The organism is Vibrio sp. Sgm 5 (assembly GCF_026241575.1).
Taxonomy (GTDB): Bacteria; Pseudomonadota; Gammaproteobacteria; order Enterobacterales; family Vibrionaceae; genus Vibrio; species Vibrio jasicida.
Map to the genome: position 1 here is coordinate 1 of NZ_JAPHPY010000041.1, position 54,932 is coordinate 54,932.

Here is a 54,932-nt window from a genome sequence, read left to right on the forward strand (position 1 = left end):
GAGCTAACCTGTACTAATTGCCCGTGAGGCTTAACCATACAACACCCAAGGGGTTTTGATGGACTCAATACAAGAACGATTGAATGTGTATAAATAGAACTTAAAATCAGTTTTCCGGATTAAAGAATTTGCTTGGCGACCATAGCGATTTGGACCCACCTGACTTCCATTCCGAACTCAGAAGTGAAACGAATTAGCGCCGATGGTAGTGTGGGGTTTCCCCATGTGAGAGTAGGACATCGCCAGGCTTGCTTACTGTTTTTAGATTTTAAAAAATCTAAAGGCAAAACTGAGATTTAGCATTATTTAAGTAAGACTAAGTTTTAGTAACAATTTGTGGAGAGATGGCTGAGTGGTTGAAAGCACCGGTCTTGAAAACCGGCGTACGTTAATAGCGTACCTAGGGTTCAAATCCCTATCTCTCCGCCACTATTAAGAAGCCTCGCTAGAAATAGCGAGGCTTTTTTCATTTCTGATGCTTGGAAATAACTTAAAGTATTTGAATTAACCTCTTAGCCAAACATTAGCACCGATAACAACGATAACAGTTAATTACTCTTTTATTATTCAATACCGAATAAACCTTTCTAGAACATCTAACCACTCTCTGAATATCTATAGAAGTTTGTTAAGCCTGCTTGTCGTACCCCTATTGATACAGGGCTTTTGTTAACAGAAGTGCGTTTCTATTCGCTATTGTCTTCAATGTGAGTTAGCGCTTTTAAGCGGCCTCTGACTTACTGCTGATTAATATGACTACTTTGCTTTAGCTTTTACAATAAACGTTATTTAAGCGTTGTATGGAACTTTCCTCCATCGAGCTGAGTACATAACGTCAGATAGCTCATGTACTCGTATATTCTCTATATCTATCCAATATAGTTATGTTCTGCGAGTGTCGAACTGTCTTCCTAGATATTAAGGTTCAACAAATCTGCTTTGCAGAAAATGATTGAAGTAGCTTCACTTGGTTATCAATGAGATAAGGAAGTCTCGTGGGTATGAGTGACAAAAGCCATCGGTGATGGAGTCTCGTTGCTTTTAGGTGGTAGAGGAACGTTCACGTTGAAACTATGAAGGGTTTTGATAAATTGCAGGTAATAAAAAAGCCGACAGTAAACTGTCGGCTTTCTACTTTCTGAGCCGCTTAGTTGTTTTGAACTAGCGTTAGAGCTTTACGAGAGACTTCGTGAGCCGCTTTAGTTAGGTTTTGCTTCTCTAGTGTGTCTGCTAGGTAAGCATAGTCAGAAACGTCTGAGCGAAGCTTTAGCGCAACTTCGAAATGTTCTTGTGCTTCTTGCCATTTCTCTTGGCGGAAGAAGAAGTGTGCCAATGCACTTTGTGCTGCTGCATTTTCTGGTTCACGTTTCAAGACACCTTCAAGGAAAACAATCACTGGGTGGCTATCTGGTAGGTTTAGCTCTGGCAGTAATTGGTATAGTTCAGGTGTTGGGCTCTTCTTCAGTGCTTCTTTGATCACAGTGAAGGCTTCGGCATCTGCTTTGCGTGAGATGAGCTCGTGAGCAAAACAACCGATCAGGTGAGCGTCTTGTTTTACCTTACGTGGCAGACTGTTCCAGTGTGAGATAAGACCTTCGCTACCTTGTTGCTGAGCCACTTCGTGTAGCAAACCACATTGAGCTTTCTGAATTAGCCCTGCTTGCTCTTCTTCTGTGATCAGTTTGGCTTTACTTAGTTGAGGCATTAGATCGATCAGTGGTTGCCATAGCTTAAGCTGCATGTAAGTAGTCTTTTGCAGGTTAAGAACAATCGAGTTATTCGCGTACTGGCCTTTTAGTGCTTGTAACGTATCGAATGCAGACTCGAACTCGTTATCACGAATGAACTGTTTCGCGCGAGTCAACTCTACTGCTAAGTGCGCATTCTCTTGTTGGCTTGCTAGCTCTAGGTACTGGTCACGCTTTGTTTTGTCACCTTGACCCTGCGCAGCTTCTGACGCTACTAGGTAGCAAAGCAACGGCATGTCGTGATGGTTTGCCCAGCGTGTCACTTTCTTCTCGGCACCTTTCCAGTCCCCTTCAAGTAGCTTGATGATGCCCTCGTTGGTGTAACGACGAGAACGGCGCATTTTACGGACGCTAAAGTAGTTCCAAGTGCTTGAGCTTGCGTAAACCAGTTTCTTGACGACATATTCCAATAGGAACAATGCAGCCAGTGCGGCAATCACAAAAATCACTAGGGTAGTGACACTCATCTCAATGGTTTTATTGGCAATTGAGATCAGGACATAGCCTTGTTGGCCTGAGAATTGAGTGCCAACGAATAGACCGGCACCAAGAACAACAAATAGGAAAATAAGACGAACCATTACTTATCCTCCGTACCTGTCATTGTGGTTACTTCACGACGTAAGCGCTCGCGAATGACATCTGATAGCTGGTTTTGACTTTCTAGTTTCGCTGGGTATTCAACTTCGATGTCTTGTTTACTCAACTGGCTCAATGATTTGTTGAACTCTTTAACTGAATTATCATCTTGGTTGAAGAATGCCATTGCCCATTTGTCCGCGGTTTCCAAAGAGGTGGTGTATATTTCCCCTTGTTCTTGGTAAACCGATTTAATCGCTGTTTCGATCTTGGCTTTGATGTTCTCTTTCAAGTAGAAGTGTTGTTGTGGTGAGAGCAACGGAATCACATTGCCATCACGTGTACGGAAGGTAATGAAGTTCTCTGAGAAGTCTTTTAGTGAGGTCATCAGGTTATCTTGCCAGTTTGCAATATCTTCTGATACTTGTTGCTTCTCAACCGCTGCAGCTTCAGGTAGTAATGCATTTGCGAGAGGCAGTTTGTCTACTTGCTGTTGTAGTGCCGTTAAACGCAATACTAGGCCATCACGGTCAACTAGTGGCACAACACGTAGTTTAGTGATGTCGTTTGCCATTGCTTTACGCAAACCTACAAGGCTGGGATCGTTTAGCGCTGCGATACGCTGGTCTGCGCTTTCCATCAATTGAGTAGCACTTTCTACATCATGCTCTAAAAACAGCTTACGACCAGCCAGTTTTACTAGATAGTCGGCTTCTGCTAACAGCCAATCGTTTGGGCGACGGCCTTTCACGTCGGCCACTGCCAATTGTAGGCTTTCAATACTTTTTCGTTGCTGACCAAGAACCACTTCAGCTTTGTGCGTTGCTGTCGTCGCTTTTTCAATAGTTTCTTCTTTTACTTGGTTTAGCTCTTGTTTCATTGCTGATTGAGCCTGCTCTAGTTGGCTCTGAAGCTGAGCGATCTGAGTTTGGTATTCTGATTGCTGTTCGAGCATTTTGTATGTCAAACCACCACCAAAAATAAGTGATAAGACGATAGCCACAGTACCCAGCTTCACGCCGCGTTTGCCTTGCTTCTCTTCAAATTCAACTTTGTTTGGTTCTGCTGGTTTGGTTGGTTCAGCAGGCTTTGAGTCTACCTTTTTAGGCTCAGATTCTTGTTGCGGTGTGTCTTTTTCAGCTAGCGGTGCCGATGCAGTTTGTTCGGAAAGGTTTTTATCGTTATTTTTTTGGTCGTTATTTTTACTTGTCATGCCTATATCCTGTGTAGCTAGGGCTGGAGAGCAGCCAGTAATTCTTGGTTGGATGCACTTCCTGTACATCTGACCTGAGAGAAGCCCCTTTGAATTGCGATGTCAGCGATGCGCTGACTGGGGATATACAACTCTTGTTGATTAAGCCAAACCAATTGTTCTGACGTCAATTGGTTGCACAAATAATCCAGTTGTTCACCACTGGTGACGATTATCTGGTCGATTTGTTGGTTTTTCCATAATGAGACACAGCTTACTGGATCGAATGGGATAAATTCTCTCTTATAAGTCTCACTATAGTTAACTTTTGCTCCGCGTCTCACCAATGCATCTTTAATCAGTTCCCTTCCTCCGTTGCCACGAAGGATTAGAACTGTTTGTTTTTCTACATTGTTTAGTTCGGGAAGCTGCAACAAGTGCTCACTATCACTGACTTGTGGATAGTGTACTTTCTGTTGAGTGCATTTGCTCAAATAGTGTGCTGTTTTTTGACCAACGGCAAGGTATATAGCCTGCTTGGGCCATGATTTAGCGTTGTTCTCTAAGATTTTCTCTGCGCATCGCACCGCATGTTGGCTGACTGCAATAATAATTTGCGCATTTTCGATGTATTTGGAGAGGTGCGTATCGCTGAGATCGGCAACGATGTCGATCAATGGATGATGGATTGCAGTAATGCCGTGCCTTTCGAGCAGAGAGCAAAGCGCGATGCCTTGCTCTCCCGGCCGAGTGACCAACACTGCCATGATTATTCGTGGTCTGCGTACAGCTTGGTTAGTATGTCGCGTGCACCGCCTTCAAGTAGCTCGTTAGCCAATTGAACGCCTAGTGCTTCGGCATCGTTGCGGTGACCACGAATTTCACCACGTACAATTAAGCTACCATCAGGCTCGCCAACCAGTGCGCGTAGCCAAATGTTGTCACCGTCAAGCAGTGAGTAACTGCCGATTGGCACCTGACAACCGCCTTCAAGGGTCAGGTTCATCGCACGCTCACAACGTACGCGATCTGCCGTATCTTGGTGGTTTAGTGGCTCAAGTAGTTTAAGTAGACGTTCGTCATCCACACGACACTCAATACCTACAGCACCTTGGCCTACCGCCGGCAGCGATTGCTCTGGCTCGATAAAGCTACGAATGCGCTCTTCTAGCTCAAGGCGCTTCAGACCTGCTGCGGCAAGAATGATGGCGTCGTATTCCCCTGCATCTAGCTTACCTAGGCGAGTGCCTACGTTGCCACGTAATTCTTTGATAACTAGGTCTGGGCGGTATTCTTTTAGCTGACACTGACGACGCAGGCTACAAGTACCTACAACTGCGCCTTGTGGCAGCTCATCAATGTTATTGTAAGTGTTAGAAACGAATGCATCACGTGGGTCTTCACGTTCACAAATCGTCACCAAACCAAGACCTTCAGGGAAGTCTACTGGTACATCTTTCATTGAGTGCACCGCAAGGTCCGCACGACCTTCAAGCATCGCCACTTCTAACTCTTTAACGAACAAGCCTTTACCACCAACTTTTGCTAGCGGCGTATCCAAAATGATGTCGCCTTTGGTCACCATAGTGACGAGTTCTACCTCAAGACCTGGATGAGCGGCTTGAAGTGCGTCTTTTACAAAGTGTGCTTGCCATAGAGCAAGAGGGCTTTTTCGAGTTGCAATGCGAATTGGCGTGGATTGTGTCATGGTCTTCTCAATGCTGTTTAAGTTTTGCTTAATCGTAACACTCAACGCCTGAAAATCTTAATGTTAGTTAGGCTTCTCTTGGTGTCATGAATGGAATTACATTGCATTATGGAAATAGTGTGACTGGATTCTCATTTAGACTAAGGACTATTATTAGTTAGAGGCGAATACGAGCGACACTACTGCGCTATCAATTTTGCGACTAGTGTGGGGTTTTGAAACCGCAACTATTTGCGGGTGGAAATCTTTACCAACTCTGATGAAAGTGTTAAATTGATCACGTTTTTAGACCTTTTTGGTTTAAAACATCAGCAGATTTTCGTGATTGTTCAACCAAGGAACTTCCCTTGCAGGCTTACACCCAAAAACTTATTCAGCGACTAGATAACCTGAACCAGCAACGGATCGACCGTGCGCTGGCGCTTATGGATTCGCAAAGCCAGCAAGTCTTCCACTTGATTCCTGCCTTGTTGAACTACAACCATCCTGTTATTCCTGGCTACTACGATGCTGACGTACCTTATGGTGTGTTTGGTCTAGAGCTGAACGAACTCCAACAACGATTCCTTGATGATACTCAACTGACGATTGGGCAAGCGCTTAAGACAGCAGAGCTACCCGCGATCTTAGGTTTGTACACTATGGGCAGTACCTCTTCTATTGGTCAAAGTACTTCAAGTGATTTGGATATTTGGGTGTGTATCTCACCGGAGATGGATAACGACCAACGCGAGCTGCTGACCAATAAATGCTTGCTGATCACCGACTGGGCTCAAAGCCAAGGTGTGGAAGCGAACTTCTTCTTAATGGATGAAGAGCGTTTTCGTAGCAACCATTCTGAAGAGATGACTGGCGATAACTGTGGTTCTTCTCAGCATTTATTATTGCTGGATGAATTCTACCGTTCTGCAGTACGTCTGGCTGGACAGCGTTTGTTGTGGCAAATCGTGCCACCAGAAATGGAAGAGTGTTACGACGAGTACGTTGCACAGCTTTGTAAAGATGGCTATATCAATTGTGATGAGTGGATCAACTTTGGTCAGCTTAACCGCATTCCTGCTGAAGAGTACTTTGGCTCGAACTTGTGGCAGCTGTATAAGAGTATCGATTCTCCTTACAAATCCGTGTTGAAAGCGATCTTGCTTGAAGCTTACTCGTGGGAATACCCGCACACACAGCTTCTTAGCATCGACACTAAACGTCGCTTCTTTGCCCATGAGCCTGACTTGTACGGCATGGATGCATATTACTTGATGCTAGAGAAAGTAACGCGTTACCTAGAGCGAATCCAAGACGACACACGTTTGGATTTAGTTCGCCGCTGTTTCTACCTTAAAACCCATGAAAAGCTGTCTCGTGAACCTGATGTAGGTTCTGTAGCGTGGCGCCGTGAAGCCTTAAGCGACATGATTGCGAAATGGCATTGGGATGAATCGGTACTGGCAGAGCTCGATGACCGCCGTAACTGGAAAGTTGAACAAGTGAAAGTAGTGCACCATTCGCTACTGGATGCTTTGATGCAAAGCTACCGTAACTTGATTCAGTTTGCGCGTCGAAACGATATTACCTCTGCGATCAGCCCGCAAGATATCAGCATTCTTGCGCGTAAGCTGTACGCGGCATTTGAAGTCCTGCCGGGCAAAGTTACCTTACTTAACCCGCAGATCTCTCCAGATCTTCATGAGCCAGACTTGAGTTTCATCGAAGTAAAAGAAGGTGGAGTGAACAAGTCAGGTTGGTACTTATACAAGCAGCCTTTGATTGCACACCGTATTCTTGGTCAGCCTTGCCTTGAGCACCATGAGTATTTGAGTAAGTTGGTTTCTTGGGCGTTCTTCAACGGTTTGATTACCGAGTCAACGCGTTTGCACGCGGTGGTGCGTGAGGCGCAGTTAGACATCGATAAGTTCTACCAAATGGTGAGTGACCTACGTAACACCTTCTCGTTACGCAAGCGTCGCCCAACCATGCAAGCGTTGGGTAGTCCGTGTGAAATTAGTCAGATGGCGATGTTCATCAACTTTGAAAATGACCCAACGGCAGAGCTGTCTGGCCGCTCACTCAAAGTGGATGTGAAGAACACCGATATCTTCAGCTTTGGTCCTGAACAAATTAACTTGGTCGGCAGTGTTGATTTAGTTTATCGCAACTCATGGCACGAAGTGCGTACACTGCACTTCAAAGGTGAAACCGCGATGTTGGATGCATTGAAGACCATTCTTGGCAAAATGCACCAAGACGCGATTCCGCCAGAGTCGGTGGATGTATTCTGTTACGCGAAGAACATGCGTGGCGTGATGCGTAATATGGTTTACCAACTATTAGCTGAGTGTATCGACTTACGTTTGAAGCCTGTTGAGCAAGAGAAACGCCGTCGCTTTAAAGCCATACGTCTTGCCAACCAAACTTATGGTTTGTTCTTTGAGCGTCGTGGCGTATCGGTTCAGAAACTCGAGAACTCAGTTGATTTCTACCGCAGCATTTCAACCAACAAGCTGAAAGGTTCGCCGCTGTTGATGCTGGATCGTGAGCAAGAGTACCAGCTACCAGAAGTCGTAGATGGCTTTGCGAGTGAAGGTTTAGTGCAGTTCTTCTTTGAAGACACTGACGATGGTTTCAACATCTACGTATTAGATGAGTCAAACCAAGTTGAGGTTTACCACCAATTCAGTGGTTCGAAAGATGAAATGATTGCGTCAGTGAACAGCTTCTACACCTCGGTGAAAGATGACAGTCGTGTATCGTCAAAGTTCATTAACTTTAATTTGCCGCAGTACTACCAAATCATTCATCCGGAAGAAGGGAATACCTACATTATCCCTTACCGTAATGATGGCTGTACGCCAACTCGTCCAACTAAAGCGGTAAATGCGTAAAACGAATAATAAAAAGAGCACCTCGGTGCTCTTTTTTTGTTTAGGTGACTGGTCGTCACAAATACTCATTTGGCTTATGGCCAATCAATGGTTTCGCCAGCGTGCTTTTCACACTCTTCTTTCACCATTTCAAACAGTTCCATGCCTGTTTTTGAGCAAGTCCATTTGTTCTCGAGTAGCTTGAAATGGAAGCCACCAGATTTCGACGCTAACCAAATCTCATGCATTGGTTCTTGGCGGTTAATGATGATTTGGCTGCGGTCTTCAAATTCTAATGTCATTACGTTGCCAGTGACTTCGTAATCAATGTCTGCGCCTGATTCATCGATGGATTCTTCGATGATTTGCATCTGTGCGTCCACCAGTTGATGAAATTCAGTATCGTTCATCCGTCTATCCTATTGCTTTTCCTGAGTGTGGTGCGATTATAGGGGGCATTGGTTTAATAATCACGATATGCAAAATGAAAAAACTACTTACTGTGTTGTTTGTGATGGTTGCAGCGACACTGGCCGGTTGCGGCCAATCAGGCTCACTTTACATCCCAGATGACGCTCAACAAAACGAGCAGTCACAATAATCAGCCACACCTTAGGGTGAAAACAGGGTTTAGCAGTCGAATTAATTAAGGGAAGCGAATTTTGGATTACTTCAACTATCAGGATGATGGCCAGCTTTGGGCCGAAGACGTCTCACTCCACGATCTTGCCGAGCAGCATGGCACTCCTCTTTATGTTTACTCACGTGCAACGCTAGAGCGTCACTGGAATGCGTTTGATAGCGCTGTGGGTCAGCATCCTCATCTTGTTTGTTATGCAGTAAAAGCAAACTCCAACCTTGGCGTATTGAATGCACTGGCTCGCTTAGGCTCAGGCTTTGATATTGTATCGGGTGGTGAGCTTGAGCGTGTTATCGCGGCTGGCGGTGATGCGAAGAAGGTTGTGTTCTCAGGCGTTGGTAAAACGCCGGCAGAAATGAAACGCGCACTGGAGTTGGGTATTAAATGCTTCAACGTGGAATCAGAACCTGAGCTAGAGCGCTTGAACAAAGTCGCGGGCGAGCTAGGTGTGGTTGCACCGATTTCTCTACGAATTAACCCTGACGTAGATGCAAAAACGCATCCTTACATTTCGACTGGTCTGCGTGACAACAAGTTTGGCATCGCTTTTGACCGTGCTCCGGCAGTATATAAATTTGCTCAGAGCCTACCAAATCTCAATGTGCAAGGCATCGACTGCCACATTGGTTCTCAGCTGACTGAGATTGAACCTTTCATTGACGCTACAGACCGTCTATTGGCTCTGATTGATGACCTGAAAGCACAAGGCATCAACATCCGTCATCTGGACGTTGGTGGTGGTCTAGGCGTGGTATATCGCGATGAATTGCCACCACAGCCTTCGGATTACGCGAAAGCGTTGCTAAGCCGATTAGAGAACCACCAAGAGCTAGAGCTGATCTTCGAACCAGGTCGTGCGATTGCAGCGAATGCGGGTATTTTGTTAACGCGCGTGGAATTCCTAAAACACACTGAGCACAAAAACTTTGCCATTATTGATGCGGCAATGAACGATTTGATGCGTCCAGCACTTTACCAAGCATGGCAAGATATCGTGCCAGTCTCACCACGAGCAGGTGAAGCACAAACTTACGATTTGGTGGGGCCTATCTGTGAAACTGGCGATTTCTTGGGCAAAGATCGAGCACTAGTACTGCAAGAAGGTGATCTACTCGCGGTTCGCTCTGCTGGCGCCTATGGTTTTGTGATGTCTTCGAACTACAATACGCGTACCCGAGCGGCGGAAGTAATGGTGGATGGTAACCAAAGCCATCTTGTTCGCCAGCGTGAGGAGCTGACCAGTTTGTGGCAGCTGGAACAGATTCTACCGGAGTAACACACAACAAATGCATTTCCACTTTTCCAAAATGCACGGTTTGGGCAACGACTTTATGGTCGTCGACTGCATTACCCAAAACGTGTTTTTCTCCCAAGACTTGATCCGTCGTTTGGCGGATCGTCACACGGGCGTTGGCTTTGACCAACTGCTCGTGGTTGAAGCGCCGTATGATCCAGAAACCGACTTCCACTACCGCATTTTTAATGCCGATGGTAGTGAAGTTGAGCAGTGTGGTAATGGCGCTCGTTGTTTTGCGCGTTTTGTGCGTTTGAAAGGACTGACCAATCGATACAGCATTAGTGTTAGTACCAAGAAAGGTAAGATGATTCTTGATGTTGAAGACGATGGTGATGTAACGGTAAATATGGGCGTGCCTGAATTTGAACCAAGCAAGATCCCTTTCAAAGCGAAGCAAAAAGAGAAAACCTACATCATGCGAGCAGGTGAAAAAACCTTGTTCTGCGGTGCCGTAAGCATGGGCAACCCTCATGTTGTGACGGTGGTTGATGATGTTGATACGGCTGAGGTGGAAGCGCTTGGTCCATTGCTTGAGTCACATGAACGCTTCCCTGAGCGTGTGAATGCAGGCTTTATGCAGGTAGTGGATCGCAACAACATCCGTTTGCGTGTGTATGAACGTGGTGCGGGTGAAACCCAAGCTTGTGGTAGTGGGGCTTGTGGTGCCGTTGCGGTTGGCATTTTGCAAGGTCTTCTGGACGAGAACGTGAAAGTTTCCCTTCCGGGTGGTGACCTACGCATCTCTTGGCAAGGGCCAGGCAAACCATTATTTATGACCGGTCCTGCAACGCACGTATTTGATGGTCAATTGTCGTGCTAGTTGAAGAGCAAGAGAGTCAAGTCTCAGAAGTTGAAGCGGATGCTCTGACGGCGGAAGTCGTTGCGCAGTACTTAAAAGACCATCCAGATTTCTTTGTTCAGCGTCCTGAACTGATCGACCGTTTATCGATGCCGCATGTTGATTTGGGCACAGTTTCTTTGGTTCATATTCAAATGAACCGTCAGCGTCAGCGTATTGAAGAACTGGAAGAAGAGATCACGACACTGATGTCGTTGGCGGCAAATAACGATCGTACCTTCTACGAATTCATGGATTTGCAAGGGCAAATCCTCAAGTGCGGTGACTTCAAGCAGGTCATCAATGCCATTGAACTCAAAGCCAAAGATCTTGGTTTGAAGGCGTATGTGCGCCTATTGAGCCAGTGTGATGCTGCGACTCAATTGAGTAAGGAAAGCTACCAACGTTTTGCTACCAATCACTTAAACGGAAAAGACGCTTACTTAGGCCGTTTACGTAAAGTGGATCGCGAGGCGTTGTTTGGGAATATGGATGTTCCAGAAATGGGTTCCTATGTGGTGTTGCCACTCGTGAAAAAGCAGACACTTGGTGTGCTCGCTTTTTCTAGTGAAGATGGTGGTCACTTCCAACCAGATATGGACACCTTGTTTTTGCGTCACCTATCATTAGTAGTGGCACATCTCGCTCAAACATTGGTATGGCAAAGTCACCATGACGACAACTCCCAACACTCCTCTGCCAAATAGTCTTCAAAAGCCTCTTGAACGCTTCTACGAGTTCCTGCGAAGCGAAAAGGGGCTTAGCCTGCACACCCAACGCAACTACAAACAACAATTGGAAACCATGGCTCACCACTTGGCTGAGATGGGGTTGAAAGATTGGTCGCAAGTCGATGCGGGTTGGGTGCGTCAATTGGCAGGTAAAGGCATGCGTGAAGGCATGAAAGCCAGCAGCTTAGCGACGCGCTTATCTTCTCTACGCAGCTTTTTCGATTTCCTGATCCTACGTGGAGAAATGTCAGCGAACCCAGCCAAAGGGGTTTCGGCGCCACGTAAGAAACGTCCACTACCAAAGAACCTCGATGTGGATGAAGTAAACCAATTGCTTGAAGTTAACGAGGACGACCCGTTAGCGGTGCGCGATCGCGCCATGATGGAGCTAATGTACGGCGCTGGTCTGCGTTTGGCCGAGTTGGTCAGCATTGATGTTCGTCATGTTCAATTGCGCAGTGGAGAGTTGCGTGTGATTGGTAAAGGCGACAAAGAACGTAAAGTCCCGTTCTCTGGTATGGCAACAGAATGGGTCGGTAAGTGGTTGCGTGTGCGTGGTGATTTAGCTGCGCCGGGTGAGCCAGCGTTGTTTGTGTCTAAGCTGGGTACGCGAATCTCGCATCGCAGCGTGCAAAAGCGCATGGCGGAGTGGGGGCAGAAGCAATCTGTCGCGAGCCACATCAGCCCGCACAAACTGCGTCACTCGTTTGCGACCCACATGTTGGAATCGAGCAATAACTTACGTGCGGTGCAAGAGTTATTGGGGCACGAAAACATCTCCACCACCCAAATCTATACCCACTTGGATTTCCAACATTTAGCGCAAGCTTATGATCAGGCGCATCCAAGAGCGCGTAAGAGAAACGACGACAAGTCGGATTAATCAAGGAATCCCATGAAATTCTACCGCCGTATTGCGCCTGTAAAGGCGATGACGTTTGACCTTGATGACACTCTCTATGACAACTACCCAGTGATAGTTCGTATGGAGCGTGAGTTATTATCTTGGCTTCAACACTATCATCCGGCGGTCGCTCATATGGATAAAGCCGATTGGTTTGCACTCAAGCAACGTGTCGTGCAGCTACAACCTGAGCTGAAGAGTGACGTCACTTTGTGGCGTTTAATGCAGCTCAAGCAAGCCTTCTCCCAAGTGGGTTACGATAACGAAGCGTCCCATGCCGCAGCGCAAGCCGCAGTAGAGGTTGCTTTAGATTGGCGTAACCGTTTTGAAGTACCACAGCAAAGCCTCGATGTACTTGCTGAACTGGGGCAAGAAATCCCGCTGGTAGCAATCACCAACGGCAATGTGGATTTAGATCGAATTGGTCTAACGCCTTATTTCCAACAAGTACTGAAAGCAGGGCCGGATGGTCGTGCGAAGCCGGCGCCGGATATGTTCAGTAAAGCACAGCGGTTTCTGGATTTGCCAAGTGAACATATTCTTCATGTCGGTGACCACTTAGTAACAGATGTTCAAGGCGCGAAACTCGCGGGTTTTGCCGCATGCTGGTTTAATGATATGAATAAAAATGTCATTACTCAGGCAAAAACGCGAACGTTACCTGACATTGAAATCAATAACTTGCAGTCGTTACTCGCGCTTTTGTAATCGCTTTCGCATTAATCCATTCAATCTTAATTCTGACCCTAGAAAAGCCGCCTAAAGCCACGTAAATTACTCTCATCAAAGTAAAATAATAAAACCACTTTCATGTGGTGTGGCTTGATGACGGCAGTGGTAGGGTAAATGCGAGCATTCTCTCAACTGGTTCAAAATGTGGATCAGCTTAATGACTTTTTAGTCACTTCTCAGTGTTGTGCAGATAAACGTTATCTGGTGCAACTCTTATCCACCCAATCACGCGACTCCGCCGTCTCGCTCGCACGGGCAATACTCGAAAGATTACCCAACACGCACATCATAGGTCACAGCACTCGTCACGTTATCTTGGAAGGTGAAATCATTAACCATGGTTGCTTAGTGTGTGTGATGGAGTTTGAGCAAACCACGCTCACGTCTGCGGTTCAGCATTATTCCTTCTCGCCAGATATCGATGGCTACGATCTCAAGCAAGCTTTACAGCTACAAGATAACTCCAAAGCCATTATTAGCTTTTCTGTCCAAATCGAACGCCGTGATTATCCGGTGTATCGCGTATTTGATGCCGACGGTCCGAAGGTTTCTGGCGGCTTGGCTCAAACCATCGATGACGGCTGTTGGGTTCTGCATCAAGACCAAGTTTATGACGAAGCGGTTGTCGCGGTTGCCTTGCACAGCGATACCTTGAAAACATGGACGAGCGCGTATTCTGAGTGGAACCCGATTGGCATGCCGCACAAGGTTACTCACGCCAAAGGGACGCGTTTGTATCGTTTGGGGGAGCGTAAAGCGCTGGAAGTGTACAAACATTACCTTGCTGATGGGCACGACCTGACGCTTAATCAACTGCTGAATTTCCCACTTTATCGAGAATCCATTGGGCGCAAAGAGGTGTGTGCCGTGACGGAAATCCATCCCGACGGCAGCATGAGCTTTGATCGCCCTTGGTGTTTGGGTGATGAAGTGCAGTTTTGTTACAACCATCCTTCGTTAACGCTTGAGCAAGTTCGCCATGGGGTGGTGGAGCTTTCCATGCATCAGCCTGAAGCAGTGATGATTTATAACTGCGCATCGAGACTTGATTTTATTGATAGCAGCGATGAAGTTCGCGCCTTCACGGACATTTCCCACACGTCGGGCAGTTACTGCATGGGCGAGTTGTACGGCGAGAATCACCAACAAGAAATTCTGCACCATAGCCTGACTTACTTGGCGATGCGTGAAGGGGATGAAGTTACCGCGCTTAACATGCCACAGCAAGAAGTGAGCACTTCTATCTCTCCCTTGTTTAGTCTGATTCGCAATGCGATTGGCGATCTAAACAACATGAATACTCACATGGGCTATCAACTCGACCGCCAAGCGAAAAAGCTAGAACAGAGCTTCCGCCGAGATAGTCGTACAGGATTACAAAACCGCGTTGCGCTGCAAGAGCGTTTGGTCAGCATTGATACCGATGAGCATTTACTGACGCTCAAACTGCTTAACTTTAGCCACATTAACGAAAAGTACGGCTATCGCGTTGGCGATCAACTGTTGAAAGACTTGTCGATGCACTTCAGCAATCGCCTACGTAAACGCCTTGGTAAACCGGCTGCGCTGCAACTTTATAGCATTGGTGTTGGTGAGTGGGCGTTCTTATTTAAAGCTGACACCAGTAGTGAAGCGATCAAGCAACACTTTACTCGCTTTGCCGACGCGGTCGAGCAAACCAACTTTGAACCAAGTGGCTTACGAGACATTGATTACCTTTCGATTTCATTGTGCGGTGGCTTGGTTAGCCGTCGTGATTTCCCAACGGCATCGCCGGATGAATTGCTCCTCAAAGGCATTGAAGCACGAAGAGCAGGGGTGCGCAGTAATACGCACATCTGTAATGCCAAAGATATTGAGGTCAATGAAGATGTGCGAAAAGAGCAGTTGGGTTGGCTAAGCTGTGTGAGCCGCGCCATCCTCAAGCAGAACATCATCACCTACAGTCAGCCAATTGTGCACGCTTATAACCATCGTCCTGCGAGCCAAGAGTGTTTGGTACGCATCATGGAAGAGGATGGCAGCATCATTGCGCCGGGGCGTTTCTTACCCATCATTTCTGATACGCATTTGTACACGCGTTTGAGCCGTCACATGATTCGTTCAACGCTCAACTACATGCAAGACCAGCATGGTGACTTCTCAATTAATTTGTCACCTCAGGATTTACTCAGCGATAAAACCTTGATGTTGCTTGAACATGCCATTACCCAACTGAACGACCCAAGACGGATTGGATTAGAAGTGTTGGAATCAGAGCAAATCAAAGATTACGGAAGGATGATTGAGGTGTGCAGCCACTTTAGAAGCCTAGGAGCACGTATCATTGTCGACGACTTTGGTTCGGGTTACTCCAATATTGATGAGATCCTCAAGTTAGAGCCAGAAGTGATTAAGCTTGATGGCAGTTTGATTCGCTACATCGACAAAGACCAAAAGCAGCGCAAGATTGCCTCGCAGTTGGTGCGTTTGTGTCAGGTATTTAATGCTAAGACCGTCGCGGAGTTCGTGCATAACAAAGAGGTGTGTGATATTGCTCAGGACATGGGTGTGGACTATCTGCAAGGTTATTACTTAGGTGAACCGACACGTTTGTTTTAATGTGCTTTGCTCTAATTGAGCTTAAAAGCTCTAAAGTTTTGTTTCACGTGAAACAGCATCCAATAAAAAACGCAGCGTTAGAGCTGCGTTTTTTTGATTCTTAAGAATGTTAGGCTTTGAACTCGTGACCACTTTTCTCGGCTTGGAAACGAGGAAGGTATTGCTCGAAGAAGTTCAGCATCTGTTTCTGGTTTTGCTCTTCACCGAGTTGTCCGAGCAATTGGGCAGCCACTTCAAAGGTACATAGATTACCTTCTTGCTGGTTGCGACGCAGTTGATATTGGGAATCGGCTTGAGTGGCTAAGCCCATCATAGCGACGCCCTCTAGCCAACGGCTTTTATTGATCATCTTGCGCGCCTCTTGCCAAGTCGCATCAAGAATGATGTACAGCGGTCGTCTGCTTTGCTCGTTAGTTTGTTGCTGCACTTGTTCAAGTGTCAGGCTCTCTTCACTTGGGAATAGCAGTACTGGCAGTAGGCTTGGATTCGCTAGCGTTTCTAATAACTCCGCTGGTGGTGTTTTTCGGTCCCAAACGACTTGAGTGACATTCAGTTGGCACTGGGCGAGCAGTTTGCCAGTGTTGGTATCGCGCGTCAGTTCATTAGGGTGCATTAACAGCATCAGCGAGTGTTGACTGCTTAACTTGGGCAGCAGTGAACAGATGCAGTTGAACTGGAAGCCACAATGTGGACAAGGCTGCGCCATTACAAGCGCACTCCATCACGAACAGGGCTGATGCCATCTGAGAACAGACGCACACCGCTGACTTGTTCTTTGCTCGCTTTTGGCGCCAAGCTTGGGTTGATTGGGTAGCTTACGCCTGTGTATTGCATCACGTATTGCCCCGGTGTTGCACCGCCTCCGCTGACATTGAAAATCAGGTCACGCCAGCCGTGCGAGGTTTGTTGACCAAGCATAATTGGGCTTTGCACTAGCGTCATACGGCTGTTGAAGCGCCACTCTTTCTCGTAGTTTTCGAAGACGAGTAGAGTACAACCGCCAGAGCCACACCAATCAAGTTGCACCAGTAATTCTTCATCACCATCGCCATTCAGATCGTAGGTCAGCCAACGGTATTGGTTATTGCTTGGGTTGGTTTGATTAATGAAAAAGTAGTTACGTACCGCCGCATCCACTTTTGAATTAAATTCGGCACTGGATGGCACATCAGCTGCATCAATTGGATCGTTGTTGCGCTCGGCTGCTGGTTGTTCTGTGCCTGAGTGACGCACTGTTGCTGGATATAGCACTAAACCGCCATCGGCAATGGGATAAACCAAATTGCCCACTTTCTCTTTGACTGCTTTCAGCTGGTTGCCTTCGCGAGTAAATAGGCGCTCGGTCATTAAGCGTTGTTGCTGGTGGTGAGTCATCAATACTTGAACTTGTGATGGGCTCAGTTGTTGCCAGTAGCCGCGTTCAATCAATGGGGGTTGCCCGTCTGAATAGCTGTATTTGGTTGTCGCACTGTGGTCGCTGTTAAGTGTCATTTGTACTTCAAACCCTTGCGACTGGGTTGATGTTGCCACGTAAGTGTTCACCCACTCGAGTGTTGAGTCTACGTTGGCCGCCATACCGCAGCCTTGGTAGGTTTTATCGTCATGCGCTAGTGTCGCTTTCCAGCCGTAGAGAGAGTTGCTCATGGTGTCTGAACACAAGTTCTCGGTCATGCGCAGTTCGCCGTCATCCAGTTGGTAAGTACGCTGACGAGGTTGCAATTTACTGCTGTCGATTTTTAGCGTTTGTGTCGACTTGCCCATTTTCTGGAACTTGAGTGTGTTGCCTTCAAAGCTGGCAGCCCAAGACGGTTCATTACCAAATACGCGAGTAGGTTTGCTGGTCTGTTTGCAGCGATGCGGATTTTCTGTGGTGAGGAAGTTCACCTGCTCAACCACAAAGTTAGCATCGAAATCTGCAGAAAAACCGTCGACGCCTGGTGGATTGAGGTGACCAATCACTTCACCATACATGGTTTGATAAGGTTCGTTGGTGATGGCCACTGCACGTTGGATTTGTTGTGGTGACAGTTGCAGCCAGTATTGTTTGTCGCTGCCACAAGGTGTGATGTACTGGCTTTCATGCCCAATCACGACTTCACCACGCAGCATAAAGGTTTGAGGTAAGATGGTTTCTGGCTTATCTAAGGACGCAGGCGGAGTGGTTGGTGTGTCTGCATCGGACTGCTGTGGTTGCATGCTACATGCTTGCAGCACCAGCAGTGTGGCTAATGCCACTGGGTTTTTCAAAGCCTTCATGTTATATCTTCCTCATTACTCAATCTGCATCGGATGGCATTATGGCATATTGGTTATTTAAAACAGAACCAGATACCTTTTCTATTGACACGCTTCGAACCCAAAAGGTTTCATGTTGGGAGGGAGTTCGTAATTATCAGGCGCGTAATATGATGCGTGACCAAGTTAAATTGGACGACTTGGTGCTGATTTACCATTCCTCTTGTAAGAACGTGGGTGTGGCAGGTATTGCCAAAGTGACTCGTGAAGCGTATCCCGATCATTTCCAGTTTGACCTTGAGAGCGATTATTTCGATCCAAAATCCGACCCAGAAAATCCTCGTTGGATAATGGTGGATATTGAGTTTGTGCGTAAGACTGAACGCTTGATTCCGTTGTCGGTCATGAAGGCGATGCCAGAGCTAGAAAACATGCCATTAGTGAAACGCGGCAATCGCTTATCGATCATGCCGGTGAGCGAAGAAGAGTGGCAAGCAATCCTCGGTAAAGAGAAGTTGCCGAGTCAGCGATAAAAGAAAAGGGCTGCATAGTGCAGCCCTTTGTGATTTTGCCGATAACCTGCTGTTGGTAGCCAATACAGGTTATAGCAGATGATCTTGCAGGTAGTGTGCAACCGCATCGTCGGCGTTGCTGCCGATCACTTCATTGTTTGGTAGTGCTTTCATCACTTTCTCGTGAGAGGTGCCCATCACCAAACCTTTACCCGCCATCGATAGCATTTCTACGTCGTTCATGCCGTCACCAAACGCAATGGTGTTTTCTAGTGTCAAACCAATTGATTCTGCTACTGCTTTTAGAGCGTCACCTTTAGAAACACCCGCACTCATTACTTCCAGACACCAAGGTGTTGAGAATGCGATGTTTAGTCGATCGCCAAACTGTTCACGCAGCTTCGTTTCGAAGGTAACAAGGTGTTCATGGTCTTGCGCTGGGTGGGTGAAGAACACTTTTGCAATGCCGTCAGTTGGCGCATTGTCTTGGTCGTACAACTTGTAAGTGAACTCTTCGTGGAAATCACGCAGTTGTTCGTCGTCTTTGTTCAGCAACCAGTCGTCGTTTTGATACATGTGGATAAGTATTTCAGGATCCGTTTTGATCGTGTCGATCACCGGCTGCACCAAATCTTCTGGTACGTTCTGGCTGTACATCTCTTGATCATTCTGGTCGTGCACACGAGCGCCGTTTGAAGTGATCATATAAGCCGGAATACCTACCGTGCGACGAATGCTTGCGACGTCTACGTGGTGGCGACCCGTTGCAAAGACAAATGTGTAGCCTTGTTCATGCAGCGCTTTGAGCGTCTCTTTCGAGTAAGCGCTTAGCTGGTGGTTTGGTGCGAGTAAAGTGCCATCCAGATCTGAGGCAACGATTTTAGTGATCTCTTTGCAAGGTAGCGATGTGCTCATGAAGCCCTCGTAAACGGTTCGGATAGAGTAGAACAGGTTGATTGCACACGGAGCGCAGTAGATTGACTAGGTCGTACTGCTCCGAGTGCGGGGAACATGATGAAGTTTACGCCAAAATAAGGAGGAAAAAGAGGGTAAATCGCAGACCTCGTATTTCCTCTTTAATTCATTTTATGCGCTTTGAGCATGCATAAAGGAAAAGACAGCGTCCAGAGCTTGGTTACGATACTGGTCTTTTTCGAACAAAATTTCGTGCTCTGCACCAGCAATCGAAACTAGGCTGGCATTGGGGTTGGTCTTACTTAGTTTGTCGATAAAGCGTTGCTGCGCGGCGTTACTCACGATGCGATCGTTACCTGACTGAACCAATAAAACCGGAACTTTAATTTGGCGTGTCAGCAAAATACATTGCTTAGCAGCCATTAACCCTTGCCATACCCAACGTGTGCTTGGCCCCCCGACTTGCAGTTCGGGCTTGTCGTTGTATAAACCACGGAACCAATGATAGCGATCGTAGCTTTGGCTAAGGGGGTTATCTTCAAACGGTTTTGTGTAATACGCTTTATGTCCCGGAGCATAGCTAGGCTTTGTCGAAACTGCCGCTAAGATTTGGCTGACCGGAATCGCGATAGGGCTGAGATACCAAGGTAGGTTGATACCAAACATTGGGGAACTCAGAATCAAACCATCAAAGTTGTGTTCTGGATGTGTTTGCAGATAGCGCGTGGCGATCGCACCGCCCATAGAGTGGGCAATGATAAAACGCTGTTGGTATCCGCTTAAATCAAGCTGCTGCAGCACCAATTCCATATCTTCAATGTAATCATTAAAGTCATAGACGTGACCCATGTCTGAGTCTGGAATTAGGCGATCTGATAAACCTTGTCCTCGATGGTCAAACGAATACACGTCATAACCTTGTCGATATAGGTCATAGAACAGTTCTTGGTATTTCCAGGAAGCTTCAATGCGACCGTTAACGATCAGCACGGCTTTTGTGTGCTCAGGATTGGTGAGTTTGCACCAGTAGATTTTCTTTTTCTCTGTCCCTTTTACAAAGCCTTCTTGGCGTTCTTGCCAAAGTGCTGCGATTGGACCACCTATTGCTTGCTCAAATAAAGTCTCTTGAGTATAAGTCAAAGGTGAATGGTTAATAGCCATTAGTCGATTACCTAAAGATACGTTGTTACCGCGACGTATCATCGAAGAATTATTGAGGAAATGCAATGGATACCCATGTTTGGTTGGCCTATGTGGTAACAGCAATTGTTTTTAGTCTGGCTCCGGGATCTGGTACCGTCAACTCGATCAGTAATGGTCTGAGTTACGGCACGCGTAAGTCATTGGGTGCTATCGTTGGTTTACAGATTGGTTTGGCAATTCATATTGCTTTGGTTGGCGCTGGCATTGGTGCTTTAGTCGCGCAATCGGCAACGGCATTTACTGTGATCAAATGGGTTGGTGCAGCTTACCTTGTGTGGCTTGGCATTCAAAAGTGGCGTGATACATCTGGCTTGGTTGCGACCGAAAGTCACCAAACCATGTCAGGTACTTCTCTTTTGTACAAAGCCATTCTTATCAACCTGACTAACCCGAAATCGATCGTATTCTTGGTGGCACTGTTTCCACAATTTATTGACCCAGCGAAAGACCAACTGACTCAGCTGTTGGTTTTGGGTGTGACCACAGTGACCATTGATGCTTTTGTAATGCTGGGTTACACCAGTTTAGCCGCACAAATGGGGCGTTTTATTCGCTCAGATAAGATCATGGGCAAAATTAATAAAGTATTCGGTTCAATGTTCATGGGATGTGGTGCATTATTAGCGGCAGCTAAGTAATAAGTTATAAAAAGCACAATAATTTCGAATGAAAAATGCGTATGTCGCCCGCCAGCCTATCTTTAATCGAAAAAGACAGACGCTGGGATATGAGTTGTTGTTCCGTGATGGTGAAAGTAATGCCTATCCTGCACACATCGATTCAAACAGGGCGACATACCGATTGATAGTAGAGAACTTTCTCTCTGTCGGAACCAATCCTCTGATTGCATCTTCACGATGCTTCATCAATTTTCCTCACCAAAGTTTGCTGCGTCGGTTGCCTAGAAGCTTACCGAAAAACAAAATCGTGGTTGAGGTACTCGAAACCTGCCAACCAACCGATGAGCTGCTTGAAGCCATTCGTGAACTGTACCGTGAAGGCTATTTGATTGCGCTTGATGACTTCACGTTGACTGACGAATGGCGTCGTTTCTTACCGTATGTCCATATCGTGAAACTCGATATCATGGCGATGGGGCTAAAAAAGGCATGCGACTTAGTTAAGAAGCACACTAAAAAGCGCACCAAATACCATTTCTTAGCTGAGCGAGTAGAAACCGAAGCTGAGTTTGAAGCGACCAAAGAGGCGGGCTTTAAATTCTTCCAAGGTTACTTCTTCAGTAAGCCGGAAGTGATGCAGACTAAATACGTGAGCCCTGAGCAAATACTGGCGCTTAAGTTATTTAGAGAAGTGTGTGTTCCCGATCCTGACTTCGACCGGATTGAAAACATCATTACCCAAGATGTCACGCTGTCGTACAAGTTACTGCGTTTTGTGAACACGCAATCGACCACGCTAGAAGTGACCATCACTTCATTCCGCCAAGCTTTGATTTACCTTGGGCAAGAGAAACTCAAAATGTTTGTCTCGTTAGTGGTAGCGTCTTATATCTCCAGCACGAAACCGCGCGAGTTATATAACTTGTCTCTACAAAGAGCACAATTCTGCGAGGCCATGTCGCGCTATCAACCTCTTTCGCATCTCAACGAGCAGGGTTTTATGGTTGGCTTGTTATCGATTCTCGATGCCATGCTCGATTTGTCTGTCGAATCTTTAGTTGGGCAGTTGCCGTTAAGTCCTTCCGTGCAGCAAGCTTTGTTGCATCGCCAAGGTGAATACGGCGCGTTACTGGCAATTGAAGAGTGCTACGAGCGTGCAGACTGGGCTGGCGTGGAGCAATTCTCCCAGCAACTTGGTCTTTCTGTCGATGATGTGAAGTCTGAACTTGGCGAAGCTGTGCGCTGGAGTCAGACCTTTTCTGGCGCCTAATCTGATCAAATATTAAACTTTTATTACAGTCGAGCACGATCGCTTGACGGCATCCTCTTTTTAAATAACTATATATGCATATCCATATATAGGTATGTAAGTATGCTTCCACATCAGTTCTTCAAACTTCTTTCCGACGAGACTCGTGTGCGTTGCTTAATGCTGGTGGTTCGTGAAGGGGAAACTTGTGTTGGTGATTTAGCTCATGCGCTACAAGAAAGCCAACCAAAGATTTCTCGCCATCTGGCTCAGCTAAGATCAAATGGTATTTTAGTTGATAAACGCCAGGGGCAATGGGTGTACTACGAGCTGTCAGATCAATTACCGGGATGGATGCAAAAATTGATTGATGACTTGGTAGCCTCGAACTGCTTGAAGCAAGAGTACCAAGAAGATATTTCACGTTTGCAAGACAAAGCTCGTGCAGCGTGCTGTTAACCAGCGAAAGCTTAAAGGTAGAAGATTATGACGATTAAAGTAGGTATTAACGGTTTCGGTCGAATTGGTCGTTTGGCATTACGCGCAGCGTTTGATTGGCCAGAGCTAGAGTTCGTGCACATCAACGATGTAGCGGGTGATGCAGCAACTCTTGGTCACTTACTTGAGTTCGATTCAGTTCAAGGTCGTTGGAATCATGCAGTGCAAGTTGAAGGCACAGACATGGTGATTAATGGTAAGCGCATCACGACTTCACAAGAGCGTGATATCGATGCTGTGAACTGGGGTCAATGTGATGTTGTGATTGAAGCAACGGGCGTTCATCGCAAAACCTCATTCCTAAACAAATACCTAGAACAAGGCGTAAAACGTGTTGTTGTTAGCGCACCAGTAAAAGAAGACGGTGTAGCTAACATCGTAGTGGGTGTGAACGACCACATCTTCGATCCTGCGCAGCACCGCATTGTAACCGCAGCGTCTTGTACAACGAACTGTATTGCACCAGTCGTGAAAGTGATTCACGAGAAATTGGGCATTGAGCAATCGTCATTCACAACGATTCACGATTTAACTAACACACAAACGATTCTGGATGCGCCGCACAAAGACCTACGTCGTGCACGTGCATGTGGCATGAGTCTGATCCCAACCACTACGGGCAGTGCAAAAGCGATTGTTGAAATCTTCCCAGAGTTGAAAGACAAGATTAACGGTCACGCGGTTCGTGTTCCTCTAGCAAACGCCTCACTTACTGACATCATTTTTGATGTGAAACGTGATACCACGGCAGAAGAGGTTAATGCACTGCTGAAAGAAGCTTCTGAAGGCGAGCTAAAAGGCATCCTTGGTTTTGAAGAGCGCCCATTGGTCTCTATCGATTACAAAGGCGACCAACGTTCAACGGTTGTTGATGCGCAATCAACCATGGTTGTGGGTTCTCGTATGGTGAAGATTTACGCTTGGTACGATAACGAAATGGGTTACGCGACGCGTACTGCAGAATTGGTTCGTAACGTTGGTATGGCATAAGGAGTTTTAAGATGTCTCATCCTACATGGCAATTAGATTTAGAAACGGGCGCTTTGGTACTGACTCCATGTCCTGGTACCAAAGGTGTTGAACTGCAAGCTTCGCTAGAGCAGCTAAAAGCGCAAGGCGTAGAAGCGATTGTTACTGCCCTTGATAATGCTGAATTAGCAGCAAAAGACGTGTCTGCGTTAGGCGAATTAACCCAACAGTTGGGCATGAAATGGTTCCAAATTGAGATTGAAGATGATTGTGCTCCGGACGAAGAGTTCGCTGCAAAATGGTCACAAGCGAGTCCTGAGCTGCACGCGATTCTTGCTCAAGGTGGCAAGGTTGCCATGCATTGTATGGGTGGCTCTGGTCGCACAGGTTTGTTCGCTGCGCACCTACTGCTAGAGAAAAATTGGGCGCTAGAAGACATCGTGCGTGAAGTGCAAGCGCTGCGTCCTGGTGCTTTCACAAAGCCAGTACAAGTTGAGTACATCGAGCGTGTGGCTCAAAACGCTTGAACAGCTTATAGAGCTTTTGGAACATCATGATCTAAAAGCTCTCTTTATGCCGTAATGGCTTACCAATTAATGTGATTCCTGTTTATTGGCTTTACATTTAAATTATTGTTTATTAATAAATAATTTTTAGATGTATCACCTGTTCTTGTTTCACAATTTAGCGCCAGTATTGAGATGACTCAATGCTGGTGTTTAGGTCATAGAGCATTTGGTATATCATGATCTAAATGCTCTAAACGCTGTACATCTGAGGTCGTTATGATTTCAAAACTAAGCAAAAGTATCCGTCAGTATATGCTGGTGACGTTCAACTATTGGAACTTCACCGTGACGGATGGTGCACTCCGTATGTTGGTGGTGCTTTACTTCCATGACTTAGGCTACTCAAGCTTAGCCATTGCTTCGCTGTTCCTTTTCTATGAATTTTTTGGCGTAGTGACCAACTTGGTTGGTGGCTGGCTAGGTGCTCGACTTGGTTTGAACAAAACCATGAACGTCGGCTTAGGGATGCAGATTTTTGCCTTGCTGATGTTGGCAGTGCCCAATGCTTGGTTGACCATTCCTTGGGTAATGGCGGCGCAGGCAATTTCGGGGATTGCTAAAGACTTAAATAAGATGAGTGCCAAGAGCGCGATCAAAACTTTGGTGCCAGACGAGCAGCAAGGTGCACTTTATAAGTGGGTTGCGATCTTAACGGGCTCAAAGAATGCGCTGAAAGGTGCGGGTTTCTTTGTTGGTGGTTTGTTGTTGTCGGCGTTTGGTTTCCAAACTTCGATGGTCATCATGGCAAGTGTGCTGGCTGTTGTGTTTGTATGCAGCTTGATCTGGCTAGAAGCGGATATGGGTAAGGCGAAGAGCAAACCTAAGTTCCGTCAAATTTTCTCTAAGTCAGAATCGGTGAACATTCTTTCCGCTGCACGTATGTTCCTATTTGGCGCTCGTGATGTGTGGTTTGTTGTTGCTCTTCCGATTTATCTTGGCAGCGTGTTTGGTTGGGATCACCTGATGGTGGGGGGCTTCTTGGCGGCTTGGGTGATTGCTTACGGATTCGTTCAAGGCTTTGCGCCTCGTATTACCGGTAAAGCGCAAGGTCGAGTGCCAGATGGCAGCGCGGCATTAATTTGGGCAGGTATCCTTGCTGTCATCACTGGTGCGATTGCTTATGGCGTGCAAATCGGTTGGCAACCAGAGCTTGTTATTGTGGTGGGCTTGATGATTTTCGGCGCTGTGTTTGCGGTGAACTCATCTCTGCACTCTTACCTGATCGTTAGTTATGCGAAAGGCGATGGAGTATCACTGGATGTCGGCTTCTACTATATGGCGAATGCAATGGGACGTTTGATCGGTACGGTTCTGTCTGGTTGGATTTACCAAGAAGCGGGTCTAGCGGCATGTTTGTGGGTGTCATTTGCTTTCTTAGCACTAACAACGCTAATTTCTATCAAGCTACCAAAGGCCAAAGTGGCTACGGCTTAAATCGGCTTACGAGTTAGAAATAAAAAATGGCTCCATATTGGGAGCCATTTTTGTTTTTACGATTCAGTATCGCAAATCAGCGAGTTTTGTTTATGGGCAAAGACGACCTTGTTGTGCAGGTTGCGTCATTTCCATATCACCTTTCAGTGAGCGGTAAACGATGGTGTTCCATACTTCACCATTGTCCATTTCGAATTCAATGGCGTAGTTAAGACCATTCACCACTTGAGTTCGTACGCTTAAGATCTCTTTTAGCTTAGCCGCGGTATTCATCTGACCAAGTACAAAGTCGAGTGCTTGCTGAGCTTCAGGTGTTACTTCACCTTGTGACCAGCCGCCAGCAAGGTTTTCAGCGCTGCAGATAGGGTTCGCTTCCGGTTGCGATTGTGTTGGTGCCACGGTCTCTTCCTTTTGATTACATCCAGCTAAAGCCACTACACAAACCAGTGACGCTAATAATGTTTTCTTCATAAAGACCTCTCTTAATAATCTGTCCAGCATCCTAATGGAATAAAACGGTTAAATCTGTTTCATATCCGAGAAAGCTTAGGGCTGCTGATCTCATTTGTACAATGAGATTTGTGACTACCTATTTTGCAAATCAATGGTATTGGCGCGTCATCGCTGAGTTAAAAATAAGCAAAAACAGATTGTTAACTATTTAACTGGATGAAAATTACCCTATGCTATAAACGTGAAGTCACTCAAAGTAGGTAAGGGTATGAGAGAAAGGGTTCTATTTTTCGACTTATTACGTTGTGTCGCTGCCATCGCAGTGATCGCGATTCATGTGCTAGCGCCATATCGTAATGAGTTGGGAGTGATTCCGTTTGACCAATGGTTGACGGCTGTCGGGGTAAACAGCGTGACTCGCTGGGCAGTACCTGTATTCATTTTGATTACTGGTGCTCTAATGCTCAGTGATACACGACCTTTTGATGCCAAGTACTACGTTAAACGGCGTTTAGGCAAAGTATTAGTACCTTTTCTTATTTGGTCGATGTTTTATGCCTACTTGTCGGGTTGGACAGCACAAGGCTTCGATTTTGAAACGGTTAAAGAAGTGGTGAGTAACAGTCCACATCACGCGACTTACTATCACCTCGGATTCTTCTATTACTTTATTCCGCTCTATTTTGTTATTCCGTTATTCCAATGGGTGGTGCGTAACTGCGATGATAACGTTCTCTATGCATATCTTGCTGTTTGGCTGCTGACCAGCACTTTGTTCTTATTTAAGATTGATGGCCCTTGGAGCAATCAATACTGGCTTTACATGGGATATTTGCCGCTCGGCTATGTGCTGTTTAAGAAAGTGCCTCTTAATCGCACCACTGTCAGCATTTTTACTGGGCTTGGGCTCGTGGCGTTGGCGGTGACGTTTACCATGGTGGTGGCCAACAGTTTAGAAGCTGATAAATATACCGTAGGTCGTTGGTTTTCATACAAAACACTGAATGTGATTCTCGCAGCGTCTATGATCTTTATGCTGTGCCGCTACTTTGGTGAAGGTCTAACACCTAAAGTGCAAAAAGTGGTGAGCTTTATTAGTCAGCACAGCTTAGGAATTTATTTGTTGCACCCAATCTTCTTGTGGCCAATGAAAGCGTTTGGTTGGTATCAGGGACACCCAGCTTGGGTAATACCAGTTTGGATCGTTTTGAGTGGAGCTGGGGCCTTGGCGATGAGTTACTTGTTCTCTAAATCAGCCAAGACCCGTTGGCTATTACCTTAGATTAGCGTTTTAAGGCGAAGTGAAGGAATTTATCGCCACAGTAAGTCAGTGTGCCTTTATCACCAGGGTTTAAGGCGTGGTAATAGTGCACACCGATTTGAAACTCGCGTTTCGGGCCAATCGAGCCGCGCTGAACGTAAATCCAATATTCCTGATCGTCTTGTCCAGGTTCTGCTTCTGGTACTTCTATCGCTTGTTTATCGAGTATGGTGACTTGAGCGCTTTGTTCAGGCGCGTCTTCGCCAAAGTAGTGCTTGCTGTAGAAGCGAAAGAATACCCAAGCTCCGAGAGCAATCAGGGTGAATAGAGCCAAAATAAGTGAGATTGGCATGATAACCTCCAATGTTTCATTGGCATCTATTTTACAGAACTCCCTGATTAAACTATGAGTTGAGATAAATTATTCGTGATCTAGTAAAAGGGATGTAGGTTTTATTCGGCACACTTCACATTTTATATGCGTGCAAGAGCACAATTTAAAAGGAAATTTGCACTTAACGACTCGAAAAAACTCTGAATTTGTAGAAGAATGAAATGACAGACACAGGAAGGGTCAAGTAAGGAGGGTTACGATGTCAGATATTGAGAAAGTAGTCATGCGTACCCGAACGATCGAAAAACTTCTGCGTACTCAATACCACGCGGAAGGGAAAGGGTTGCATCAACTGATTACCAGTTGTGAAGAACGCTTACCGCATGATGTCGTTGCAAAACTGCGCTTTATTGCGACGGTCCGTAACAAAGTTGTCCACGAAGAGGATTATAAACTGGATGACAGAAAGGGTTTTCTTGCTGCATGCGATGCGTGTGAAAAGGAACTCACACCGAGAAGTTCACGCTTTATTTGGCGAGCTGCGATTTTGTTAATGGCCTTGATTACGCTTGCTGCACTCGGTTTTTACTACATGCATTGGGACATACTAGTTAAGCATCTGTAGACAGCAAAATTTGAATAATAAAAAAGGGACGCGAAAGCGTCCCTTTTTTATTGGAAACAGTAACTTAGTACATCATTGGCAGTGTCATTAAACCAACAACCACTGCAATCATTACCAGCCCTTGTTTTTGAGAAGAAGAAATCATAACACTACCCCTAAAATCATTGATGAACTCGATGTAAATAATATAGCACTGTTTTTGAGCTTTGATCAACTTCAAAGCGGAAAAGTTTTCAAAAATCGCACTTAACTAGGGTGTTTTTACCCTAAATTGACTAATAAAACTGTGTTTTTTGTGCTGCTCTTTAAATGTTCGACTTGTTGTTTTTGTCTTCTTTCTGTCTTTAAGTTACTGATTTTATAGTGTTAAATATGAGTAATGTTATGATGAAATAGTGTTTCTTGTATCAGTGTGGATGTTGGTTGGCTATTTTTGCTGAATTTCTCAAAAGTTGAGAAAATTATGTTTTGTGTTAACGAGAGTCACTCTTGTAGACGTCTATTGTGCTCAACTTTTCCTATCTGATGAGAAAATCTCAATGCGATAAGGGGGTAGCTATAATCCATGCTAGTTAAGGTTGGGTTTTGATGGTTTTTCTTATCTATGCTTATTTATATCAGTTACTTATGTGTTTTTGATTGAACTTTTATACTCTCAGATTATTGGGCTAATCACGGTTTGTATTGTTGGGAGGAGGCATTTTTGCCTTTCTGAGTGGTCAGAGGTGGTGGATCTGACTTTTGTGTTGGTTATTTGCCCGTAACGGTTGTATAGCGAACAAATTGATGGTTTGTTTTTCAATTTCTGAAGGTTAGAGTTCTGATGAAATTATCGATAACAAACAGATTCAGATAGCTCAGTTCAATGATTGTGAGAAAAACGATAATCAGTAATTGAGCCAGTTACGTTTACAAAATGTTGTGATTCGCTAGCGAGATCCAACTTTCGCTGATAATGCCTTTACATCAAGATTGGTCTACCTAGACTAGCGGCGAGATTACGTGAAAGGTGTATACGGCATGTGGAGTTGGTTAGCGATAGGGCTATCAGGGTTATATTCCGTGTTGGGGGCGAGACAAGCCAATCCAACGCAGTCTCTGGCATTTAAAATCTTTACTCTGTTGTTGCTTTTGATCTTAGCGTTGACTGAAGGTGCATCTGCAGTACCTACCTACTGGATCGCTGGTGGACTGTTGGTCTCTGTATTTGCCGATACACTGCATTCCTTTAAATCTCGCAAGCCACTCTACTTTGCGGGCTACTTACTCGCTCAAATCCTTTATAGCAAATCATTTTGGGTTCAGCTCAATGGGGAAATCGTTTGGTGGTTACTCGCATTGCTGCTGGCTGCTAGTGTTGTGGCGTTCTTCTTATTGCTACCACAGCTCGATTCCATGGTTTTTCCTGTTGTGATCATGGGCATCATGTTGGTTCAGCTTGCTTGGGCGGCGGGGGAAGTTTGGTTGCAAGTACCGAGTTTTGCTAATGCGCTTGGGTTTAGTGGCACCTTAGTTATGATCTATTCAGCCTTGGCGTATGCGATACATGGTTATCGTAAACCGATGAAACATGCCTATGTTTGGGTGAGTGGCAGTTATTTCTTGGCTCATGCATTAATCGTTGCATCTATCATTTACTAATTTAGGTCAAAGTAAGCGGTCAGGTTTTGCGTAAACTAGACGGATTCAACTTAATAACTGGAGTCGATGATGACCGAGATTCATGCTCACAACTTACTTAACCTACTTCGAGAAACGCCAATGGATCGTGATGAACTGGCAGCTCACTTTGGTACAGATGTGCGTTTCCATACCTGTAAGCTGAATGATCTAGACTTAGATGCATTGCTAGAATTCTTGCTAAAGCGCGAAAAAGTACGCGAACTGGAAGGTAAGTTTGTCGTGAATATGGCACGGGTTTGTAACCACTAAGCTGCGGCTAAAAATTGTTGATGGAGGCGAAGCATTCATTTCGTCTTCTATCATATCTTCACTGAATCACTTTGTTATACTGGCCGCCAAATTTTCAGTCGAGGCCAGAACATGGATATTCTTTCAGCAGCGACCATGCTGTTTCTTATTATGGACCCACTCGGAAATCTTCCGATTGTGTTATCCATTCTCAAACACCTTGATGCAAAACGCCGCCGTAAGGTGCTGATCCGTGAATTACTGTTTGCCTTGATGATTCTGATGCTGTTCCTTTTTGCGGGACAAAGCATTATGAGCTTTCTCCATGTTCAACCGGAAACGCTGAGTATTTCTGGCGGGATCATTCTTTTCATCATCGCGATTAAGATGATTTTTCCAAGCGCAGGTAGCATTACTGGCCTTGCTGCAGGTGAAGAGCCGTTTATTGTGCCGATGGCGATTCCTATGATTGCTGGCCCTTCAGTGATCGCAGCGTTGCTTTTATTGTCTTCTCAGCATCCAGACAAAATTCTGGAGCTGTCTGCTGCTGTGTTGATCGCTTGGGGTGCAACTTTCTTCATTTTGATGTTCTACAGTTTCTTCCATCGTATTCTTGGTGAGCGCGGTCTGAAAGCGATTGAGCGTTTGATGGGTTTACTGTTGGTGATGATCTCAACCCAGATGTTCCTCGATGGCGTGAAGAGCTACATGGGCTAAACCTCCGTCAATTTGATGAATACAAAAAAAGCCGCTCATGTGAGCGGCTTTCGTTTATTTGTCTTTTTACATCATGTGCTTCCGACGAATATCGAGAAGAGCAAAGATGCCGAATATCAAAATGGAGTACTTTTCCCAACTGCTCATCTTAATCTTGTCGCCAAATGCGCCAATGAAGATTGCCATTTGCAATCCATGCATGATGAACAGAAAAGCCGTCATGATGTACAACGCAATGGCCGCTTTGCCAGGGAAGGGCATAAAGAAGTTGAGGATCAATATGAACCAGACGAAGGCGATGGCTGCTTTAGCCAGTATCAATAATGCTTTCATTTAACTATCCTTTTAAATTGGGGCTTTAAGCTGATGTGCGTTCATACAGACGGTAACTGACCTGGCCTGCGGTTTTCTCTCGGTGCAGTCGCCAGTTGTCAGGAAGCCCAGCAATACTTAGCTCTTTTTCAGTTTCAATATAAATCATCGCATCTTCTGCAAGCCAGCCGTTTTGGTCTAGCAAGGTCACGGTTTCATCCAATAAGCCTTTGCGAAACGGCGGATCAATGAATACTACGTGATGCGGTGTACCTGGTTGCTTTAAAAAGCTCAGTGCGTCGGTGTTGACGACTTTAATGTTGCTAGTATTCAACGAGGCAACATTTTTCTGCAATTGCTGAAACGCTTGTGGGTTCAGTTCCACCATCGTCACTTGGTCTGCTTGGCGAGAAGCTGACTCAAAGCCTAAACCACCAGAACCTGCGAATAGGTCGAGACATTTCGCTTGCGGCACATCTTGAGCTAACCAGTTAAATAGGGTTTCTTTCACACGATCCGTGGTTGGGCGTAATCCTTCTGCATCATGAACAGGGAGTTTTCGACCTCTCCATAAACCACTAATAATGCGAACAAAGCCCGTTGTTGGCTTTTTTTGTGATGAGTTTTGCTGGCGACGTCTTACCATAGATTTTTTGACCGCTAATAAAGTGATACTATATCCAATCGCCCAAGCTTTGAGCTTGGATATAGCCCAGAATATTCAAGATGACAGAGTGTAACACTAATAAGATTAGATTCACCTAATTGGAAAGTTTTCACAACTTTGTCATTAGCCTTTTCTGTAAAGATAATAATCTTGTCAGAAAAGAGTCATTAATAGATAAGAGCACAATCTAGGATAGCCCCAGATGACGGAAAAAAAGAAGCGCGGATTACTTTCGTGGCTAGGTTTTGGTGATGAAGAACAGGCCCAAAAACCGACAACAGATGAATCAGTAAAAGAAGAAGCAGAAGCAGTAGAAGCGCCAGCTGGTGAGCAACTGCCGGTGGAAGAGGCTGCCGAACAAGCAGAAGAGAAAACCACACTTGAAGAAGAGCCGGAGAAGGTTGAACCTGTCCTAGCAGAAGCAGAAGCAGAAGCAGAAGCAGAAGCAGAAGCAGAAGAGCCACAAGTACCGGTTGCGCCTCGTGTTCAAGAACAAGAAAAACCAACGGAGAGCTTTTTTGCTCGCCTTAAGCGCAGCCTAAGTCGCACGAAGGCAAACATTGGTGCGGGTTTCTTCGGTTTGTTCAGCGGTAAAAAAATCGATGAAGACCTTTTCGAAGAATTAGAAGAACAGCTGCTTATCGCTGACGTGGGTATGAACACCACGACGAAAATTATCAATAACTTGACCGAAAAAGCGTCACGCGGTGATTTGAAGGACGGCGAAGCACTCTACGGCCTGTTAAAAGAAGAGATGGCAGAAATTCTAGCGAAAGTAGAACAGCCACTTGAAATTGATAGCAGCAAAACCCCTTACGTTATCTTGATGGTTGGCGTTAACGGCGTCGGTAAAACAACCACAATCGGTAAGCTGGCGAAGCAGTTCCAAAGCCAAGGTAAGAAAGTCATGCTGGCGGCGGGCGACACCTTCCGTGCTGCAGCGGTTGAACAGCTACAAGTATGGGGCGAGCGTAACAACGTTCCTGTGATTGCTCAGCACACTGGCGCAGACAGTGCTTCGGTTATCTATGATGCGATTGAAGCGGCAAAAGCGCGTGGCGTCGATGTGGTGATTGCCGATACCGCAGGTCGTCTACAAAATAAAGCTAACCTGATGGAAGAGCTGCGTAAGATTGTTCGTGTCATGAAGAAGATTGATGACTCTGCACCACATGAGATCATGCTGACGCTAGACGCAGGCACTGGGCAAAATGCCATTAGCCAAGCGAAACTTTTCAGTGATGTTGCCCCTCTAACCGGGATTACATTGACTAAGCTGGATGGAACAGCGAAAGGTGGCGTTATCTTCGCTCTTGCTGATCAGTTCGAAATTCCAATTCGCTACATTGGTGTTGGTGAAGGTATCGAAGACTTGCGTCCATTTGAAACTCAAGAGTTCATTGACGCTCTGTTTAGTCGTGAAGAGTAATTAGAGTTAGAGGAAATCAACGGTGATCAAATTTCAGCAGGTAAGTAAAGCTTACCGAGGTGGGCGACAGGCATTACAGAAAGTCGACTTTCACCTTCGACGCGGAGAAATGGCTTTTTTAGGCGGGCATTCCGGTGCAGGTAAAAGTACCTTGCTGAAACTGATATGTGCGATAGAACGTCCTACTGATGGCAAAATCCATTTTAATGGTCATGACATCACACGTATTTCTAACAAAGACATTCCGTTTTTGCGCCGCAATATCGGGATTGTTTTCCAAGATCATCGCTTATTGATGGATCGCAGCGTGTTCGATAATGTCGCGCTGCCGATGCGCATAGAATCGATTTCTGAAAATGAAATCAAACGTCGTGTTTCTGCGGCGCTAGATAAAACGGGCTTGCTCGATAAAGCCCGTTGCTTGCCAAGTCAACTATCAGGTGGTGAGCAACAACGTGTAGGTATTGCACGCGCTGTCGTTAATCGACCAACGCTGTTAGTGGCGGATGAACCAACCGGTAACCTTGATCCAGAACTGTCCAACCGTGTGTTGCGATTGTTCGAAGAATTTAATCGTGCTGGCGTGACGATTCTCCTAGCGACGCACGATATCGGGTTAGTAAACACTCGCCCACAATATCGTCATTTCGAATTGAACCAAGGCTTCCTAAGTGAGGTAGAAGACTATGGTAGGTAACAAGCGCACCCAAAAGAAAGGGAAAGGTCGCAGTGCCAAGCGTGCTAATACCGATGGTTTTTTCTCTGTTCATATCAAACAAGCTAAATCTTCTTTCGGCGCATTATGGCGTCGTCCTTTAGGTAACATTCTGACCTTGGCTGTTATCTCCATGGCGTTAGCAATGCCAGCTTGTTTGTATTTATTAGGTAAGAATGTGGCTGGTGCAGCACAAGATGTTGCATCACCATCGCAAGTGAGTGCCTACTTAGTCGAAGGGATGCCTGACGCGCGCGTTATGGTGCTCAAAGATCAGATTGAAACATGGCCTTCTGTAAAAGAGGTGGAATATATTTCTCCGCAACAAGGTCTATCTGATTTAAGCCAGTACGCAGGGTTTGACCAAGCACTAAGCCTATTAAGTGGTTATGCCTTGCCTGGCGTGTTGGTGATTACGCCTGATTCAGAACAAAAAAGCGCAATTCAGTCGCTTGCTAAACAAGTTCGTGAGCAACAAGACGTGACAGATGTTCGACTAGATGAAGATTGGTTGGCACGGCTTGATGCAATAAAAACCCTTGCTGGCATTATTGTCATTACCCTGACAGTGCTGATGTTGGGTGCTGTATTTTTAATCGTCGGCAATACATTGCGCTTTAATGTGTTGGCAAACAAAGAAGAGATTCAGACAATGAAGCTGATTGGTGCGACCGACAGTTTCATTCTTCGTCCTTACTTATACACTGGCATGTGGTTTGGTGTGCTTGGGGCGACCATTGCATGGTTAGTGACGGCATTGATTACGGTTGTCATGAATAACGCAGTTGAGCAATTGGCATCGTTATATGATAGCCAATTTCGTTTGATTGGCTTGAATTGGGATGAATCTCTACTGTTGATCATCACTGGTAGCTTGCTAGGTTGTATCGCCGCGCGCTTTTCAGCGCAGCGTCACTTGAAAGAAATTGAACCAGTTTAGGTGATAAGGGTCTTATACTTGGAATTTATTAGCACAAGCTAATTTTTACCCCTTGTATAGACCATTTGTTTATGGATAATTACTCGCCCTTCTTGAAACTTGTTCATTTTGAGTTCAAGATGGCCAAGCTAAATTGCAATGTAATGCTCCAGATCAGAGATTGATGAGGAATTGAATGACAAAAGAAGCGTATCCGATGGCTCTAGTCACGCAAGATAGCCTTGATAGCTATATTCGTTCTGTAAACAGCTACCCAATGCTGACACCAGACGAAGAGCGTGGGCTGGCAGAACGATTACACTACAACGGTGAGATAGATGCGGCGAAAGGCCTGATTTTGTCACACCTACGATTCGTTGTTCACGTTGCTCGTGGCTACTCAGGCTACGGCTTGCCAATGGCAGACCTAGTTCAAGAGGGCAACATCGGTCTTATGAAAGCGGTCAAGCGTTTCAACCCAGAAGTGGGTGTGCGTTTGGTGTCTTTCGCTGTTCACTGGATCAAAGCAGAAATCCATGAATACGTGCTACGTAACTGGCGTATCGTGAAGATTGCGACAACCAAAGCGCAGCGTAAACTGTTCTTCAACCTACGTAAGTCTAAGAAGCGCTTAGGCTGGTTTAACAACGGTGAAGTAGAAACAGTAGCACGTGAGCTAGGTGTTGAGCCTTCAGAAGTACGAGAAATGGAATCCCGTCTAGCGGCAGTGGACTCAACGTTCGATATGCCAATGGATGATGACGACAGTTCAAATTCGTACACAGCACCAATGGTGTACCTAGAAGACAAATCATCTGATGTTGCCGATAACATTGAAGCAGCAAACTGGGAAACACACACCAATAACCGTCTAGGCCATGCGCTTGCAAGTCTGGATGAGCGCAGTCAACGTATTGTTCGTTCTCGTTGGTTAGACGATGAGAAAGCAACACTGCAAGACCTTGCTGATGAGTTTGGTGTTTCTGCTGAGCGTATTCGCCAGCTAGAAAAGAACGCAATGAAGAAACTGAAACTTGCTGTTGGTGAGTTCTAACTTCTGCTTCTAATATAAAGTAAGATTTTCATAGAAAGCCGAGATCATGTGATCTCGGCTTTTTTATTTCCGATCCAAAATCGATAGCGTTTGCGATCTATTTTATCTGTGCTGCCTGTGCATAACTCTGTGAAGTAATTATTCATCAACTGTTCGAAAGCCGGACAAAATAAGGCTTTGTCGTGGTTTTACTGCTGGGGATAGTTCTAAATATACACACAGTTAGATCAAGATCATCACTACATCTTGTGGATCAAAAGATCAAAATATACTTTATCAACGCAATTCACAGCTTTATCCACAAATGGTTGTAATGTGAACAGTTTAAAATGACCGGACTATCTCTGTGTCTAAGTTTGGCTTTGGATAGGTTACAATGGCGTCACTATACGCAAGTGACTTTAAGCACCTAAATTTCAGTGCCATGAGGTTGCTTGGGTATATTAATAAGACAATGAGAAAGCAAATGGACCAGTTTCAACATATCGATGTACAAGGCGCGCAAACATTACTTGAGCAAAGTGAAGCTCGGCTTGTTGATATCCGCGATCCTCAATCCTTCGCAGTCGCTCATGCAGAATCGGCATTTCACCTTACTAACGATTCGATCGTGTCGTTTATGGACGAAGTCGAGTTTGAACAGCCTATTCTAGTAATGTGCTATCACGGCATTAGTAGCCAAGGTGCAGCACAATATTTGGTTAACCAAGGCTTCGAACAGGTGTACAGTGTTGATGGTGGCTTTGAAGCCTGGCAACGAGCAGAACTACCGATAGTGAGAAGTTAATGAAAAGATTGGTAACGTTAAATAACCCACGTATGGCGCAAGCCTTCATCGATTACATGGCATCACGCCAGGTTGATATCCAAATCATGCCGGAAGGTGAAGGGCAGTTTGCGCTTTGGTTGACGGATGCGCAGCACGAAGTTGAAGTTGAAGCAGAACTCAAACAGTTCTTAGCCAACCCTTCTGATCCTAAGTACAGTGCCGCTTCGTGGAACGTTGCCGATACGCGAAAAAGTAAGTTTCATTATGCGAGTCCAAGCATCATGGGCATGATCAAAGCGAAAGCAGGTCCGGTTACGCTCGCGATAATGATCACTTGTGCTGCTATTTATTTGCTTCAACTACTCGGTTTTGGACGAGGTGTATTTGATTGGCTGCACTTTCCTGCATTTGAAGGACAGCAATGGCAATTGTGGCGTTGGATAAGTCATGCACTGTTGCACTTTTCGATAACACACATTGTTTTTAACCTGCTTTGGTGGTGGCAATTTGGTGGGGATATTGAACGTCGCTTAGGTTCCGGTAAGCTCTTACAGCTCTTTGTTATCTCAGCTGCCCTATCTGGCGCGGGTCAGTTTTATGTCGAAGGTGCAAACTTTGGCGGCTTATCTGGCGTGGTGTACGCTTTGTTGGGGTACTTATGGATTCTTGGTTACCGCTTACCTCACCTTGGATTAACGTTACCAAAACCGATTATTGGTTTTATGTTGGTGTGGCTGGTATTAGGTTTTGTACAACCATTTATGGCCATTGCCAATACGGCGCATTTAGTGGGGCTAATTTCTGGAATGGCCATCGCGGTATTCGATTCTGGTAAGCAGAAATACCAACAAGCTTAGGTATGTAAAAGCATTCTAAGGTTACTGACAAAGAGATGCTTTGCTGACAATAAAAAAGACCGCCGATTGGCGGTCTTTTGCATTTTGAAAAGCGGACTTATTGGTAAAGGTATTTGGTAAACAGTAAGTCGGCAATGATGGTTTTGCCTGTTTCTGGTAGCAAGGTCTCGTTGAGTTCTTGGACCAACGTTTTTCGTAGGTCCTCACGACCAGACAACGACTTAATTGTATCTTCGGTTTGCTTACCGAGCAGTTCAATTACTGCATCGCGGATTAATGGCTGATGATGCTCTACCACAGCAAGGTCTTGCTGGCTCATGACCATAATATCGATACGTACCTGCACGTAGCCCAGTTTATTCCCTTTTGTGTAAAAGTTGGTGGTTAAGTCTGGTTCTAAGGTGAAGTACGCGAGCTGTGGTCCAGTTTCTTCTTTTTCGGCCCATGTAGGGGATGAAATAAGCAAGCTTAGCGCGACAATAATTTGGGCTACATAACGTTTGTACATATTTATAACTTTTCTTTCTCTGGATCGCGATATTCGAATCGCTTCAGTCTTGGTACAATAGAGCGTCTAAAACAAATAACGGAACTTACAGTTTCAATAAGACGGTAAGTTGTTGCTTTATTGTACGCATAAAGCCACCAATTGAATACTAGTATGAATCAGCCGATATCACTCTATCTTACTTCTTTATTGGAAGTAGAGTGGCAAAACCCCGAAGAATTTGAATTCCCTAACGAATTCGCCAAGCATTGGCTTGAAGAACAGGGCTCTTTGTCACGTCGTTTAGGTCAGCACTGCCAACGTTTAACGGTGGAATTGCTGCATAATCAGATCGTCACTGCTAAGACGTTAAAACAGGATGAGAGCCAGCTATTGTCTGAGCAAGATTGCCTATTGAGAGAGGTGATTTTATGTGGAGACAATACGGATTGGGTCATTGGACGCACGCTTATCCCACGTACAACTTTGGTCGATCAGCAATATGACTTGGCTCAGCAAGGTGATACCCCGCTGGGCTTAACAGTATTTAGCGCTGACAATGTCGAGCGTGACGCATTACAAATGGGCTGGGTAAATCTACCTCATGGCCGTTTTTTGGCGCGTCGCTCACGATTGTGGATGAATCACAAGCCGATGTTGGTTGCCGAGGTTTTCTTACCTAATTCACCAGTTTACGCTAAGGAGAAGGTGTAAATGTCCGCAGAAAAAGCCAAAGCATATTGGCAACTGATGCGAATGGATCGTCCAATTGGCTCACTATTGCTCTTGTGGCCAACAGTCTGGGCGCTTGTCATCGCCGCTCAAGGCATGCCTAGTTGGAACGTTCTGATTGTTTTTGTGTTGGGCGTATTTCTGATGCGCAGTGCAGGATGCGTGATTAATGATTTTGCTGATCGTAAGGTTGACGGCCATGTAAAGCGCACCAAGCAACGCCCATTACCCTCAGGTAAGGTGACATCAAAAGAGGCCATTGGCCTGTTTTTAGTATTAGGTGTGAGTTCTTTCTTACTCGTCCTCACCATGAACCCACTAACGATTCAACTTTCGTTTGCGGGCATCTTCTTAGCCTTCATCTACCCATTCATGAAGCGTTATACCCACTTACCACAACTATTTTTAGGCTTAGCATTTAGTTGGGCAATCCCGATGGCATGGGCAGCACAAACTGGTGAACTGCCTTGGATTGTATGGTTTGTCTTTGCGATTAACGCACTGTGGACTATTGCTTATGATACCCAATATGCGATGGTTGACCGCGATGACGATTTGAAGATTGGCATCAAATCAACGGCGATTTTGTTTGGTCGTCACGATAAGTTGGTGGTTGGGATCTTACAGCTCATTACGCTGGCAATGTTGGTGTTGTTAGGCCAACACTATGAACTTGGTCAAAGTTACTATTGGATGATTTTGGTGGCCGCTTCGTTGTTTGTTTACCAACAGCATTTGATTCGTCATCGCGATCGCGATTTATGTTTTAAAGCTTTCCTCAACAATAATTATGTTGGAATGGTGGTCGCTCTTGGGTTGTTTATCGCATTTTGGTAAGCGCTCAGAAAATGCTCTGTTATCAGTCCTGATATGAAAAAGGCATCCAATTGGATGCCTTTTCTGTTTGTATCAAGGTTCTGCTATTTATGCATGAAGTTGGTGGATGCTCTCTTCGATGGTGAGCTTCACTTCTGGATAAAGTAGAACAAACAGCAGTTTGGCAAATTGCTGCGTCTTTTCGAGGTCACAGTTACCATCACAATCTAAGTACTGTTGTTCTTTCAATGTATTGAACATTGCAGTGAAAACACCTTTGTCGAAGAACTCTGGCGCGTTAATACCGTGTAAACGACCCAAACGCTGTGCAATGTCTTGGCTCTTCTGTTCAAGGTCAGATTTGCCAAGTTCTTGGTCTGCAACGAGCAGGTTCATTGCAATTGAGTAGCGTTGCAGTGTTTCGGTGATAGTACGGCCCAACAATACCAAGGATTGGTTGTTTGACTGGTTGATTTCCAGTTTATCGCCGTCTTGGCAAACCATCTTCTGCTCAATGAACTCGTTCAACGTCTTCACCACAAGCTCATTCAAATCCTCTTCCTTATAGCTTAAGAACAGCTCTTTCTTCAGGAACGGGTAGATTTGAGCAACGTTCTCTTGAATCTTTTCTACGGTCACGTTGCGCTGACGAATGATCATCTGAGCAATCAATGAAGGTAGAGCGAACAAGTGAATGATGTTGTTGCGGTAGTAAGTCATCAGAATCGACTGGCTACGATCCAGCGAAATGATGTCACCCATGGTGTCGGTTTCAATCACAAACTTATCAAGTGAGATAGCGTGATCCACCAACTCTTCAGCCGTTTCTGTTGGAATTGTTGAAGTGTTTGAATATGGGTTGTTCTTAAGTAACTTCAGGTAGCATTCAATCTGGTTGATCAGAGAGTCACGAGATAATGCACGCTGACGAGAAGCCAACAGCGCGGTCGCACATAGAGTTAGAGCGTTAGTCGCAGCCGCATCGTTAATGTGCGTCATCATCTTGTTTGCCAGACCGTTCACCACTGGGTTCATCCATTGTGGTTTACTGCCGCCCATGCGATCGATGTCTTTCGTCCACTCAGGAGCGTGTTCATTCAGGTATTGGTTTAGCTGAATCGGCTCACCGAAGTTGACGTAACCAAGGCCAAAATTGCGCAGTTTACGCAGAGTACGCAACACAAGACCTGCGTTCTCTTTCTCTTTACGCGAACCACGCAGTTCTTTGGCGTAAGTACCCACTTCCATTACGTGTTCGTAACCGATGTACACAGGCACTAACGTTACTGGACGGTTTAGACCGCGTAGCATGGCTTGAATCGTCATTGCCAACATACCGGTTTTTGCTTGCAGCAGACGACCAGTACGTGAACGACCACCTTCACTGAAGTACTCCACCGAGTAGCCTTTAGCAAACAGCTCTGATAGGTACTCACGGAAAATCGTGGAGTACAGCTTGTTGCCTTTAAAGCTACGACGAATAAAGAACGCACCACCACGACGGAAGATTGGGCCCGCAGGGAAGAAGTTCAGGTTGATGCCCGCAGCAATGTGCGGCGGCACCATACCTTCATGGTACAAAACGTAAGAAAGCAGCAGGTAGTCCATGTGACTGCGGTGACATGGTACATACACGATCTCATGGCCATCTTGCGCTAGGCGACGAACGGTCGAAGCGTTGTTGATGTGCAAACCTTGGTACAGCTTCGTCCACAACCAGCCAAGAATACGATCACCGTTTTTCACCAAACCGTACGAGAAGTCCGCTGCAATTTCATCCATGATGCTGTGCGCTTCTTTGCGCGCTTTTTCAATCGAGATGTCTTTGCTTTGTGCTTCGTCTTCAATCGCTTTTTCAATCGCAGGGGATTTCATTAGACGTGCGAACAACACTTGGCGTTGTGGCAAGTTCGGCCCCGAGGCGGCAAGCTTTTGACGAGAGAAGTGAATACGAGCCACGCGCGCCAGCTTATGCGCAATGGCGCTGTCTGTACCGTGAGAGTCCGCCATGTAGCGCAGTGATACTACGGGGCTAAAACGCACCAAACAGTCACGACCAGCACCCATTACCGCTTTCGCTTTTTGTGGCCCATTCATTGGTTGAAGGTACGGTTTGTGGTTTTCTTCTTTACCAGGCTTACGACCCCAAAGTACGGTGGCAGGGATCATTTGTACGTCTAATTCACTATCGAGCTGGTGTAGCTCAAGTAGTTCAGTAAATAGAGAGACTGATTCGCTCGGTACATCATTATCATTGCTCATCACTGTTGGACGTGAAGCAATAAATACGTAGCGAGTAAGGGTTTTGCCATTAATTTCTAGCGGACTGAGTGGGTCAGGTAGACCAAGACTCATCGCTTGTTTTTGTAATGTCAGCAAATCCACGTTCGAACGAAATGGTAAGGCATAAACAATTGGCTTCGTTAGATCGATGTTGAGATCATCAATCGGGTTCGATGGAATTGTGGTGCCCTTTACCATTACCGATAAAGGTAGTTTTAGTAATGAACGTGAAAATGATTGTCCAGAAGACATAAAGTTCACAGCCTCAATAGGTATTCAAACAAGCCTAACCTTATTTCAGTGTCCGCTTCCTTTTCATCAACAGGAAAAGAAATAGGTACGGCTATAGAAATAAGCCTAGGCGATAAATTTTAAGCGCTGCAAGGATAACAGAAACTGGTCAAACCTTTTAATTTTATTGAGTGGAAATTAGTCGAACCCATAGGTTGTTGCTTTCTTTAGACTAAGGAAATCTTTGTTGTTTAAAACGCTAGTTAACTTGAGGTTTGTGGTGGCGTTCATAAAGCGTCGGAAATAAATTAAAAAACAACCAATTGGGTTTTCATTTGTTCATTTACTGGATATACTCACAGTTAACTGTATAAAAAGACAGGTGACATATGAAGCCGTTAACGCCACGCCAACAACAAGTCTTCGATTTGATTAAAAGCAAAATCGAAGACACCGGAATGCCACCAACTCGTGCAGAGATTGCGCGTGAGCTTGGCTTCCGTTCTGCGAATGCCGCGGAAGAACACCTAAAAGCGCTTGCTCGTAAACAAGCGATTGAAATTATCCCAGGCGCATCTCGCGGGATCCGAATCCTACTTGAAGATGCTGCAAACGACGATCAAGGTCTGCCTTTGATTGGTCAAGTTGCTGCTGGTGAGCCGATTTTGGCTCAAGAGCATGTGGAGTCTCACTACCAAGTGGATCCTGCTATGTTCAAACCAAAAGCAGACTTCTTACTTCGCGTAAACGGCGAAAGTATGAGAGACATCGGTATCATGGACGGCGATTTGCTGGCTGTGCATAAAACTCAAGACGTACGCGACGGTCAAGTTGTGGTTGCGCGTGTTGATGATGATGTGACAGTGAAGCGTCTAGAGCGTAAAGGCTCTACAGTACTTCTGCACGCAGAGAACGAAGAGTTTTCACCAATCCAAGTTGATCTAACATCGCAACACTTGACGATCGAAGGTCTAGCAGTGGGTATCATCCGTAACACTGACTGGATGTAGGTTTCTTACCTCAAGCATTCTAATAAAGCCCAGCTCTCTGCTGGGCTTTATGTTTTCTGCGCTTTCTTTCCCATTTTGATTTTCTTCAAAGCATATTTCTTTTCTTCCAAGCATAGTTACGCTCGCACTGATTCAGAGCGTTTGGCTGTTGCGTTAAAACTTGCAAATGATATTGAGATTTATTATCATCCAATTCCATTTAACCATTTTCTTTTCGGCGCAAGGAAATGCCCATGTCCAAGCCTCAACATCACGTACCTAATCATCTGTTGAAACCGTTATTTTTGCGTAGCCGCGAAAGCTTGGTCGATAACGGCTTGGTGTACGATCCGATCGCTGCAAAAGCGTGCTTGAGCTGCAAAATGGCACCAGATTGCATCAGTGGCGACGTCGATCAGAAGCAGCTGCTGCACGTGACTTTAACTCAGTTGTGCGATCAGCAGGTCAGTCACTTTCTTCAACAACACTCAGACGCTTGGATCATCAACGTAGGTGCGGGCTTAGATACGCGCTTCTACCGTTTGGATAATGGTCGTTGTCATTGGATTGAACTGGATGTCACCGAGAATCTGGTTTGGCGTCAGCGATTGTTCCACAAAAACGAACGTTACGAGCATCGTTGCGGCAGCGTAGAAGACATGAGCTGGTTAGACGAGGTGCGCATTCCTGAAAAAGCACCAGTACTGATCCTGTGTGAGATGGCTTTACTCGATTGCGATGAATCGCGCGTTGCGACCTTTATTCAGACATTGGGTCGTCATTTTGTTTCGGCAGAAGTGTGCATGGTACTAGCAGGTGACTTAACCGAAAGTAAATGGGGGCAGAAGCTCGGCTCAGATACGTATGCTCACGGTTTTGAAGCTCCGGCAGAGCAAGTCTTGCATTGGTTACCATGGGCACAATGGGTAAAAGCCTTCTCACCATTCGACCGATTCTGTTCACGTTGGAAAGCATGGCAACGTTGGCTGAATAAAATCCCAATGTTGAAGCATCGCCTCACGCCAGTCCTCGTTCACATCAAGTGGTAATTGAATAGGCATTGAACACTCAGGTACACTCGCTGATCTAAACAACGAGGTGCCTGTGACAAACTCTATCTTTTCTCCTTTATCGAACCCTCAAGTGCATCGCCAAGTGTTAGCGCTCGCTATCCCTATGGTGCTTTCGAATATTACTGTTCCACTATTGGGCTTGGTTGACGCTGCGGTGATCGGTCACCTTGAACACGCTTGGTATCTCGGCGGTGTTGCGCTTGGTAGCACCATGATCAGCGTGACGTTTTGGTTGCTTGGTTTCTTACGCATGTCGACTACAGGGTTGGCGGCGCAGTCTTATGGCGGTGAAGACCGAAAACAACTCGCTTTGGTGCTTATGCAAGGCTCACTAATGGCATTGCTGTTTGCGTTGGTCTTTCTTATTGCTCATAACCCAATCGCGGACCTGATCTTTGGTTGGAGTGATGCCAGTGCTGAAGTGAAGCACTATGGCATGCAATATTTCTCTATCCGCGTATGGAGTGCACCTGCTGCACTGATGAACTTTGTTTTGTTGGGTTGGCTGCTTGGAACACAAAATTCCAAAGCACCAATGTGGATGGTGATCATCACCAACGTGACCAACATCGCGCTCGATTTACTGTTTGTGATTGGCTTGGGCTGGAAAGTAGAAGGCGCAGCGCTGGCATCGGTGATTGCTGATTACTCAGGCATGGCGTTTGGCTTGATGTGTGTGTGGAAAACATGGCGTGCACGTCAGTTACCATCTCCGAAGAGCCTGCTAACCGATACTCAACATGGGCTAGGGCGTTTCGTAAAACTCAATCGCGATATCTTCTTACGTTCGCTATGTTTACAAGCTACGTTTAGCTTTATGACTTTCCAAGGTGCGAGCTTTGGTGATGATGTGGTTGCGGCTAATGCGGTATTGATGAGTTTCTTGATGATGATTTCCTATGGCATGGACGGTTTCGCTTATGCCATGGAAGCCATGGTTGGTAAAGCGATTGGCGCGAAAGACCGAGCGCAACTCAGTGCTTCGTTGATTGGTACGTTCTTCTGGAGTCTGATCATCTGTTTAGGTTTGACTGCGGTATTTGGTTTGGCGGGATCGCAATTGATCGCCATGATCACTTCGATTGACGCGGTGCAGCAGCAAGCGTCGATATATTTACCATGGCTGGTGGTCATGCCATTGGCATCGATGTGGTGCTTCCTGTTTGATGGCATTTTTGTTGGAGCCACCAAAGGTAAAGACATGCGAAACAGTATGTTTGTGGCGACTTGCTGTTTCTTCGCGATATTCTTTTTGTTCTCTGGCTGGCAAAACCATGCGCTATGGTTTGCGATGACCAGTTTCATGGCAATGCGAGGGGTTGGACTCGGCGCTATCTTTTTCTATCAATGGCGCAAGGGACGTTTTCTTGTCTAGTTACACATAAAAAACAGCAGGTCGAGACCTGCTGTTTTAGCTTTTGGATCATAACAACCCAATTGAATTAGAATAATCGGTTCAAACCGTTCAGTGCCGCTACGCGATAGGCTTCTGCCATCGTCGGGTAGTTAAAGGTGGTATTGACGAAGTATTCAATCGTATTGGCTTCACCTTTTTGTTCCATGATGGCCTGACCGATGTGGATGATTTCTGCAGCGCGCTCACCAAAGCAGTGAATACCAAGAATCTCTTTGGTTTCGCGATGGAAGAGGATTTTCAAACTGCCGATGTCTTTACCTGCAATCTGTGCACGAGCGAGATGTTTGAATGAAGAGCGTCCCACTTCGTAAGGCACTTTCGCCGCAGTCAGCTCTTGTTCGGTTTTGCCCACAGAGCTAATTTCTGGAATGGTGTAGATACCCGTTGGGATGTCATCAATCAGATTGCCGTCAGCTTGTCCTTTAGTGATGGCTTGTGCCACGAAACGACCTTGGTCATACGCTGCACTCGCTAGGCTAGGGTAGCCAATCACATCACCGACTGCGTAGATGTGTTCCACTTCTGTACGGTAGTTACCATCTACTTTGAGTTGTCCGCGTGAATCACCTTCAAGTCCAACCGCAGGTAAGTTGAGTTTGTCTGTGTTACCCGTTCGACCGTTAGCATACAGTAGGCAATCGGCTTTCATCTTCTTACCAGATTGAAGATGTACGATAACGCCATCTTCGGTGCCTTCAATTTTCTCGAATGTTTCATCGTTACGAATTACCACACCACTGTTCCAGAAGTGGTAAGACAATGCATCTGAGACTTCGTTATCTAAGAAAGAGAGCAGACGGTCGCGAGTGTTAATCAAGTCGGTCTTCACGCCTAAACCGCGGAAAATAGATGCGTATTCACAACCAATCACACCCGCACCGTAAATGATGATGTGGCGAGGGTCGTGTTTCAGACTCAGGATGGAGTCGCTGTCGTAGATGCGTTCGTGCAAGAAGTCGACGTCGTTCGGTTGGTAAGGGCGGGAGCCCGTGGCGATGACGAACTTATCTGCCGAATAGATTTCTTCTGTCCCGTCACTTTGCATCACGGCAATGGAGTAATTATCGATAAAACGCGCAGTGCCGAATAATAACGAACATGAGTTGCGATCATAAAAGCCCTGACGAAGTCGCGTTTGCTTGTCGATGACCGATTTTGCGTGGCCTAAAATGTCAGAAAATGTTGCATGAAGGCTGGTGTTATTACGACAGAATAGCGGGTTGCTATTGAATTCAATGATTCGGCTAACGGCGTGACGCAATGCTTTAGATGGTATGGTTCCCCAGTGCGTACAACCGCCACCAACACTGCTTTCCTTTTCTACGATGGCAACATTTAGGCCTGCTTTGGTTAACCCCATTGCCGCCCCTTCTCCGCCGGGACCACTACCAATTACGATCACGTCATAGTGATTAGCATGCGCCATGATGTCTTCCTTGTTATATTTGTTTAACATTGCTGTAGCGGGATTTTAACTCATTTACTCTAGGAGGAACATGTTATGCCGACTAGAGAGTGGAAGTGATCACGCAGAATCAACCAAAAGAACGAATTGGTATGTTGCATGTCTACTATTTGGATGGAGAGGATTGCAATTGGATGCATGCCAGTAGTAACGTGCTCGCCGCTTATTGGCAGACAACGTTACTTTATACGTGGGGTCGATATGCGTTATATTGAGGTTCTTGTACCCGATAGAAAAAGAGCAAGTTTAAGAATGAAATCGATGGGAATCCGCGCGCAGCAAAAAGAAAAAACACGTCGATCACTGATCGATGCGGCATTTAATCAACTCAGTGCGGACCGCAGCTTTTCTAATCTCAGCTTGCGAGAAGTCGCCCGAGAGGCTGGAATTGCGCCAACTTCTTTTTATCGTCACTTCAAAGACATGGATGAGCTTGGCTTAACCATGGTAGATGAAGGCGGTTTGTTGTTACGCCAACTAATGCGCCAAGCGCGTCAGCGTATTGTCAAAGAAGGCAGTGTGATTCGAACTTCGGTTGAAACCTTCATGGAATTCATTGAAAGTAGTCCTAACGTATTCCGCTTATTGTTGCGTGAGCGCTCTGGCACTTCTTCTGAATTTCGTACTGCCGTCGCTCGAGAAATTCAGCATTTTGCGGCAGAATTAACCGAGTATTTAATAAGCACTGGCATGACCAAAGAAGAAGCGTTTACTCAAGCAGAAGCGTCAGTCACTTTGGTATTCAGTTCTGGTGCTGAAGTTTTAGATTTAGATCGACGCGAGCGCGATGAACTCGCCGAGCGATTGATCATGCAATTGCGAATGATAGCCAAAGGGGCCTATTGGTATCGCAAAGAACGTGAACGTAACCGATTAAAAGGCGGGATAGAATAATGTCGAATGGAAATAAATCTGAAAAGAAAACGCTGATTTTGGCACTGGTTGCAGGTATGTGTGGTGATGCTTTATTGTCATGGTTGACCATGAGTGAAGTATCTTTCTCAATCTTCCCTTTGATTGCACTCGTGCTAGCAGTACAGGCCCTTTACCAAGAATACCTTAACAACCCTGTATCAGAAGATATCCCGCTAGTTGGTTTGGCGTGTTTCTTTGTTGGTGCATTTGGCCACTCTGCTTTCATCAAAGCACAATACCCAGAAGCCGGCTCTAACTTCTTCGCGATTCTAGTTTCAATGATTCTGTTGGCTTGGGTTGGTAAAAAGCTGGGCTTTATGGAGAAGAAAGCTTCTGCTGAATAAGCAAAACAAATTCAATAAAAAGCGAGCCAATGAGCTCGCTTTTTTTGTATTTGACGCTGGTGGATTACGCTTTACGTTCTAGTAAAACGCCCGCTTCCATATGGTGTGTGTAAGGGAACTGGTCAAACAGAGCAAAACGAGTCACGTTGTGCGTTTCACATAGAATGTCCAAGTTCTCTTTCAAAGTATCAGGATTACAAGAGATGTACATGATGCGCTCGTAACCTTGCACCATCTTACAAGTGTCGACATCCATACCTGAGCGTGGTGGATCGACAAAAATCGTGTTGCAGTTGTAGCTCTTTAGATCCACTCCTGCATCTTGTAGGCGGCGGAATTCACGTTTACCTTCGATTGCTTGAGTAAATTCTTCTGCTGATAGACGTAGGATTTGTACGTTATCAATCTCATTTGCTGCGATGTTGTATTGCGCAGAAACCACAGATGGCTTCGCCAATTCAGTTGCAAGAACGCGGTCGAAGTTTTGTGCCAGCGCCAGAGAGAAGTTACCGTTACCACAGTAAAGCTCTAGTAAGTCGCCTGTGCTTTCTTGAGTGCAGTCGACCGCCCATTCCAGCATCTTCTCTGCTACTTTGCCGTTTGGCTGTGTGAAGCTATTTTCAACCTGCTGGTAAATGTAGCTTTGACCGTTTACGTCCAGCTTTTCGATCACGTAGTCGCGGTCTAAGACAATCTTCATCTTACGAGCACGACCAATGATGTTTAGGTTGAAGCCTTCATCATTTAAACGTTGCTTAAGTGCTTTTGCGTTTTCAATCCACTCTTCATCAAGTTGGCGATGGTAAAGCAGTGAAACCAGAATCTCGCCACTTAAGGTCGATAGAAAATCCACTTGGAACAGCTTGCGACGCAAGGATTCATTGTCTTTCATCGCATCCACTAAGAGTGGCATTAGATCGTTGATCAGACGGCTAGCTGCTGGGAATTGGTCTACTCGATATTTCTCACGAGTTTCCTGATCGAACATGATGTAGTACAGGTCTTCACCTTCATGCCAAACACGAAACTCAGCACGCATACGGTAATGCTGCTCTGGTGATTCAAACACTTCCAGCTCTGGCACGTTGTATGGCGCGAACATATCCGTGAGACGTTCGACTTTTTCAGCCAGTTGTTCTTGGTAGCGTTGTGGATTTACATCAAGAGTAGCCATGATCTTACCTTTTATGGTGCATTCAATTTTAGAGCGCAGATTTTATTCAATCTCAACAGTATGTCCAGTTTTGTACTCTATTTGGTTTAAAGATAGTGTGTTCTGTGTCAGTTGATACGCAAATGAACCAAAACGTTACAATTGTTAGGGCTAATATTGGCTGGACAAATAATCAATAGCTTAATAGTATTTGCCCCAAGCTGGTGCTATCTAGCAATCTAGATGGCTGAAATGGGAATCTGGTGAGAATCCAGAACTGACGCGCAGCGGTAAAAGAGAACGAACGCTCATCAAGACACTGCATTAGTTTATGTGGGAAGTCGAGCAATTAGGTGGTACTGCCATGCTCTTGAGTCCGAATACCTGCCAGCAACTGAGCCACAGCACTGGACTACTTAAAACGAGTAGGGCTCGGTAGGAATTACGCGAATTAGGACAATACAATGAGAAAAACGTTTCTTGCGATCACGTGTGCATCGCTGCTTTCACCTACCTTTTATTTACAGGCCCAAGAAGCCTCTGCAGACGAAACGGTTGTGGTTACCGCAAACCGATTCCAGCAAATTGATGGTGCGGTTCTCGCACAAACCGTTACGGTAACTAAAGAAGATATTGAGCGCCTGCAAGCAAACAGTCTGTTTGATGTGTTCCGTACACTACCGAGTGTTGAAGTTGCTCAGTACGGTGGACGTGGTCAATCTGCCTCTATTTATGTGCGAGGTGGTAGTTCATCCCAAGTTCTTGTTTTAGTTGATGGTGTGCGCATGCCACGCGCGATAATGGGCGGCGTCGATTTTAATCAATTTCCAATCAACTCTATAGAACGTATCGACTACATTCGTGGTGCACGTGCTTCTATTTACGGATCAGAAGCGATTTCTGGCGTCATCAACATTATTACTCGTGCAAACATTGATAGTGATGCAAGTCGTGTGTCCGCTGGTTATGGTTCGGACAATCATAAAAAAGGAACGTTTGTTGTCTCTAAGCCAGTCGGTGAAGGTAAACACTTTAAGGGCGTATTAGGCTACGAGAAAACCGATGGTTTCAATGTGAAGCCGTTGCCAGGTGTGAATGATGGCGATGAGCACGGCTTTGAAACGCTCAACCTAAAACTAGGCTACCAACAAAACTTCTCTGATAACTTATCAGGCTACGTTGGTCTGAGTGCTTACAATAATGAGTATGACTACGACAACAGTAGTTATGGAAACCCAGCATGGGGCACCGTTGATAAACACGAGAAGAAAACCGGTGAAGTTGAGTATGTCGGCGCCGATCTGTCGTTGGAATACAACAAAGACGTGTACTCATCTGAGTTGAAATTGGCTTACGGCCAGCAAGACAACTATGACCATAAATCAGGTCAAAGCAAATCAACCGGCGATCACGTTGCTATTGAGCAGTTCAATGCGATTTGGTTGAACTCGTACAGCGTAAACGAAGAGCTGAGCGTTGGTGGTGGTTTGGACTACCGCACAGAAAAGCTAACCAAGGGTTATATTGCCCCAAGTGATTGGGGACCTGCTAAAGATTACGACCCAGAAAAGAACCCAAGAACCAATTTTGGTGCTAGCGCAATTGCTCAATATGCGTATGACGTATGGACGTTAGAAGCGAGCGTACGTAACGATGAAAACAACCAATTTGGCAACAACACCACTTGGCAAACTGCTGCGGGTTGGAAGTTTTATCAAGGTTATGAATTAACGCTAAGCCACGGTACAGCTTTCCGAGCTCCGAGCTTTGTTGATTTGTATTATCCAGGCTACGAAATGCCAAATCTAAAACCTGAAGAATCAGAAAATACCGAGCTGTCACTATCGGGAGCTGTATCGATCCTTGATTGGACGGTAACGGGTTACTACAACCAAATTGAGAACATGCTAATTTGGGAAGGTGCGGGCATGCAAAATGTCGGCGAAGCAGAAATCAAAGGTGTAGAACTAGAGGTGAAATTCGATACAGATATCGTTTCTCATGAGTTTTACTTAGATTACAAAGATCCAGTCGATAAATCTGGTGCAGAAGATACTCAACTGGCATACCGCGCCAAGCGTGGTGCTAAGTGGAATGCTTACGCGACGTTTGACCAATGGACATTGGGCTCACAGTACCTTTACCAAGGTGAACGTTTTAATGGCAGTACAAGATTATCGAGTTACAGCCTATGGAACTTCACCGCTTCTTACGCGGTGAACCAAAACTGGGATGTTAATGCGAAGCTAAGTAATGCCTTCGATAAAGATTACGAGATGTACTCAGGTTACGCGACGCCGAGGCGTCAGTACTTTGTCTCGGCGGACTACCGCTTCTAATCGAATCCAACAAGACCGCCACATCGGCGGTCTTTCTTATTGTGAACAAAGAAGCTGGTGTAAATCGGTAACGAGGCAAGTAAATGACAAAGGCAAAACGTGTTGTGATTAGCTGGTCGAGTGGTAAAGACTCCACGTTAACGTTAGAGCGTCTAAACGAAAATCCGCATTATCAGGTGGTTGGCTTGTACACAACTTATGTTGATAAAGAAGTACCTTTCCAAGCAACGCCACTTGAGGTTGTGCAAATGCAGGCGGACTTACTTGGTCTTTCGCTCATTACCATCGAGCTGCCCGAAGTCTTCCCGAGTAACGACATTTATCAATCGACCATCGTTCATGCATTGGAAAATAGTGGGCTGAATGTAGAAGCTGTCGCGTTTGGTGATATGTTCTGCAATGGTATAGCAGATTATCGACGTAGCTATATTGAGCCTGCCGGTTGGGAATGTGTATTCCCATTACTGGGGGAAGAGAGCAAGGCATTGGCATTTGAAATTGTCGAGCGTGGTATTCAAACCATGCTAATCACCACCGATGGAGAAGTATTACCGTCGGAGTGGTGTGGACGTTGGTATGACAAAGCGCTGATTGAGTCATTACCCGGTCATATTGACCCCTGCGGAGAAAATGGTGAATTCCATACATTGGTGACATCAACGCCATCATTTCAAGGACATATAGAATTGACTAAGCTTGAAGTGGAAATAGGGGAGCGATTCAGCCATCAAAGATACCAAGCCAAAGCATTGCCAAAACAAATCTAACCAGTATGATCGCCGAGTCTCTAATTTGCAGGTAAGACTCGTGCGAGCATCAAGTAAGAAAAAAGTCCTAGTGTTTGACTCCGGTGTTGGAGGGCTATCTGTCTTTCAAGAAATCCACCGACTTCTTCCACACATGGATTACTTGTATCTATTCGACAACGAAGCTTATCCATATGGCGAGCTCGATCAAGATGTACTGATCACTCGTGTCAATCAGCTAGTGGCGGCATTGGTGGAAGAGCATCAAGCCGATATCGTGGTTATTGCGTGCAATACGGCAAGTACCATTGTGCTGCCTTCCTTGCGCGCTAATCTATCCATTCCAGTGGTTGGAGTGGTCCCAGCAATAAAGCCTGCTTCTTTACTTGCCTCTCTAGGTGTCGGGCTCATTGCTACGCCAGCGACCGTCACTCGTCAGTATACTCATGAGCTGATTCGTGATTTTGCTCAAGGAAAACCTGTTGAATTGTTAGGTTCTACTCGCTTAGTGGATATGGCGGAAGAAAAGCTGCGCGGGGAAAGTATCTCTTTAGTAGAACTCGAAAGCATTCTTCTACCGCTACGCAATAAAGTGGATGTTGCAGTACTTGGCTGTACTCACTTTCCTTTGATTAAAGATGAAATCAATCAAGCGTTAGGTGGAGAAGTCACGCTAGTTGATTCTGGTGAAGCGATTGCTCGTCGAGTAAAAGCGTTACTCATGAGTGATATGAAGCAAGAGAGTAAAGAGGAAGGGAGCAAGAAAATTTATGCCAGTGCACCTCCTTGGCAAGAAGATGCACTGAATATCTGTCTGGCAGAACTAGGTTTTAATCCTGTTCAAGTTTACCGCCATCCGGATGTTTAGGGTCGTTAGCAATTCGAACTTTCAGAGTTCGCTCCATATATTCCTTTTCATTGAGTTTCGCGATAGCAGGTTTGGCATCAGCCGCGGCCATCACGACAAAACCAAACCCTCTTCTTTTACCGGTGCGTTTGTCTTTCATTAAGCGCACCGCATAAACCTGCCCATACTCCGCAAACAAATCACGAACGTGACTCTCATTTGCTTTATAAGGCAAGTTGCCGACATACAGCGTTTTGGTCGAAGGATCGGAATCAGAAGGTTGAATAACAGGTGTCTTGCTAGAAAGTGAAAACAGAAAAGCAGTAGCGACAACACCAATAACAAAGCTCAAGGCTGGTGGAACCGGTAATTGAGAGAAGATAACTCCCCCGATAACCGCTAACCCAGCACACAAGGTCAGATTTTTTTTAGACGTCATTTTGATTACTACATATAGATGATAAAGAAATTGTCTGTCTATTAACAAAGTAGACACATGGATCTTACGTATATGGTTGGTGTTTTTCCAACCAATTGCTGTGATATGTCTCAAATGTGACGAAGAAATATGCAGATATAACGCATTTGATGGATAAGTGAGCGCTTGAATTGTTTTTTTAAAAAAAGGGGTTGCGCTCATTTCTGAATTCCCTATACTGCGCATCCACCGACACGGAGTGAGACGAAAGTCACACAGCGAGTCGGGAAGAGAGAAAAAAGAATTTGAAAAAAATGCTTGACTCTCTCACGGTGTGAAGTAAGATACGCACCCCTAACGACGAGCAACTAAGTTGCTGAAAATGTTAGAAAAGCTCTTTAAAAATAAGAACCTATCAATCTGTGTGGGCACTCGTTGATGATAATCCAATTAGATACCTCGGTATCAAATTAGGTTTCAATGAACTGAGTGACCAATCAAGTCTTCGGACTTGGCACAGTCAATTCATTACCATTCTGTTGGAATGGTAATAGCTTTAAAATTACTTCTTACTTTCGAGTAAGGATGAGTTTTGAAGTCAGTATTCGTTGAGCCGAACAAAATC

54 protein-coding genes, 1 tRNA gene, 1 rRNA gene and 1 riboswitch are annotated in these 54,932 nt (G+C 45.6%); of the genes, 38 read left to right on the plus strand and 18 right to left on the minus strand.

Annotated elements, in window-relative coordinates; all coding sequences use genetic code 11:
• Positions 1-131: 131 nt before the first annotated feature.
• Positions 132-248: ribosomal RNA gene (gene rrf, locus OQJ86_RS19470) — 5S ribosomal RNA — on the plus strand.
• 90 nt (positions 249-338) lie between these two features.
• Positions 339-429: transfer RNA gene (locus OQJ86_RS19475), tRNA-Ser, on the plus strand.
• Between the two features lie 718 nt (positions 430-1,147).
• Here OQJ86_RS19475 and OQJ86_RS19480 read toward each other — a convergent pair.
• Genes OQJ86_RS19480 through hemC form a run of 4 tightly spaced genes read right to left on the minus strand, consistent with a single transcriptional unit; the run spans position 1,148 to position 5,227 of the window.
• Positions 1,148-2,329: a heme biosynthesis protein HemY gene (locus OQJ86_RS19480; RefSeq protein WP_038881550.1), complete on the minus strand. Its 1,182-nt coding sequence runs from the start codon at positions 2,327-2,329 to the stop codon at positions 1,148-1,150.
• Positions 2,329-3,540 carry a uroporphyrinogen-III C-methyltransferase gene (locus OQJ86_RS19485; RefSeq protein ID WP_038872495.1) on the minus strand — a complete coding sequence of 404 codons (1,212 nt, stop codon included), beginning with the start codon at positions 3,538-3,540 and terminating at the stop codon, positions 2,329-2,331. Before OQJ86_RS19485 ends, OQJ86_RS19480 begins: the two co-directional genes overlap by 1 nt.
• A gap of 17 nt (positions 3,541-3,557) precedes the next feature.
• The gene (locus OQJ86_RS19490) at positions 3,558-4,286 is read right to left on the minus strand and encodes a uroporphyrinogen-III synthase (RefSeq protein ID WP_265989529.1); all 729 of its coding nucleotides are present in this window, start codon (positions 4,284-4,286) and stop codon (positions 3,558-3,560) included.
• Positions 4,287-4,288: 2 nt separating this feature from the next.
• Positions 4,289-5,227 (minus strand): hydroxymethylbilane synthase, encoded by a 939-nt coding sequence (hemC, locus tag OQJ86_RS19495; RefSeq protein WP_038872501.1) that lies wholly within the window; start codon positions 5,225-5,227, stop codon positions 4,289-4,291.
• Between the two features lie 347 nt (positions 5,228-5,574).
• Between hemC and OQJ86_RS19500 the strand changes: the two genes are divergently transcribed.
• Positions 5,575-8,103, plus strand: a complete 2,529-nt coding sequence (locus OQJ86_RS19500) for a class I adenylate cyclase (protein WP_038881543.1) — start codon at positions 5,575-5,577, stop codon at positions 8,101-8,103.
• Positions 8,104-8,177: 74 nt separating this feature from the next.
• Here the strand turns inward: OQJ86_RS19500 and cyaY are convergent, their stop codons facing one another.
• Entirely contained in the window at positions 8,178-8,492 is a 315-nt protein-coding gene (gene cyaY / locus OQJ86_RS19505; protein ID WP_038872506.1) for an iron donor protein CyaY, read from the minus strand.
• 74 nt (positions 8,493-8,566) lie between these two features.
• Between cyaY and lptM the strand changes: the two genes are divergently transcribed.
• From lptM to OQJ86_RS19540, 7 genes are all read left to right on the plus strand, one after another.
• Positions 8,567-8,683 (plus strand): LPS translocon maturation chaperone LptM, encoded by a 117-nt coding sequence (gene lptM, locus OQJ86_RS26645; protein WP_005533626.1) that lies wholly within the window; start codon positions 8,567-8,569, stop codon positions 8,681-8,683.
• Between the two features lie 61 nt (positions 8,684-8,744).
• A complete protein-coding gene (gene lysA / locus OQJ86_RS19515; protein ID WP_038881541.1) occupies positions 8,745-9,998 on the plus strand; it encodes a diaminopimelate decarboxylase in 1,254 nt (417 codons plus the stop codon).
• A 10-nt stretch (positions 9,999-10,008) separates the two neighbouring features.
• Positions 10,009-10,839 carry a diaminopimelate epimerase gene (gene dapF / locus OQJ86_RS19520; RefSeq protein ID WP_038872510.1) on the plus strand — a complete coding sequence of 277 codons (831 nt, stop codon included), beginning with the start codon at positions 10,009-10,011 and terminating at the stop codon, positions 10,837-10,839.
• Positions 10,833-11,564 (plus strand): DUF484 family protein, encoded by a 732-nt coding sequence (locus tag OQJ86_RS19525; RefSeq protein ID WP_039977283.1) that lies wholly within the window; start codon positions 10,833-10,835, stop codon positions 11,562-11,564. Before dapF ends, OQJ86_RS19525 begins: the two co-directional genes overlap by 7 nt.
• On the plus strand, positions 11,530-12,471 hold the full coding sequence (xerC, locus tag OQJ86_RS19530; RefSeq protein ID WP_038881538.1) for a tyrosine recombinase XerC: 942 nt from the start codon (positions 11,530-11,532) through the stop codon (positions 12,469-12,471). Before OQJ86_RS19525 ends, xerC begins: the two co-directional genes overlap by 35 nt.
• A gap of 12 nt (positions 12,472-12,483) precedes the next feature.
• Positions 12,484-13,200: a 5-amino-6-(5-phospho-D-ribitylamino)uracil phosphatase YigB gene (gene yigB, locus OQJ86_RS19535; RefSeq protein WP_038872515.1), complete on the plus strand. Its 717-nt coding sequence runs from the start codon at positions 12,484-12,486 to the stop codon at positions 13,198-13,200.
• 138 nt (positions 13,201-13,338) lie between these two features.
• Positions 13,339-15,825, plus strand: coding sequence for an EAL domain-containing protein (locus OQJ86_RS19540; RefSeq protein WP_104046224.1), 2,487 nt, complete (start codon positions 13,339-13,341; stop codon positions 15,823-15,825).
• A 109-nt stretch (positions 15,826-15,934) separates the two neighbouring features.
• On the opposite strand, the gene OQJ86_RS19545 is transcribed toward OQJ86_RS19540, so the two are convergent.
• A complete protein-coding gene (locus OQJ86_RS19545; RefSeq protein ID WP_265989533.1) occupies positions 15,935-16,531 on the minus strand; it encodes a tRNA-uridine aminocarboxypropyltransferase in 597 nt (198 codons plus the stop codon).
• Entirely contained in the window at positions 16,531-18,081 is a 1,551-nt protein-coding gene (locus OQJ86_RS19550) for a COG3650 family protein (RefSeq protein WP_265989534.1), read from the minus strand. Before OQJ86_RS19550 ends, OQJ86_RS19545 begins: the two co-directional genes overlap by 1 nt.
• A 41-nt stretch (positions 18,082-18,122) precedes the next feature.
• Between OQJ86_RS19550 and OQJ86_RS19555 the strand changes: the two genes are divergently transcribed.
• Positions 18,123-18,593, plus strand: a complete 471-nt coding sequence (locus tag OQJ86_RS19555) for an EVE domain-containing protein (protein ID WP_265989535.1) — start codon at positions 18,123-18,125, stop codon at positions 18,591-18,593.
• A 69-nt stretch (positions 18,594-18,662) separates the two neighbouring features.
• Here OQJ86_RS19555 and OQJ86_RS19560 read toward each other — a convergent pair whose 3' ends face one another.
• Together OQJ86_RS19560 and OQJ86_RS19565 are read right to left on the minus strand one after the other, a co-directional pair.
• Entirely contained in the window at positions 18,663-19,487 is an 825-nt protein-coding gene (locus OQJ86_RS19560; RefSeq protein ID WP_005438534.1) for a Cof-type HAD-IIB family hydrolase, read from the minus strand.
• 171 nt (positions 19,488-19,658) lie between these two features.
• The gene (locus OQJ86_RS19565; protein WP_038881525.1) at positions 19,659-20,648 is read right to left on the minus strand and encodes an alpha/beta fold hydrolase; all 990 of its coding nucleotides are present in this window, start codon (positions 20,646-20,648) and stop codon (positions 19,659-19,661) included.
• A gap of 65 nt (positions 20,649-20,713) precedes the next feature.
• Between OQJ86_RS19565 and rhtB the strand changes: the two genes are divergently transcribed.
• The 6 genes from rhtB (at position 20,714) to arsJ (ending at position 26,029) form a co-directional block, all read left to right on the plus strand.
• Entirely contained in the window at positions 20,714-21,328 is a 615-nt protein-coding gene (gene rhtB, locus OQJ86_RS19570) for a homoserine/homoserine lactone efflux protein (RefSeq protein WP_005452019.1), read from the plus strand.
• Between the two features lie 28 nt (positions 21,329-21,356).
• Entirely contained in the window at positions 21,357-22,580 is a 1,224-nt protein-coding gene (locus tag OQJ86_RS19575; protein WP_265989536.1) for an EAL and HDOD domain-containing protein, read from the plus strand.
• 102 nt (positions 22,581-22,682) lie between these two features.
• Positions 22,683-23,018: a metalloregulator ArsR/SmtB family transcription factor gene (locus OQJ86_RS19580; protein WP_005438530.1), complete on the plus strand. Its 336-nt coding sequence runs from the start codon at positions 22,683-22,685 to the stop codon at positions 23,016-23,018.
• Between the two features lie 27 nt (positions 23,019-23,045).
• Positions 23,046-24,047, plus strand: coding sequence for an ArsJ-associated glyceraldehyde-3-phosphate dehydrogenase (locus OQJ86_RS19585; protein ID WP_039977274.1), 1,002 nt, complete (start codon positions 23,046-23,048; stop codon positions 24,045-24,047).
• Between the two features lie 11 nt (positions 24,048-24,058).
• Positions 24,059-24,553 carry a cyclin-dependent kinase inhibitor 3 family protein gene (locus tag OQJ86_RS19590; protein WP_042604088.1) on the plus strand — a complete coding sequence of 165 codons (495 nt, stop codon included), beginning with the start codon at positions 24,059-24,061 and terminating at the stop codon, positions 24,551-24,553.
• A 258-nt stretch (positions 24,554-24,811) separates the two neighbouring features.
• Entirely contained in the window at positions 24,812-26,029 is a 1,218-nt protein-coding gene (arsJ, locus tag OQJ86_RS19595; RefSeq protein ID WP_020197735.1) for an organoarsenical effux MFS transporter ArsJ, read from the plus strand.
• Between the two features lie 90 nt (positions 26,030-26,119).
• Here the strand turns inward: arsJ and OQJ86_RS19600 are convergent, their stop codons facing one another.
• Entirely contained in the window at positions 26,120-26,500 is a 381-nt protein-coding gene (locus tag OQJ86_RS19600) for a cystatin domain-containing protein (protein ID WP_038896757.1), read from the minus strand.
• A gap of 250 nt (positions 26,501-26,750) precedes the next feature.
• Between OQJ86_RS19600 and OQJ86_RS19605 the strand changes: the two genes are divergently transcribed.
• The gene (locus OQJ86_RS19605; protein WP_038872536.1) at positions 26,751-27,764 is read left to right on the plus strand and encodes an acyltransferase; all 1,014 of its coding nucleotides are present in this window, start codon (positions 26,751-26,753) and stop codon (positions 27,762-27,764) included.
• A gap of 1 nt (position 27,765) precedes the next feature.
• Here OQJ86_RS19605 and OQJ86_RS19610 read toward each other — a convergent pair whose 3' ends face one another.
• The gene (locus tag OQJ86_RS19610) at positions 27,766-28,095 is read right to left on the minus strand and encodes a DUF2500 domain-containing protein (protein ID WP_038872539.1); all 330 of its coding nucleotides are present in this window, start codon (positions 28,093-28,095) and stop codon (positions 27,766-27,768) included.
• Between the two features lie 241 nt (positions 28,096-28,336).
• Between OQJ86_RS19610 and OQJ86_RS19615 the strand changes: the two genes are divergently transcribed.
• The 4 genes from OQJ86_RS19615 to OQJ86_RS19630 all read left to right on the plus strand — a co-directional run bounded on the left by OQJ86_RS19615 (position 28,337) and on the right by OQJ86_RS19630 (position 31,330).
• On the plus strand, positions 28,337-28,702 hold the full coding sequence (locus tag OQJ86_RS19615) for a hypothetical protein (protein WP_005430355.1): 366 nt from the start codon (positions 28,337-28,339) through the stop codon (positions 28,700-28,702).
• A gap of 1,020 nt (positions 28,703-29,722) precedes the next feature.
• Positions 29,723-30,343, plus strand: coding sequence for a lysoplasmalogenase (locus OQJ86_RS19620; RefSeq protein WP_038872542.1), 621 nt, complete (start codon positions 29,723-29,725; stop codon positions 30,341-30,343).
• Positions 30,344-30,412: 69 nt separating this feature from the next.
• Entirely contained in the window at positions 30,413-30,634 is a 222-nt protein-coding gene (locus OQJ86_RS19625) for a YecH family metal-binding protein (protein ID WP_038872544.1), read from the plus strand.
• A gap of 111 nt (positions 30,635-30,745) precedes the next feature.
• Positions 30,746-31,330 (plus strand): YhgN family NAAT transporter, encoded by a 585-nt coding sequence (locus OQJ86_RS19630; protein ID WP_265989537.1) that lies wholly within the window; start codon positions 30,746-30,748, stop codon positions 31,328-31,330.
• A gap of 66 nt (positions 31,331-31,396) precedes the next feature.
• Here OQJ86_RS19630 and OQJ86_RS19635 read toward each other — a convergent pair whose 3' ends face one another.
• On the minus strand, positions 31,397-31,663 hold the full coding sequence (locus OQJ86_RS19635) for a DUF1145 domain-containing protein (RefSeq protein WP_038872549.1): 267 nt from the start codon (positions 31,661-31,663) through the stop codon (positions 31,397-31,399).
• 25 nt (positions 31,664-31,688) lie between these two features.
• Complete coding sequence (gene rsmD / locus OQJ86_RS19640) at positions 31,689-32,288, minus strand: 16S rRNA (guanine(966)-N(2))-methyltransferase RsmD (RefSeq protein ID WP_265989538.1); 600 nt, start codon at positions 32,286-32,288, stop codon at positions 31,689-31,691.
• A gap of 223 nt (positions 32,289-32,511) precedes the next feature.
• On the opposite strand from rsmD, the gene ftsY reads away from it, so the two are divergent.
• From ftsY to glpG, 6 genes are all read left to right on the plus strand, one after another.
• Complete coding sequence (gene ftsY / locus OQJ86_RS19645; RefSeq protein ID WP_265989539.1) at positions 32,512-33,738, plus strand: signal recognition particle-docking protein FtsY; 1,227 nt, start codon at positions 32,512-32,514, stop codon at positions 33,736-33,738.
• Between the two features lie 22 nt (positions 33,739-33,760).
• Positions 33,761-34,435, plus strand: coding sequence for a cell division ATP-binding protein FtsE (ftsE, locus tag OQJ86_RS19650; protein ID WP_005535654.1), 675 nt, complete (start codon positions 33,761-33,763; stop codon positions 34,433-34,435).
• A complete protein-coding gene (gene ftsX / locus OQJ86_RS19655) occupies positions 34,425-35,393 on the plus strand; it encodes a permease-like cell division protein FtsX (protein WP_038872556.1) in 969 nt (322 codons plus the stop codon). The genes ftsE and ftsX overlap by 11 nt, the downstream gene beginning before the upstream one ends.
• Before the next feature lie 175 nt (positions 35,394-35,568).
• Positions 35,569-36,426: an RNA polymerase sigma factor RpoH gene (gene rpoH / locus OQJ86_RS19660; protein WP_038872559.1), complete on the plus strand. Its 858-nt coding sequence runs from the start codon at positions 35,569-35,571 to the stop codon at positions 36,424-36,426.
• Positions 36,427-36,892: 466 nt separating this feature from the next.
• Positions 36,893-37,213 (plus strand): thiosulfate sulfurtransferase GlpE, encoded by a 321-nt coding sequence (gene glpE / locus OQJ86_RS19665; RefSeq protein WP_038872561.1) that lies wholly within the window; start codon positions 36,893-36,895, stop codon positions 37,211-37,213.
• A complete protein-coding gene (gene glpG / locus OQJ86_RS19670) occupies positions 37,213-38,052 on the plus strand; it encodes a rhomboid family intramembrane serine protease GlpG (protein WP_038872563.1) in 840 nt (279 codons plus the stop codon). The genes glpE and glpG overlap by 1 nt, the downstream gene beginning before the upstream one ends.
• A gap of 97 nt (positions 38,053-38,149) precedes the next feature.
• On the opposite strand, the gene OQJ86_RS19675 is transcribed toward glpG, so the two are convergent.
• The gene (locus OQJ86_RS19675; RefSeq protein ID WP_038872565.1) at positions 38,150-38,560 is read right to left on the minus strand and encodes a flagellar basal body-associated protein FliL; all 411 of its coding nucleotides are present in this window, start codon (positions 38,558-38,560) and stop codon (positions 38,150-38,152) included.
• A 153-nt stretch (positions 38,561-38,713) separates the two neighbouring features.
• Between OQJ86_RS19675 and OQJ86_RS19680 the strand changes: the two genes are divergently transcribed.
• Both OQJ86_RS19680 and ubiA read left to right on the plus strand, forming a co-directional pair.
• Positions 38,714-39,253: a chorismate lyase gene (locus tag OQJ86_RS19680; RefSeq protein ID WP_265989547.1), complete on the plus strand. Its 540-nt coding sequence runs from the start codon at positions 38,714-38,716 to the stop codon at positions 39,251-39,253.
• The gene (gene ubiA, locus OQJ86_RS19685) at positions 39,254-40,108 is read left to right on the plus strand and encodes a 4-hydroxybenzoate octaprenyltransferase (RefSeq protein WP_038872570.1); all 855 of its coding nucleotides are present in this window, start codon (positions 39,254-39,256) and stop codon (positions 40,106-40,108) included.
• 87 nt (positions 40,109-40,195) lie between these two features.
• On the opposite strand, the gene plsB is transcribed toward ubiA, so the two are convergent.
• Positions 40,196-42,622, minus strand: coding sequence for a glycerol-3-phosphate 1-O-acyltransferase PlsB (gene plsB, locus OQJ86_RS19690; protein WP_038874565.1), 2,427 nt, complete (start codon positions 42,620-42,622; stop codon positions 40,196-40,198).
• A 368-nt stretch (positions 42,623-42,990) separates the two neighbouring features.
• On the opposite strand from plsB, the gene lexA reads away from it, so the two are divergent.
• The 3 genes from lexA (at position 42,991) to dinF (ending at position 46,038) form a co-directional block, all read left to right on the plus strand.
• On the plus strand, positions 42,991-43,611 hold the full coding sequence (gene lexA / locus OQJ86_RS19695) for a transcriptional repressor LexA (RefSeq protein WP_038872575.1): 621 nt from the start codon (positions 42,991-42,993) through the stop codon (positions 43,609-43,611).
• Positions 43,612-43,844: 233 nt separating this feature from the next.
• Entirely contained in the window at positions 43,845-44,639 is a 795-nt protein-coding gene (locus OQJ86_RS19700) for a class I SAM-dependent methyltransferase (RefSeq protein WP_038874562.1), read from the plus strand.
• A 55-nt stretch (positions 44,640-44,694) separates the two neighbouring features.
• Positions 44,695-46,038: an MATE family efflux transporter DinF gene (gene dinF / locus OQJ86_RS19705; RefSeq protein ID WP_038872577.1), complete on the plus strand. Its 1,344-nt coding sequence runs from the start codon at positions 44,695-44,697 to the stop codon at positions 46,036-46,038.
• 67 nt (positions 46,039-46,105) lie between these two features.
• Here the strand turns inward: dinF and sthA are convergent, their stop codons facing one another.
• Positions 46,106-47,536, minus strand: coding sequence for a Si-specific NAD(P)(+) transhydrogenase (gene sthA / locus OQJ86_RS19710; protein WP_080869724.1), 1,431 nt, complete (start codon positions 47,534-47,536; stop codon positions 46,106-46,108).
• Positions 47,537-47,797: 261 nt separating this feature from the next.
• On the opposite strand from sthA, the gene fabR reads away from it, so the two are divergent.
• Both fabR and OQJ86_RS19720 read left to right on the plus strand, forming a co-directional pair.
• Positions 47,798-48,439 (plus strand): HTH-type transcriptional repressor FabR, encoded by a 642-nt coding sequence (gene fabR / locus OQJ86_RS19715; RefSeq protein ID WP_010444457.1) that lies wholly within the window; start codon positions 47,798-47,800, stop codon positions 48,437-48,439.
• The gene (locus tag OQJ86_RS19720) at positions 48,439-48,804 is read left to right on the plus strand and encodes a YijD family membrane protein (RefSeq protein ID WP_038872582.1); all 366 of its coding nucleotides are present in this window, start codon (positions 48,439-48,441) and stop codon (positions 48,802-48,804) included. The genes fabR and OQJ86_RS19720 overlap by 1 nt, the downstream gene beginning before the upstream one ends.
• A gap of 64 nt (positions 48,805-48,868) precedes the next feature.
• Here OQJ86_RS19720 and trmA read toward each other — a convergent pair whose 3' ends face one another.
• Positions 48,869-49,978, minus strand: coding sequence for a tRNA (uridine(54)-C5)-methyltransferase TrmA (gene trmA / locus OQJ86_RS19725; protein WP_038872585.1), 1,110 nt, complete (start codon positions 49,976-49,978; stop codon positions 48,869-48,871).
• 184 nt (positions 49,979-50,162) lie between these two features.
• Positions 50,163-50,364, plus strand: a riboswitch (cobalamin riboswitch).
• Between the two features lie 57 nt (positions 50,365-50,421).
• Between trmA and OQJ86_RS19730 the strand changes: the two genes are divergently transcribed.
• The 3 genes from OQJ86_RS19730 to murI all read left to right on the plus strand — a co-directional run bounded on the left by OQJ86_RS19730 (position 50,422) and on the right by murI (position 53,910).
• A complete protein-coding gene (locus OQJ86_RS19730; RefSeq protein WP_265989559.1) occupies positions 50,422-52,296 on the plus strand; it encodes a TonB-dependent receptor domain-containing protein in 1,875 nt (624 codons plus the stop codon).
• 83 nt (positions 52,297-52,379) lie between these two features.
• Positions 52,380-53,063 (plus strand): ATPase, encoded by a 684-nt coding sequence (locus OQJ86_RS19735; protein ID WP_038882250.1) that lies wholly within the window; start codon positions 52,380-52,382, stop codon positions 53,061-53,063.
• A 40-nt stretch (positions 53,064-53,103) separates the two neighbouring features.
• Positions 53,104-53,910 (plus strand): glutamate racemase, encoded by an 807-nt coding sequence (murI, locus tag OQJ86_RS19740; RefSeq protein ID WP_038882251.1) that lies wholly within the window; start codon positions 53,104-53,106, stop codon positions 53,908-53,910.
• Here the strand turns inward: murI and OQJ86_RS19745 are convergent.
• A complete protein-coding gene (locus tag OQJ86_RS19745) occupies positions 53,873-54,328 on the minus strand; it encodes an RNA-binding protein (RefSeq protein WP_038873069.1) in 456 nt (151 codons plus the stop codon). The two genes, murI and OQJ86_RS19745, sit on opposite strands and share 38 nt — an antisense overlap.
• Between the last annotated feature and the right edge of the window lie 604 nt (positions 54,329-54,932).

Excerpts from the sequence above, each read along its gene's own strand:
- ubiA (WP_038872570.1), top strand. The coding sequence starts at position 39,254 with ATGTCCGCAGAAAAAGCCAAAGCATATTGGCAACTGATGCGAATGGAT.
- rhtB (WP_005452019.1), top strand. The coding sequence starts at position 20,714 with ATGGATACCCATGTTTGGTTGGCCTATGTGGTAACAGCAATTGTTTTT.
- rpoH (WP_038872559.1), top strand. The coding sequence starts at position 35,569 with ATGACAAAAGAAGCGTATCCGATGGCTCTAGTCACGCAAGATAGCCTT.
- lptM (WP_005533626.1), top strand. The coding sequence starts at position 8,567 with ATGAAAAAACTACTTACTGTGTTGTTTGTGATGGTTGCAGCGACACTG.
- glpG (WP_038872563.1), top strand. The coding sequence starts at position 37,213 with ATGAAAAGATTGGTAACGTTAAATAACCCACGTATGGCGCAAGCCTTC.
- OQJ86_RS19615 (WP_005430355.1), top strand. The coding sequence starts at position 28,337 with ATGTCAGATATTGAGAAAGTAGTCATGCGTACCCGAACGATCGAAAAA.
- OQJ86_RS19545 (WP_265989533.1), bottom strand. The coding sequence starts at position 16,531 with ATGGCGCAGCCTTGTCCACATTGTGGCTTCCAGTTCAACTGCATCTGT.
- OQJ86_RS19730 (WP_265989559.1), top strand. The coding sequence starts at position 50,422 with ATGAGAAAAACGTTTCTTGCGATCACGTGTGCATCGCTGCTTTCACCT.
- OQJ86_RS19485 (WP_038872495.1), bottom strand. The coding sequence starts at position 3,540 with ATGACAAGTAAAAATAACGACCAAAAAAATAACGATAAAAACCTTTCC.
- OQJ86_RS19720 (WP_038872582.1), top strand. The coding sequence starts at position 48,439 with ATGTCGAATGGAAATAAATCTGAAAAGAAAACGCTGATTTTGGCACTG.
- OQJ86_RS19590 (WP_042604088.1), top strand. The coding sequence starts at position 24,059 with ATGTCTCATCCTACATGGCAATTAGATTTAGAAACGGGCGCTTTGGTA.
- cyaY (WP_038872506.1), bottom strand. The coding sequence starts at position 8,492 with ATGAACGATACTGAATTTCATCAACTGGTGGACGCACAGATGCAAATC.
- OQJ86_RS19625 (WP_038872544.1), top strand. The coding sequence starts at position 30,413 with ATGACCGAGATTCATGCTCACAACTTACTTAACCTACTTCGAGAAACG.
- plsB (WP_038874565.1), bottom strand. The coding sequence starts at position 42,622 with ATGTCTTCTGGACAATCATTTTCACGTTCATTACTAAAACTACCTTTA.
- lexA (WP_038872575.1), top strand. The coding sequence starts at position 42,991 with ATGAAGCCGTTAACGCCACGCCAACAACAAGTCTTCGATTTGATTAAA.
- OQJ86_RS19600 (WP_038896757.1), bottom strand. The coding sequence starts at position 26,500 with ATGAAGAAAACATTATTAGCGTCACTGGTTTGTGTAGTGGCTTTAGCT.
- trmA (WP_038872585.1), bottom strand. The coding sequence starts at position 49,978 with ATGGCTACTCTTGATGTAAATCCACAACGCTACCAAGAACAACTGGCT.
- OQJ86_RS19745 (WP_038873069.1), bottom strand. The coding sequence starts at position 54,328 with ATGACGTCTAAAAAAAATCTGACCTTGTGTGCTGGGTTAGCGGTTATC.
- OQJ86_RS19610 (WP_038872539.1), bottom strand. The coding sequence starts at position 28,095 with ATGCCAATCTCACTTATTTTGGCTCTATTCACCCTGATTGCTCTCGGA.
- OQJ86_RS19630 (WP_265989537.1), top strand. The coding sequence starts at position 30,746 with ATGGATATTCTTTCAGCAGCGACCATGCTGTTTCTTATTATGGACCCA.
- OQJ86_RS19555 (WP_265989535.1), top strand. The coding sequence starts at position 18,123 with ATGGCATATTGGTTATTTAAAACAGAACCAGATACCTTTTCTATTGAC.
- OQJ86_RS19635 (WP_038872549.1), bottom strand. The coding sequence starts at position 31,663 with ATGAAAGCATTATTGATACTGGCTAAAGCAGCCATCGCCTTCGTCTGG.
- rsmD (WP_265989538.1), bottom strand. The coding sequence starts at position 32,288 with ATGGTAAGACGTCGCCAGCAAAACTCATCACAAAAAAAGCCAACAACG.
- OQJ86_RS19585 (WP_039977274.1), top strand. The coding sequence starts at position 23,046 with ATGACGATTAAAGTAGGTATTAACGGTTTCGGTCGAATTGGTCGTTTG.
- yigB (WP_038872515.1), top strand. The coding sequence starts at position 12,484 with ATGAAATTCTACCGCCGTATTGCGCCTGTAAAGGCGATGACGTTTGAC.
- OQJ86_RS19540 (WP_104046224.1), top strand. The coding sequence starts at position 13,339 with ATGCGAGCATTCTCTCAACTGGTTCAAAATGTGGATCAGCTTAATGAC.
- xerC (WP_038881538.1), top strand. The coding sequence starts at position 11,530 with ATGACGACAACTCCCAACACTCCTCTGCCAAATAGTCTTCAAAAGCCT.
- sthA (WP_080869724.1), bottom strand. The coding sequence starts at position 47,536 with ATGTTAAACAAATATAACAAGGAAGACATCATGGCGCATGCTAATCAC.
- OQJ86_RS19575 (WP_265989536.1), top strand. The coding sequence starts at position 21,357 with ATGAAAAATGCGTATGTCGCCCGCCAGCCTATCTTTAATCGAAAAAGA.
- OQJ86_RS19565 (WP_038881525.1), bottom strand. The coding sequence starts at position 20,648 with ATGGCTATTAACCATTCACCTTTGACTTATACTCAAGAGACTTTATTT.
- fabR (WP_010444457.1), top strand. The coding sequence starts at position 47,798 with ATGAAATCGATGGGAATCCGCGCGCAGCAAAAAGAAAAAACACGTCGA.
- OQJ86_RS19735 (WP_038882250.1), top strand. The coding sequence starts at position 52,380 with ATGACAAAGGCAAAACGTGTTGTGATTAGCTGGTCGAGTGGTAAAGAC.
- OQJ86_RS19675 (WP_038872565.1), bottom strand. The coding sequence starts at position 38,560 with ATGTACAAACGTTATGTAGCCCAAATTATTGTCGCGCTAAGCTTGCTT.
- OQJ86_RS19700 (WP_038874562.1), top strand. The coding sequence starts at position 43,845 with ATGTCCAAGCCTCAACATCACGTACCTAATCATCTGTTGAAACCGTTA.
- hemC (WP_038872501.1), bottom strand. The coding sequence starts at position 5,227 with ATGACACAATCCACGCCAATTCGCATTGCAACTCGAAAAAGCCCTCTT.
- OQJ86_RS19550 (WP_265989534.1), bottom strand. The coding sequence starts at position 18,081 with ATGAAGGCTTTGAAAAACCCAGTGGCATTAGCCACACTGCTGGTGCTG.
- OQJ86_RS19490 (WP_265989529.1), bottom strand. The coding sequence starts at position 4,286 with ATGGCAGTGTTGGTCACTCGGCCGGGAGAGCAAGGCATCGCGCTTTGC.
- OQJ86_RS19480 (WP_038881550.1), bottom strand. The coding sequence starts at position 2,329 with ATGGTTCGTCTTATTTTCCTATTTGTTGTTCTTGGTGCCGGTCTATTC.
- ftsX (WP_038872556.1), top strand. The coding sequence starts at position 34,425 with ATGGTAGGTAACAAGCGCACCCAAAAGAAAGGGAAAGGTCGCAGTGCC.
- arsJ (WP_020197735.1), top strand. The coding sequence starts at position 24,812 with ATGATTTCAAAACTAAGCAAAAGTATCCGTCAGTATATGCTGGTGACG.
- OQJ86_RS19560 (WP_005438534.1), bottom strand. The coding sequence starts at position 19,487 with ATGAGCACATCGCTACCTTGCAAAGAGATCACTAAAATCGTTGCCTCA.
- ftsY (WP_265989539.1), top strand. The coding sequence starts at position 32,512 with ATGACGGAAAAAAAGAAGCGCGGATTACTTTCGTGGCTAGGTTTTGGT.
- glpE (WP_038872561.1), top strand. The coding sequence starts at position 36,893 with ATGGACCAGTTTCAACATATCGATGTACAAGGCGCGCAAACATTACTT.
- OQJ86_RS19680 (WP_265989547.1), top strand. The coding sequence starts at position 38,714 with ATGAATCAGCCGATATCACTCTATCTTACTTCTTTATTGGAAGTAGAG.
- OQJ86_RS19620 (WP_038872542.1), top strand. The coding sequence starts at position 29,723 with ATGTGGAGTTGGTTAGCGATAGGGCTATCAGGGTTATATTCCGTGTTG.
- dapF (WP_038872510.1), top strand. The coding sequence starts at position 10,009 with ATGCATTTCCACTTTTCCAAAATGCACGGTTTGGGCAACGACTTTATG.
- OQJ86_RS19580 (WP_005438530.1), top strand. The coding sequence starts at position 22,683 with ATGCTTCCACATCAGTTCTTCAAACTTCTTTCCGACGAGACTCGTGTG.
- OQJ86_RS19605 (WP_038872536.1), top strand. The coding sequence starts at position 26,751 with ATGAGAGAAAGGGTTCTATTTTTCGACTTATTACGTTGTGTCGCTGCC.